The sequence below is a fragment of the Aeromicrobium sp. genome (assembly GCF_036675695.1).
In the GTDB taxonomy this organism is placed as follows: Bacteria; Actinomycetota; Actinomycetes; order Propionibacteriales; family Nocardioidaceae; genus Aeromicrobium.
Window position 1 is genome coordinate 1 of record NZ_JAKFEL010000110.1, and the last position, 57,671, is coordinate 57,671.

Annotated in this window: 49 protein-coding genes (1 of these 49 running past the window's edge); 24 read left to right on the forward strand and 25 right to left on the reverse strand. The window is 63.4% G+C overall.

Going from position 1 to position 57,671, the window contains the following annotated elements:
- Window positions 1–146 precede the first annotated feature (146 nt).
- The 7 genes from V6M39_RS06855 (at window position 147) to V6M39_RS06885 (ending at window position 5,590) form a co-directional block, all read left to right on the forward strand.
- Complete coding sequence (locus V6M39_RS06855; RefSeq protein WP_332643024.1) at window positions 147–1,394, forward strand: geranylgeranyl reductase family protein; 1,248 nt, start codon at window positions 147–149, stop codon at window positions 1,392–1,394.
- Window positions 1,391–1,966 (forward strand): TetR/AcrR family transcriptional regulator, encoded by a 576-nt coding sequence (locus V6M39_RS06860; RefSeq protein ID WP_332643025.1) that lies wholly within the window; start codon window positions 1,391–1,393, stop codon window positions 1,964–1,966. Before V6M39_RS06855 ends, V6M39_RS06860 begins: the two co-directional genes overlap by 4 nt.
- A 253-nt stretch (window positions 1,967–2,219) precedes the next feature.
- Window positions 2,220–3,161, forward strand: coding sequence for a 1,2-phenylacetyl-CoA epoxidase subunit PaaA (paaA, locus tag V6M39_RS06865; RefSeq protein ID WP_332643026.1), 942 nt, complete (start codon window positions 2,220–2,222; stop codon window positions 3,159–3,161).
- The gene (gene paaB / locus V6M39_RS06870; RefSeq protein ID WP_332643027.1) at window positions 3,158–3,439 is read left to right on the forward strand and encodes a 1,2-phenylacetyl-CoA epoxidase subunit PaaB; all 282 of its coding nucleotides are present in this window, start codon (window positions 3,158–3,160) and stop codon (window positions 3,437–3,439) included. The genes paaA and paaB overlap by 4 nt, the downstream gene beginning before the upstream one ends.
- Entirely contained in the window at window positions 3,436–4,092 is a 657-nt protein-coding gene (gene paaC / locus V6M39_RS06875; RefSeq protein ID WP_332643028.1) for a 1,2-phenylacetyl-CoA epoxidase subunit PaaC, read from the forward strand. The genes paaB and paaC overlap by 4 nt, the downstream gene beginning before the upstream one ends.
- The gene (paaD, locus tag V6M39_RS06880) at window positions 4,086–4,550 is read left to right on the forward strand and encodes a 1,2-phenylacetyl-CoA epoxidase subunit PaaD (protein ID WP_332643029.1); all 465 of its coding nucleotides are present in this window, start codon (window positions 4,086–4,088) and stop codon (window positions 4,548–4,550) included. Before paaC ends, paaD begins: the two co-directional genes overlap by 7 nt.
- Window positions 4,550–5,590, forward strand: coding sequence for a 2Fe-2S iron-sulfur cluster-binding protein (locus V6M39_RS06885; RefSeq protein ID WP_332643031.1), 1,041 nt, complete (start codon window positions 4,550–4,552; stop codon window positions 5,588–5,590). Before paaD ends, V6M39_RS06885 begins: the two co-directional genes overlap by 1 nt.
- 53 nt (window positions 5,591–5,643) lie before the next feature.
- Here the strand turns inward: V6M39_RS06885 and V6M39_RS06890 are convergent, their stop codons facing one another.
- Complete coding sequence (locus tag V6M39_RS06890) at window positions 5,644–6,117, reverse strand: hypothetical protein (RefSeq protein ID WP_332643032.1); 474 nt, start codon at window positions 6,115–6,117, stop codon at window positions 5,644–5,646.
- A gap of 147 nt (window positions 6,118–6,264) precedes the next feature.
- Here V6M39_RS06890 and V6M39_RS06895 point away from each other — a divergent pair, with 147 nt between their 5' ends.
- Complete coding sequence (locus V6M39_RS06895; RefSeq protein WP_332643033.1) at window positions 6,265–7,917, forward strand: FAD-binding dehydrogenase; 1,653 nt, start codon at window positions 6,265–6,267, stop codon at window positions 7,915–7,917.
- On the opposite strand, the gene V6M39_RS06900 is transcribed toward V6M39_RS06895, so the two are convergent.
- Window positions 7,914–10,343, reverse strand: coding sequence for a sensor domain-containing protein (locus tag V6M39_RS06900; RefSeq protein ID WP_332643034.1), 2,430 nt, complete (start codon window positions 10,341–10,343; stop codon window positions 7,914–7,916). The two genes, V6M39_RS06895 and V6M39_RS06900, sit on opposite strands and share 4 nt — an antisense overlap.
- A gap of 73 nt (window positions 10,344–10,416) precedes the next feature.
- Between V6M39_RS06900 and V6M39_RS06905 the strand changes: the two genes are divergently transcribed.
- From V6M39_RS06905 to V6M39_RS06915, 3 genes are read left to right on the forward strand one after another with little or no spacing between them, the layout of a single operon-like run.
- Window positions 10,417–10,809, forward strand: coding sequence for a DUF1304 domain-containing protein (locus tag V6M39_RS06905; protein WP_332643035.1), 393 nt, complete (start codon window positions 10,417–10,419; stop codon window positions 10,807–10,809).
- Window positions 10,810–10,850: 41 nt separating this feature from the next.
- The gene (locus V6M39_RS06910) at window positions 10,851–11,666 is read left to right on the forward strand and encodes an exodeoxyribonuclease III (RefSeq protein WP_332643036.1); all 816 of its coding nucleotides are present in this window, start codon (window positions 10,851–10,853) and stop codon (window positions 11,664–11,666) included.
- Window positions 11,667–11,668: 2 nt separating this feature from the next.
- Window positions 11,669–12,886 carry an APC family permease gene (locus V6M39_RS06915; RefSeq protein WP_332643037.1) on the forward strand — a complete coding sequence of 406 codons (1,218 nt, stop codon included), beginning with the start codon at window positions 11,669–11,671 and terminating at the stop codon, window positions 12,884–12,886.
- A gap of 83 nt (window positions 12,887–12,969) precedes the next feature.
- On the opposite strand, the gene V6M39_RS06920 is transcribed toward V6M39_RS06915, so the two are convergent.
- On the reverse strand, window positions 12,970–15,348 hold the full coding sequence (locus V6M39_RS06920) for an immune inhibitor A domain-containing protein (protein ID WP_332643038.1): 2,379 nt from the start codon (window positions 15,346–15,348) through the stop codon (window positions 12,970–12,972).
- A 265-nt stretch (window positions 15,349–15,613) separates the two neighbouring features.
- On the opposite strand from V6M39_RS06920, the gene V6M39_RS06925 reads away from it, so the two are divergent.
- Together V6M39_RS06925 and cspE are read left to right on the forward strand one after the other, a co-directional pair.
- A complete protein-coding gene (locus V6M39_RS06925) occupies window positions 15,614–16,066 on the forward strand; it encodes a CAP domain-containing protein (RefSeq protein ID WP_332643039.1) in 453 nt (150 codons plus the stop codon).
- Window positions 16,067–16,276: 210 nt separating this feature from the next.
- Window positions 16,277–16,480 (forward strand): transcription antiterminator/RNA stability regulator CspE, encoded by a 204-nt coding sequence (cspE, locus tag V6M39_RS06930; RefSeq protein ID WP_056214575.1) that lies wholly within the window; start codon window positions 16,277–16,279, stop codon window positions 16,478–16,480.
- Between the two features lie 116 nt (window positions 16,481–16,596).
- Here cspE and V6M39_RS06935 read toward each other — a convergent pair whose 3' ends face one another.
- Both V6M39_RS06935 and V6M39_RS06940 read right to left on the reverse strand, forming a co-directional pair.
- Window positions 16,597–16,767: a hypothetical protein gene (locus V6M39_RS06935; protein ID WP_332643045.1), complete on the reverse strand. Its 171-nt coding sequence runs from the start codon at window positions 16,765–16,767 to the stop codon at window positions 16,597–16,599.
- A 208-nt stretch (window positions 16,768–16,975) separates the two neighbouring features.
- On the reverse strand, window positions 16,976–18,073 hold the full coding sequence (locus V6M39_RS06940; protein WP_332643048.1) for a PQQ-dependent sugar dehydrogenase: 1,098 nt from the start codon (window positions 18,071–18,073) through the stop codon (window positions 16,976–16,978).
- Window positions 18,074–18,127: 54 nt separating this feature from the next.
- On the opposite strand from V6M39_RS06940, the gene V6M39_RS06945 reads away from it, so the two are divergent.
- Entirely contained in the window at window positions 18,128–19,615 is a 1,488-nt protein-coding gene (locus V6M39_RS06945; RefSeq protein WP_332643050.1) for a protein kinase domain-containing protein, read from the forward strand.
- Window positions 19,616–19,700: 85 nt separating this feature from the next.
- Complete coding sequence (locus V6M39_RS06950) at window positions 19,701–20,087, forward strand: thioredoxin family protein (protein ID WP_332643053.1); 387 nt, start codon at window positions 19,701–19,703, stop codon at window positions 20,085–20,087.
- On the opposite strand, the gene V6M39_RS06955 is transcribed toward V6M39_RS06950, so the two are convergent.
- The gene (locus V6M39_RS06955; RefSeq protein WP_332643054.1) at window positions 20,088–21,209 is read right to left on the reverse strand and encodes a serine hydrolase domain-containing protein; all 1,122 of its coding nucleotides are present in this window, start codon (window positions 21,207–21,209) and stop codon (window positions 20,088–20,090) included. It lies immediately after the preceding gene.
- Between the two features lie 78 nt (window positions 21,210–21,287).
- On the opposite strand from V6M39_RS06955, the gene V6M39_RS06960 reads away from it, so the two are divergent.
- Entirely contained in the window at window positions 21,288–22,913 is a 1,626-nt protein-coding gene (locus V6M39_RS06960; protein WP_332643055.1) for a protein kinase domain-containing protein, read from the forward strand.
- A gap of 1 nt (window position 22,914) precedes the next feature.
- Here V6M39_RS06960 and V6M39_RS06965 read toward each other — a convergent pair whose 3' ends face one another.
- The 3 genes from V6M39_RS06965 to V6M39_RS06975 all read right to left on the reverse strand — a co-directional run bounded on the left by V6M39_RS06965 (window position 22,915) and on the right by V6M39_RS06975 (window position 25,884).
- Window positions 22,915–23,697 carry an MBL fold metallo-hydrolase gene (locus V6M39_RS06965; protein ID WP_332643057.1) on the reverse strand — a complete coding sequence of 261 codons (783 nt, stop codon included), beginning with the start codon at window positions 23,695–23,697 and terminating at the stop codon, window positions 22,915–22,917.
- 21 nt (window positions 23,698–23,718) lie between these two features.
- A complete protein-coding gene (locus V6M39_RS06970; RefSeq protein WP_332643059.1) occupies window positions 23,719–24,675 on the reverse strand; it encodes an EamA family transporter in 957 nt (318 codons plus the stop codon).
- Between the two features lie 102 nt (window positions 24,676–24,777).
- Window positions 24,778–25,884 (reverse strand): serine hydrolase domain-containing protein, encoded by a 1,107-nt coding sequence (locus V6M39_RS06975; protein ID WP_332643060.1) that lies wholly within the window; start codon window positions 25,882–25,884, stop codon window positions 24,778–24,780.
- 371 nt (window positions 25,885–26,255) lie between these two features.
- Between V6M39_RS06975 and V6M39_RS06980 the strand changes: the two genes are divergently transcribed.
- From V6M39_RS06980 to V6M39_RS06990, 3 genes are all read left to right on the forward strand, one after another.
- A complete protein-coding gene (locus tag V6M39_RS06980) occupies window positions 26,256–27,650 on the forward strand; it encodes a GntP family permease (protein WP_332643061.1) in 1,395 nt (464 codons plus the stop codon).
- Between the two features lie 2 nt (window positions 27,651–27,652).
- The gene (locus V6M39_RS06985; protein ID WP_332643062.1) at window positions 27,653–28,186 is read left to right on the forward strand and encodes a gluconokinase; all 534 of its coding nucleotides are present in this window, start codon (window positions 27,653–27,655) and stop codon (window positions 28,184–28,186) included.
- Between the two features lie 126 nt (window positions 28,187–28,312).
- Entirely contained in the window at window positions 28,313–30,889 is a 2,577-nt protein-coding gene (locus tag V6M39_RS06990) for a DEAD/DEAH box helicase (protein ID WP_332643063.1), read from the forward strand.
- Here the strand turns inward: V6M39_RS06990 and V6M39_RS06995 are convergent.
- From V6M39_RS06995 to V6M39_RS07015, 5 genes are all read right to left on the reverse strand, one after another.
- Entirely contained in the window at window positions 30,886–32,148 is a 1,263-nt protein-coding gene (locus tag V6M39_RS06995; RefSeq protein ID WP_332643064.1) for a histidine-type phosphatase, read from the reverse strand. The genes V6M39_RS06990 and V6M39_RS06995 overlap by 4 nt on opposite strands.
- A 50-nt stretch (window positions 32,149–32,198) precedes the next feature.
- On the reverse strand, window positions 32,199–32,762 hold the full coding sequence (locus V6M39_RS07000) for a nuclease-related domain-containing protein (protein WP_332643065.1): 564 nt from the start codon (window positions 32,760–32,762) through the stop codon (window positions 32,199–32,201).
- Between the two features lie 97 nt (window positions 32,763–32,859).
- Window positions 32,860–33,531 (reverse strand): nuclease-related domain-containing protein, encoded by a 672-nt coding sequence (locus V6M39_RS07005; RefSeq protein ID WP_332643066.1) that lies wholly within the window; start codon window positions 33,529–33,531, stop codon window positions 32,860–32,862.
- A gap of 72 nt (window positions 33,532–33,603) precedes the next feature.
- Window positions 33,604–34,848, reverse strand: coding sequence for a hypothetical protein (locus tag V6M39_RS07010; RefSeq protein ID WP_332643067.1), 1,245 nt, complete (start codon window positions 34,846–34,848; stop codon window positions 33,604–33,606).
- A gap of 93 nt (window positions 34,849–34,941) precedes the next feature.
- A complete protein-coding gene (locus V6M39_RS07015) occupies window positions 34,942–35,520 on the reverse strand; it encodes a DUF6642 family protein (RefSeq protein WP_332643069.1) in 579 nt (192 codons plus the stop codon).
- Window positions 35,521–35,618: 98 nt separating this feature from the next.
- On the opposite strand from V6M39_RS07015, the gene V6M39_RS07020 reads away from it, so the two are divergent.
- The gene (locus tag V6M39_RS07020) at window positions 35,619–36,197 is read left to right on the forward strand and encodes a hypothetical protein (protein ID WP_332643070.1); all 579 of its coding nucleotides are present in this window, start codon (window positions 35,619–35,621) and stop codon (window positions 36,195–36,197) included.
- On the opposite strand, the gene ppdK is transcribed toward V6M39_RS07020, so the two are convergent.
- From ppdK to V6M39_RS07035, 3 genes are all read right to left on the reverse strand, one after another.
- Window positions 36,194–38,878 carry a pyruvate, phosphate dikinase gene (gene ppdK / locus V6M39_RS07025; protein ID WP_332643071.1) on the reverse strand — a complete coding sequence of 895 codons (2,685 nt, stop codon included), beginning with the start codon at window positions 38,876–38,878 and terminating at the stop codon, window positions 36,194–36,196. The two genes, V6M39_RS07020 and ppdK, sit on opposite strands and share 4 nt — an antisense overlap.
- Before the next feature lie 73 nt (window positions 38,879–38,951).
- Complete coding sequence (locus tag V6M39_RS07030; protein WP_332643072.1) at window positions 38,952–40,325, reverse strand: FAD/NAD(P)-binding protein; 1,374 nt, start codon at window positions 40,323–40,325, stop codon at window positions 38,952–38,954.
- Between the two features lie 94 nt (window positions 40,326–40,419).
- On the reverse strand, window positions 40,420–41,121 hold the full coding sequence (locus V6M39_RS07035) for a calcium-binding protein (protein WP_332643074.1): 702 nt from the start codon (window positions 41,119–41,121) through the stop codon (window positions 40,420–40,422).
- 177 nt (window positions 41,122–41,298) lie between these two features.
- Between V6M39_RS07035 and V6M39_RS07040 the strand changes: the two genes are divergently transcribed.
- The 3 genes from V6M39_RS07040 (at window position 41,299) to V6M39_RS07050 (ending at window position 47,253) form a co-directional block, all read left to right on the forward strand.
- On the forward strand, window positions 41,299–43,329 hold the full coding sequence (locus V6M39_RS07040; RefSeq protein WP_332643075.1) for a DUF262 domain-containing protein: 2,031 nt from the start codon (window positions 41,299–41,301) through the stop codon (window positions 43,327–43,329).
- A 268-nt stretch (window positions 43,330–43,597) separates the two neighbouring features.
- On the forward strand, window positions 43,598–46,159 hold the full coding sequence (locus V6M39_RS07045) for a Z1 domain-containing protein (RefSeq protein ID WP_332643076.1): 2,562 nt from the start codon (window positions 43,598–43,600) through the stop codon (window positions 46,157–46,159).
- Window positions 46,160–46,314: 155 nt separating this feature from the next.
- Entirely contained in the window at window positions 46,315–47,253 is a 939-nt protein-coding gene (locus tag V6M39_RS07050; RefSeq protein ID WP_332643077.1) for a PD-(D/E)XK motif protein, read from the forward strand.
- A gap of 74 nt (window positions 47,254–47,327) precedes the next feature.
- Here the strand turns inward: V6M39_RS07050 and dcm are convergent, their stop codons facing one another.
- The 4 genes from dcm to nrdR all read right to left on the reverse strand — a co-directional run bounded on the left by dcm (window position 47,328) and on the right by nrdR (window position 53,505).
- Window positions 47,328–48,635 (reverse strand): DNA (cytosine-5-)-methyltransferase, encoded by a 1,308-nt coding sequence (gene dcm / locus V6M39_RS07055; RefSeq protein ID WP_332643078.1) that lies wholly within the window; start codon window positions 48,633–48,635, stop codon window positions 47,328–47,330.
- A gap of 81 nt (window positions 48,636–48,716) precedes the next feature.
- Window positions 48,717–49,802, reverse strand: coding sequence for a DNA sulfur modification protein DndB (locus V6M39_RS07060; protein ID WP_332643079.1), 1,086 nt, complete (start codon window positions 49,800–49,802; stop codon window positions 48,717–48,719).
- A 175-nt stretch (window positions 49,803–49,977) separates the two neighbouring features.
- Window positions 49,978–52,932: a vitamin B12-dependent ribonucleotide reductase gene (locus V6M39_RS07065; protein WP_332643080.1), complete on the reverse strand. Its 2,955-nt coding sequence runs from the start codon at window positions 52,930–52,932 to the stop codon at window positions 49,978–49,980.
- Between the two features lie 81 nt (window positions 52,933–53,013).
- Window positions 53,014–53,505, reverse strand: coding sequence for a transcriptional regulator NrdR (nrdR, locus tag V6M39_RS07070; RefSeq protein WP_332643081.1), 492 nt, complete (start codon window positions 53,503–53,505; stop codon window positions 53,014–53,016).
- Window positions 53,506–54,030: 525 nt separating this feature from the next.
- On the opposite strand from nrdR, the gene V6M39_RS07075 reads away from it, so the two are divergent.
- Entirely contained in the window at window positions 54,031–54,381 is a 351-nt protein-coding gene (locus V6M39_RS07075; RefSeq protein WP_332643082.1) for a GIY-YIG nuclease family protein, read from the forward strand.
- Between the two features lie 108 nt (window positions 54,382–54,489).
- Here V6M39_RS07075 and V6M39_RS07080 read toward each other — a convergent pair whose 3' ends face one another.
- The 4 genes from V6M39_RS07080 to V6M39_RS07095 all read right to left on the reverse strand — a co-directional run.
- Window positions 54,490–55,041 (reverse strand): hypothetical protein, encoded by a 552-nt coding sequence (locus V6M39_RS07080; protein ID WP_332643084.1) that lies wholly within the window; start codon window positions 55,039–55,041, stop codon window positions 54,490–54,492.
- Between the two features lie 2 nt (window positions 55,042–55,043).
- On the reverse strand, window positions 55,044–56,888 hold the full coding sequence (locus tag V6M39_RS07085) for a right-handed parallel beta-helix repeat-containing protein (RefSeq protein WP_332643085.1): 1,845 nt from the start codon (window positions 56,886–56,888) through the stop codon (window positions 55,044–55,046).
- Between the two features lie 70 nt (window positions 56,889–56,958).
- Window positions 56,959–57,165, reverse strand: coding sequence for a hypothetical protein (locus V6M39_RS07090; RefSeq protein ID WP_332643086.1), 207 nt, complete (start codon window positions 57,163–57,165; stop codon window positions 56,959–56,961).
- Window positions 57,162–57,671 carry the 3' portion of a type 1 glutamine amidotransferase gene (locus V6M39_RS07095; protein ID WP_332643087.1) on the reverse strand. It continues 171 nt past the right edge of the window, so only the last 510 of its 681 coding nucleotides appear in the window; its start codon lies beyond the right edge, outside the window; the stop codon is at window positions 57,162–57,164. Before V6M39_RS07095 ends, V6M39_RS07090 begins: the two co-directional genes overlap by 4 nt.

Consider the following 57,671-nt stretch of genomic DNA (forward strand, 5'->3'; position numbering starts at 1 on the left):
GCACGACGCAGAAGACCGCGAGCAGGACGTCGAAGTACGACGATCCGCGCGACGCATAGTGGATCTCGGTCTCAGGTTTTGGTGAGGTTGCCTGTGAACTCATGGGCACATCCTGCCAGTCACCCCCGTTCTGGGAGAATCAAGATATGAGCCTGCCCACGCGCACTGACGTACTCGTCGTCGGTGCCGGACCTGCAGGCGCGGCGGCTGCAGCGTGGACCGCGCGGCTCGGCATGGAGACGGTGCTGGCTGACGCGGCGACCTTCCCGCGCGACAAGACTTGCGGCGATGGACTCACGCCTCGCGCGATCGCCGAGATGGAGCGGCTCGGTCTCGGCGAGTGGGTACGCAGCCACGGCACCAACCGCGGACTGCGTGCTGCTGGCTTCGGCCAAGAGCTGCTGCTCCCCTGGCCAGGCGGCTCATTGCCTGACTACGGCTCGGCCGTTCCTCGTACTGAGCTCGACGACAAGATTTTCCGCGTCGCGATCGAGGCTGGCGCCAACCCGCTCGAAGGTGCTCGCGCGGTCGACGCCGAGCGCGACGCCAGCGGCAAGGTCGTGTCGGTGACCTTCCACCTCGGGAAGGCCAAGACTCCGCACACCATCGCGTGCGATCGACTGATCGTCGCCGACGGCGTACGTTCACCGCTCGGGCGTGTACTCGGCCGTGAGTGGCACCGGGAGACCGCGTACGGAGTCGCTGGCCGCTCGTACGTGAAGTCCGGTCGCAGTGACGACCCCTGGATCTCCTCGCACCTCGAGCTGCGCGGTGAGGACAACGAGCTGCTTCCCGGTTACGGCTGGATCTTCCCGTTGTCCGATGGCGAGGTCAACCTTGGCGTGGGCGCTCTTGCGACCTCGAAGAGGCCCGCTGACCTGCAGATACGTCCGTTGATGGAGTACTACGCGACCCTCCGTCGTGAGGAATGGGACCTCAGCGGTGAGCTTCGTATGCCGACCAGCGCGCTGCTGCCGATGGGCGGCGCTGTGTCAGGAGTGGCCGGACCCAACTGGATCCTGATCGGTGATGCCGCCGGGTGCGTCAACCCGCTCAACGGCGAGGGCATCGACTACGGCATGGAGACCGGACGTGTGGGCGCCGAGCTCATGGCCGCTCAGATCGATCTCCAGGACGCCTGGCCCGCGCTGCTCACGCACCATTACGGCGAGGCGTTCTCGATCGCCCGCCGTCTCGCCGGCCTGATCACCGTGCCGCGCCTCCTGCCGACCGCTGGCCCGCTCGGCATGCGTTCGCACACGCTGATGACGTTCGCCCTGCGGGTGATGGGCAACTTCGTCACCGACGAAGACCACGACTTCACCGCACGCTTGTGGCGCTGGGCCGGTCGCCAATCCGTACGCCTCGACGACCGACCACCTTTCACCTCATGACACGACCCCGGTATGACCTCGAGCTGCTGCTCGACGTCGCCATCGAGGAGTTCACCAAGCGCGGCTACGACGGCACCAGCATCGAGCACCTCTCGGCCGCCACGGGCCTGTCCAAGTCATCGCTCTATCACCACGTCGAAGGCAAGGAGCACATCCTGCGCCTCGGTCTCGAGCGTGCGGTCACTCCCCTGCTCAGCCTCCTCGACGAGCCGCAGGCACGCGAGGGCAAGGCGATCGACCGGCTGACGTACGTGCTGCGTCGCCAGATCGCGATCCTCGCCGAACAACTTGCCGCGGTGACCTTGCTGCTGCGCGTACGCGGCAACACCGAGACCGAGCGCTGGGCGCTCGAGCAACGACGTACGTTCGATGCCTTCGTGGCCGATCTCGTACGCGCTGGCGTGGCCGAAGGAGATCTCCGCGGAGATCTCGACCCCGCCGTTGTCGCCCGACTGCTCTCGGGCACGGTCAACTCGCTCACTGAGTGGTACCGCCCCGGTCACGGCTCCCTCAGCGCCGACGCTCTCGCCGACACGATGCTTTCGTCGAGCCTCGCCGGCCTCCGCGCGTAAGACACGCGAGTACTTCACCTCACGAGGTTTCGATACGTCGGCCGCGGGCGGCCTCCTACTCAACCACCGAAGTGGCGACGTTTCTCGGTGGTTGAGTAGCCTTGGGGGTCCCCCCAGCGAGCGCGGCGAGCGAGGGGGCGGGACGAGAGCGTATCGAAACCTGGTGAGCCGACGAGCTTGCTGTACTTGATCTGGCCCTCCATCGGGGCGATGATGGAAACCGAACGATCATTCGGTTTCTGGAGGCGGTTCCGTGCAGGACACAGCAGAGCTCGGCGATCCTGAGTTCCTCGCACTGCTCGACCACGAAGGCCGCATCGAGCCGCGTGACGCGATGCCCGACGCGTACCGCAAGACCCTGATCCGCCAGATCGCCCAGCACGCGCACTCGGAGATCATCGGCATGCAGCCGGAGGGCAACTGGATCACCCGCGCCCCGAGCCTGCACCGCAAGGCGATCCTGCTCGCCAAGGTGCAGGACGAAGCCGGTCACGGCCTCTACCTCTACGCCGCAGCCGAGACCCTCGGCATCGACCGTTCCGAGCTCCTCGATGCTCTGCACGAGGGCCGCCAGAAGTATTCCTCGATCTTCAACTACCCCACCAAGAGCTGGGCTGACATCGGAGCGATCGGTTGGCTGGTCGATGGTGCCGCGATCGTCAACCAGGTGCCGCTGTGCCGCTGCTCGTACGGGCCGTATGCGCGCGCGATGATCCGGATCTGCAAGGAGGAGTCGTTCCACCAGCGCCAGGGCTTCGATCTGCTCCTCACGCTCAGCAACGGCACTCCCGCACAGCACGCGATGGCGCAGGACGCCGTCGATCGCTGGTGGTGGCCGAGCCTGATGATGTTCGGCCCGCCCGACGCCGAGTCGCCCAACTCCGCGCGCTCCACTCGCTGGGGCATCAAGCGGTTCAGCAACGACGAGCTGCGTCAGCGGTTCGTCGACATCGCTGTGCCGCAGGCCGAGGCGCTCGGACTCACACTTCCCGACCCTGACCTGCGCTGGAACGCCGTGACCGAGCACTGGGGCTTCGGCGAGATCGACTTCTCCGAGCTGTACGACGTCATCGCCGGCAAGGGCTACTGCAACGACGAGCGCATGGAGCGCCGCACCACAGCGCACAACGACGGCGAATGGGTACGCGAGGCCGCCATGGCGTACGCCGCCAAGAAGGCCGAGGCAGCAGCATGACCGCCTTGCCCCTCTGGGAAGTCTTCGTACGCCCCAAGCGCGGCGTCTCGCACGTACACGCCGGCAGCCTGCACGCGTCTGACGCCGAGAGCGCTCTGCGCAATGCTCGCGACGTCTACACCCGCCGCGGCGAAGGCGTGTCGATCTGGGTCGTTCCTGCCTCCGAGGTCACCGCCAGCAGCCCGGACGAGAAGGAAGCTTGGTTCGACCCCGCTGCCGACAAGATCTATCGCCACCCCACGTTCTATGACGTGCCCGATGGGGTTGAGCACCTGTGAACCTCACCCTCGAGCTCGCCGATGATGCGTTGATCCTGTCGCACCGCTGCAGCGAGTGGCTGACTCGTTCGCCCGAGATCGAACTCGACATCGCCTTCGGCAACATCGGTCTGGACCTGCTTGGTCAGGCTCGCAGCCTGTACGCGCTGGTTGGCGACGAGGACCGGCTTGCCTATCACCGCGATGCTCCCGAGTGGCGCAACTGCACACTCGTCGAGCTCCCCAACGGCGACTTCGCGTTCTCGATGATGCGACTGCTGGCCTTCGCGTCGTACGAGTGCGCGTTGTTCCGTACCGATCCTGACACCGACGAGCTGCGGGCGATCTTCGCCAAGGCGGCCAAGGAGGCGGCCTACCACCTCGAGCACGCCGAGGCCTGGGTCCTTCGACTCGGCGATGGCACCGACGTCTCGCACGGTCGTATGCAGGATGCCGCAGACGCCGTGTGGCCGTTGCTGACCGAGCTCTGCTCGTCGGCGCCCGAGGTCGAAGCCGCCGTACGCACGCAGCTCGCTGCGATCCTGACCGCTGCAACACTCACCGTGCCAACCGCGGCTGCCCCCACGCAGCGTGGCGAACACACCCCGCACCTGGCGGAGCTGCTCGGCGAGATGCAGTCGCTGGCCCGCGAGCATGAGGGCGCCACATGGTGACCCTCGCCGACGCACGCACGCGGATCGAAGCCGTCGTCGATCCCGAGCTGCCGTTCGTGACCATCGCCGAGCTCGGAATCCTGCGCGACATCGCAGTCGACGGCGATCACGTCAACGTCACGATCACGCCGACCTACTCCGGCTGCCCGGCGATGTCGGCGATCGAAGAAGACATCCGCGCTGCGATGGACGGCATCGACGTCAGCGTCGAGACAGTCCTGTCCCCCGCCTGGACCACCGATTGGATGACAACGGCGGGCAAGACCAAGCTCCACGCCGCCGGCATCGCCCCGCCCACGCATCACGCTGGCGCGATCCCGCTGACCCTGTCCGTGCGTTGCCCGCAGTGCGGATCGACGCGTACGAGCGAGATCTCGCGCTTTGGGTCCACCAGCTGCAAGGCGCTGTGGCGCTGCGACGACTGCCTCGAACCGTTCGACTCGTTCAAGGTGCTCTGATGTTCCACGCCCTGCGCGTCGCCGCGATCGACGACCTCACCTCGGACTCTGTCGCCATCACCCTCGACGTTCCGGACGACCTCCAGGACGAGTTCGCCTTCGAGCCCGGGCAGCACGTGATCATCGGGCTCGATGCCAAAGAGAATGTGGCTAGCGAGCGACGTACGTACTCGCTCTGCACCGCTCCCGGCTCCGGCCGCTGGCAGATCGGCGTCAAACGCCTACCCGGCGGCGCCTTCTCCGAGACCCGCCTGGCCACCCTGCAACCGGGCGACACGATCGACGTCATGGCGCCGATCGGCTCGTTCGGCCCTCGCGCGCACGCCGAACATCTCGGACTCATCGCCGCCGGCAGCGGCGTCACCCCGATCCTGTCGATCGCGCGAGCGGCGCTTGCAGCCGACAGTGCTGTCACGCTTTTGTACGCGAGCCGCAACGAGCAGACGGTGATGTTCCTCGATGACCTCGCCGACCTCAAGGACAGCCACCCCGACCGCTTCCACCTGATCCACGTGTTCAGTCGTCAGCAGACCGAGTCGGAACTGCTCTCAGGCCGGCTCGATGGCGACCGCCTCAAACGGATCCTCGGCCCGCTGGTCGACCCGGAAACCATCGATGACTGGTACCTCTGCGGTCCGTTCGACATGGTCACCGAGCTCTCATCGACGCTCGAGGCTGCCGGAGCGAGCAGCGTGCACCGCGAGCTGTTTCACGTCGACGACGCTCCCCCACCTCCGCGCCCGGCGGAAGCGTTCGTCGATGGCGGGCCCGCCGTCACGGCAACACTCGATGGCCGCACCAGCACCTACACGCTGACGCCGGAGGACGACTCGGTCCTGGCCGGGCTGTTGCGCGTACGGCCTGAGGCGCCCTTTGCCTGCCGCGGCGGCGTCTGCGGCACCTGCCGGGCCAAGGTTCTGGACGGAGCCGTCGAGATGCGACACAACTACGCGCTGGAGCCCGACGAGCTCGAAGCTGGCTATGTGCTCACTTGCCAGAGCTGGCCAACTACGCCAGACGTGACACTGTCGTACGAATAGCCGCGCATGCGGAAGGCCCGGCCGAAGCCGGGCCTTCCGTCAATGCTGAGTGGTCACGCCGCAGGCGGAGTGTCCTTCTTGTTGAGGTCAGGCATCTTCTCGCCCGAAGCCTTGAACAGAGCGACGGATGCCACTGAAAGGACGACCGCCGAAATTACTGTGACAAATCCGGACCAACCGGGGTCAAGGTCGACACCAAACTTCGACGCCGTAAACAAACGAAGTACTAACAGCAGAGTTCCAAGGACGGCCGCCGCCGCTCCTACGAGGTTCCATGGCACCCCATCGGGCAGAGTCGCCGGCGCCAGCAACCTTACGACTACGACAGCGATGGCCACCACGATCAACAGCATTGCCAGAAAGCCGATCCCGCCCCACGCACTCTCGCCGTACACTGTGTCGCCCGAAAAACCAGGGACTCCTTCGACTGACAGAGATACAAACCGACTGATGAACGAGAAGACCAGTGTGACTCCACCAGAAATCAGCGCCGCCTGTTCAAATTTGCCCAAAGACTTGAAGTCCATGTGAATCCTTCTCCCAACGATGAAGTTCTGACACTTCGAATCTAGTCCTCCAAAGCGGCTGCGGACAGTCATTTCATGCGGTATTTACGTGGCGCGTCGCTGATACCGCATGTTGATACGTGCACGGAGTAGGACAGAATCTCGGGCATGGACGCAGATGTGATCGTTGTCGGGGCCGGCCTTGCCGGATTGGTTGCCACCGCGGAGCTCGTCGAAGCCGGTCGCAAGGTGATTCTGGTCGACCAGGAAGGCGAGCAGGGCATCGGCGGACAGGCATTTTGGTCGTTCGGTGGGCTGTTCTTCGTCGACTCCCCACAGCAGCGCCGTATGGGCATCAAGGACTCCGTCGAGCTCGCCATGCAGGACTGGATGGGCAGCGCCCAGTTCGACCGCGACGAGGACAAATGGCCCCGCCAGTGGGCCGAGGCGTACGTCAACTTCGCTGCCGGCGAAAAGCGTTCCTGGCTCAAGGAGCGCGGCCACAGCGTGTTTCCCGTTGTCGGCTGGGCCGAGCGCGGCGGCGGTCTCGCCGGTGGGCACGGCAACTCCGTCCCCCGCTTCCACATCACCTGGGGCACCGGCCCCGGCATCGTCGAGCCGTTCGAGAAGATCGTGCGTGAGGGCCACGCAAAGGGACTTGTCCAGTTCGCGTTCCGCCACCAGGTCGACGAGCTGATCGTCAGCGGCGGAGCCGTCACAGGAGTTCGGGGTCAGGTGCTCGAGCCGGACGATGCTGAGCGCGCAGCGCCGACATCCCGAACGTCAATCGGCGAGTTCACGATGACCGCCCAGGCCGTGATCGTCACGTCCGGCGGTATCGGCGGCAACCACGAGCTCGTACGCAAGAACTGGCCCGACCGACTCGGCACCCCGCCGATGCACATGATCTCCGGCGTACCCGCGCACGTCGACGGCCGCATGCTCGGCATCGCCGAGAAGGCCGGCGCGAGCCACATCAACCGCGACCGTATGTGGCACTACGTCGAAGGCATCAAGAACTGGGACCCGATCTGGCCCATGCACGGCATTCGCATCCTGCCCGGGCCGTCGTCCATCTGGCTCGACGGCGCTGGCCAGCGCCTACCGATCCCCGGTCTGCCCGGCTTCGACACCCTTGGCACCCTAAAGCTGCTGCGCCAGAGTGGTCACGACCACTCGTGGTTCGTGCTCAGCCAGGCGATCATCGAGAAGGAGTTCGCCCTGTCCGGTCAGGAGCAGAACCCCGACCTGACTGGCAAGAGCGTCAAGACGCTGCTCAAGGAGCGGCTCTCCAAGGGCGCGACGAGCCCCGTCGAGGCGTTCAAGGAGAAGGGCGAGGACTTCATCGTCGCCGACACGATCGAAGAGCTCGTCGCTGGCATGAACACGTTGACGCCCGACTCCCCCGTCGACGTCGACGACGTACGCCGCCAGGTCACCGAACGTGACCGCGAGCTCGACAACGACTTCACGAAGGACCTGCAGATCGCCGCAATGCGTCAGGCCCGGGCCTACCGCGGCGACAAGCTGATCCGGGTCGCGACCCCGCACAAGATCCTCGATCCCAAGAAGGGGCCGCTGATCGCCGTACGCCTGCACGTACTCACTCGCAAGTCGCTCGGCGGACTCGAGACCAACCTCGACTCTGCCGTGATCGGCACGGATGGCTCACCTGTCGACGGCCTGTACGCCGCAGGCGAAGTTGCCGGCTTCGGTGGGGGTGGTGTGCACGGCTACAACTCGCTGGAGGGCACGTTCCTCGGCGGTTGTATCTTCAGCGGCCGCGCAGCAGGTCGAGCCGCCGCCAAGCAAACCGCCTAGGAAATCGCGGCGGTGAACTGCTCGGCGGGCACGGCACGGCTGTAGCGGAAGCCCTGCGCCTGGTCGCACCCTTTGGCGCGCAGGTAGATCTCCTGCTCCGCGGTCTCGACACCCTCAGCCACCACGGTCATGCCGAGTGTGTGCGCCATGACGATGATCGTGTCGACAATCGCTGCGTCGGCCGAGTTGTCCACCAGATCAGCGATGAACGAGCGGTCGATCTTGATCTTGTCGATCGGAAATCGGGTCAGATAGGCGAGGCTCGAGAAGCCCGTACCGAAGTCATCGATGGCGATCGCGACCCCAAGCGCGCGGACAGTGTTCAACACTTCGACCACCGTGCGCGGATCCTCCATGAAGATGCCCTCGGTGATCTCCAGCTCAAGCTGGTTGCCCGACAGGCCCGACTCCCACAGTGCCCGTTCGAGCACCGCGAGCCATTCCTTGTCCCTGAGCTGACGCGGCGACACATTGACGGCCAGCCGCATCGGACGGCCGAGTGACTTGGAGATCCGCATGGTGTCTGCGCACGCCGTACGCAGGATGTGCTCGCCCAGGCGAATGATCAGTCCGTTGTCCTCGGCGACGGGAATGAAGCGATCCGGCGGGATGTCCATACCGTCGGCGTCCTCCCATCGGGCCAACGCCTCCAGTCCCACGACCTCACCGGTCGCGAGGTGTATTTCGGGCTGATATGCCACGGTGATCTCACCGCGATCCAGAGCGTGGCGAAGAGAGGCCGCGAGCACGAGCTTGTCATTGGTCTCGTCGAGCATGGAGTCGTGGAACCACTGGAATGAGTTACGGGCCGCCGTCTTCGCGTGATACATCGCGGTGTCCGCGTGCTTGAGCAACGTTGTGGAGTCCGCACCATTCTGAGGGAACAGCGAGCCACCCAGGCTCCCGGTGACGATGAGCTCATGGCCGTTGCAAATCAGCGGTTCGGGGATCAGCTCAAGCAAGGCTGTGATCCGTTCTGACAGCTCGTCTGCTGAATGCACATCGGTGAAGACGAGCACGAACTCATCGCCTCCGAATCGGGACACGAGGTCGCTTGCTCTGACCTCGCTGCGCAAGCGAGCCGCCATTTGCAACAGGAGCTCGTCGCCGATGTGGTGTCCCAGGGAATCGTTGACCCGCTTGAAGTGGTCCAAATCGAGCATGATGACGGCAAGGCCGGTGTTCAGGCGTGCCGCACGTTCGAGCTCGGCGTCGAGCCGAGTGAACAGCATCGTGCGGTTGGGCAGATCGGTCAGGAAGTCGTAGTGCGCCATGTGCCGAATGAACGCCTCGGCTTCCCTGCGCTGCGTGATGTCATACGCGACTGCGAGGTATCCCGTGACTTGCTCGACTTCGTCGACAATCAGCGAGATCGCCTCATTGACGGGTACGTCGACCCCGTCCTTGCGGTGGTACTCGACCTCGCGCTCGTCAACTCCGTCGGTATGAGCTGCACGCGAGAGCATCTGATCCAGCCGGCCATCGCGAATGTTGTCGATGCGCGAGCCAACAAGCTCGTTGCGTTCTGCGCGAAGCAGGCGTTCGGCTGCCGGGTTGGCCGTGACGATGACGCCGTCAGGGTCGGTCGCAATGATGCTGAACGGCAGGCTGTCGAGAATCGACCGCCGCAGGCGATCAGCACGTTCGGCACTCTCGGTGGCTTGTACGACGAGCCGCTCGGTGATGTCGATGACCGAGGCCAGGACGTGTTGTTCATCCAGCACCTGGATGGGGTTGAGGCCGATCTCGACAGGGATCTCGCTGCCGTCCTTGCGTCGGCCGAACAACTCACGACCGGCACCCATCTCTCGCCGGTCCGGTTGCCGGAAGTAACCCATGCGATAGCCATCGTGCTTGGCCTTGAAGCGAGTGGGGATGAGGTCTTCGATGTTCATGCTGAGCAACTCGTCGCGTGAGTAGCCGAACGATCTCTCGGTCTGCGTGTTGACCAGCACGATGTGTCCGAGAGAGTTGACCATGATCATGGCGTTGGGGGCTGCCTCGACGACGTGCAACAGGCGCTCTTCTGCGCGCTTGCGCTCGGTGATGTCGATGATCGACGCCAGCACCTGCGGCCGGCCGTCAATGATCACCGGATTGAGCCCGATCTCGATCGGGAACTCTCGCCCATGCCTGTGCAGGCCGAAGAGGTCACGCCCCGCGCCCATCGCGCGCGTGTCGGGGTGCTCAAAGAACCCTTCACGAAATCCCTTGTGCCGCGGACGGAACCGCTCAGGGATCAGCCGATCGACGGTCATGGAGAGCAGTTCTTCGCGGCTGTAGCCAAACTGTTGCTCGGTCTGCGTGTTGACGAGCGTGATCCGGCCCAACTCGTTGACCATGACCATCGCATTGGGCGTTGCCTCAATGATCTGTCGCAGCACACGACTTTCGTCGTCGCCGCCCGGCAAATGCGTTTCTCCCATGCAAACCCTCCCTCGGGCCGAACATAACGTCTTGCAGGGCCATTCGCGGCCGATCAGCCGCTAGATTCAGGCCATGACCGCTCTAGCATTAGTCGCCGCCAGCATCGCTGCTCTGCTGCATCTCCTGTTCTTCAAGCTGGAGTCGATCGACTGGAAGAAACCAAAGACGTGGAAGACATTCGGCCTCGAGTCTCAGGCTGACGCCGACACCACGGCTTCGCTCGCGTACAACCAGGGCTTTTACAACCTGTTCCTGGCAATCGGTGCGGCGACGGGCGTCAAGCTCATCGCGTTCTCCGACAGCTATGACACCGTCGCCTGGACGCTCATCGTGTTCGCGTGCGGCAGCATGTTCGCCGCCTCCCTGGTGCTGCTGTCGACCGGCAAGTCGTATGCCCGCGCCGCCGCAATCCAGGGCGTACCAGCACTCGTTGCGGTCGTCGCAGCCCTCGTTGCTGCGAACTAGGCGCTGCTACGGCTGTCAGAGACCCTGCATAGGGTTGACCCGTGCTCCGAATCGCCACCGTCAACGTCAACGGCATCCGTGCCGCCTACAACAAGAACCGCGGACAGACGAGCGGGATGGCCGAATGGTTGGTCGAACGCGACGCCGACATCGTGACGTTGCAGGAAGTACGCGCACCGGACGAGATCGTTCGCGAGCTCACTGCTGGGGCCGGCTACCACGTGGTGCACACCGAAGCGGCTGCCAAGGGGCGTGCCGGTGTCGCGGTGCTGAGCCGCGCCGAGCCGACCGCCGTGCGCACCGGCAACGGTGATGACTTCTTCGACGACTCGGGCCGCTGGATCGAGTCCGACATCCCACTTTCGGACGGATCCACGCTCACCGCGATCTCGGCCTACGCGCACTCGGGCGAGGCCGGAACCCCCCGCCAGCTGGAGAAATACCGCTTCTTCGACCAGATGCACACCCGTCTGGAAGCCATCAATGACTCCGGCAACCACGGTCTGCTGACGGGTGATCTCAACGTGGCCCACACCGAACGCGACATCCGCAACTGGAAGGGCAACCTCAAGAAGGCTGGCTTCCTGCCCGAAGAGCGCGCCTACTTCGACCGGTTCGCAGACGAGCTCGGCTGGGTCGATGTGCACCGCCACCTCGCCGGCGACGTTGACGGGCCCTACACCTGGTGGTCCATGCGAGGCCAAGCATTCGACACTGACACCGGTTGGCGCATCGACTACCAAATCGCGACGCCCAAGCTCGCCGCCACCGCGCGTACGGCGACTGTCGACCGGGCTGTCAGCTGGGCCGAGCGCTGGTCTGACCACGCTCCCCTCGTCATCGACTACGACATCTAGGCATGTCCGACTCCCTCGATCGTCGCCTCGGCCTGGTTGGTTCGGTCGCGATCGGTATGAGCGCCATGATCGGCGCTGGGTTGTTCGTCGTATTCCCTCCCGCAGTCGACGCAGCTGGAGACGGTCTCCTTCTCGCGCTCGGCCTCGCCGCGATCATCGCCGTCTGCAACGCCTTCTCTTCCGCGCAGCTCGCAAGCCTCTACCCCGTCGCCGGCGGCACGTATGTCTACGGGCGGGAACGGCTGGGCCCGTTCTGGGGCTACCTAGCCGGCTGGGCGTTTGTCGCGGGCAAGCTCGCGTCCTGCGCTGCGATGGCCTTCGCCGTCGGCACCTACGTCTGGCCCGAGCATGCCCGCACGCTCGCAGTCGCCACGGTCGTCACCGTCATCGCGATCAATCTTCTCGGCGTCGAGAAGTCAGCGTCCGCGGCGGTGGTGATCGTGAGCGTTGTGGTCGCTGTCGTGACACTGGCAGTCGTGCTGCTGTTTGCCGGACCACGCGCGCCGGACACATCGGCTGGCCAAGCCAGCGCCAGCGGAGTGCTGCACGCGGCTGCGCTCCTGTTCTTCGCGTTCGCGGGCTATGCCCGTCTCGCGACACTCGGCGAGGAGGTACGCGACCCCGCTCGTACGATCCCTCGCGCAATCGCCACGTCGCTCGTCCTGGTCGTGTCGCTCTACGCAGTTGTCGCGCTCGCTCTCAACCACGCGCTGGGTGCCAAGGATCTCGCTGACTCTGCGCGGCCATTCGTTGACGCCCTCGATGCCGTCGGGCGAAGCAACGTCGCACCCGTCATCCAGGTAGTGGCTGCTGTGGCAGCCGGCGGTGCACTGTTGTCTCTCGCGCTGGGGGTCTCCCGGACGATGTTCGCGATGGCTCGAGACGGTCACCTGCCACGGGCAGTGACGCTGCTCAGCGGCTCCTCGCGCGTACCCCGCGCCGCAGAGCTCTGCGCCGGCGCCTTGATCATCGCTCTGGTGTTGCTCGGCGATCTCGGTATGAGCATCGCGTTCTCGTCGTTCTGTGTGCTGCTCTACTACGCCATTGCCAACGCCGCGGCCTGGACATTGCCCACCGCCTGGCCGCAACGCGCCATCGCCGCGATCGGCTTCGTCGGATGCATCGTTCTGGCGTTCAGCCTCACAATGCCGACCATCGGTGCGGGCTGCACCGTGGTCGGCATCGGAGCGGTCATCTACTTCGCGCGTGTCGCCCGCTGAGGAACCCCCCGATCCCCTCAACGGGCCACCCACCCAAGGGAGCCGCGCACCCCCTGATGCGCGGCCCCCGACCGTGGTGAAGGTCAGTTGAACCTGACCTTCATGCTGGTGCCATCCTCCGAGAGGACCCGAACCTTGACGCCAGCTGCGGGCAGCTTGACGCCGTGGTTGGGGAGCTGCGCAAACCAGTACTTCTTGGTGTCGTCGAACAGCGGCTTGGCAGCCTGACCCCGGATGTAGCTCGGAACGCCGTTGGTGTGCAGCGTCATCGAGTCAGCCTTGTGCAGCGAGAACGGCGCGTCGTACATCTGGATTCGCGCCCGCCACGGTGCGCCCGTTGCCTTGTTGATGATTGGCGTCGGGTTGGCATCGATGGGCAGGTTGCGGCCCGTTCCTGCGTGCTGGTTGGTGTTGTTGTCGCCGACTGAGGTGTCCCAGTAGGAGATCAACAGACCGTGACCGTACTTGTAGTGCTCGACCCAGTCCGGCTTCGTGTTGTTGAAGCCGAAGTTGTAGGGACCAGTCTTCAAGTAGCGGTCATATGAGACGTACGAACGGTGACCCATGACGTAGTAGTTGTCGAACAGCGACGTCGTTGTGGCTCCAACGATCGAGAACCCATCGAGCTCCCACGCCGTTCCGCCGTCCTCAGCACCGTCCTCCAACAGGGTTTCGGCACCAGCCGACACTTTGATGTCATCGGCATACAGGCCGGGAAGCGCCAGACCACCGTCGGTCTTGTAGTAGAGGCGTAGCTTGATGGCCTGGCCGTCATACGCGCCAAGCGGCACGTTGAGGTCAGCCCACGTCTCCTGCTCACCGTCGATCGCCGGACGCCCTGAGGTGTCGACACCAATGGGCGCGCCGTTGATCGTGCCGTCCAGCGAGGTCCAGTTGTCTCCGCCATCGGTGGAGGCCTGAACGTACGCGTAGTCATAGTCTTCTTCGATCGAGTAGCGGACCTTGGCGGTCAGCAATCCACCGGTCTTGCCGGTGAGGTCGACGTCAGTCGTCTGCGAGTTGGCGAGATCGTCGCCGCTGCCGGAGAAGAACTGCTTCGTTCCGGAGGCCGGCGCACCGTTGTCGGTGGTGACCTCCTTCTTGGGCAGTACGACGACCGCACCCTGAGCCTTGGCAGTGTTGTACTCCTGCGGGCCCATCACGATCGTCTTCTCCTGGTGCGTGCTCAGCGTCTCGTAGTCGAGCCAGCCGAGCTGCAGCTTCTCCCACGCGCCGAGGTCGCCGGCTCGCGTACCGAGAGGTTCACCCGCCGCATTGAGTCGACTCTGCGCCATCAACGTCCAATACTCATTGGAGTTGTCGCCGCCACCTGATGTGTCGTACGCGTCCGGGAGGCCGAGGTCGTGTCCGTACTCGTGGACGAAGACCGACAGGCCGCCGTTTTCGGGCTGGACCGTGTAGTCGCCGACCCAGAGGCCGGTTTCGCCAACCTCGGTGCCGCCGAGCGGGTTCTGAGCCGGGCCGGTGAATCCGGCGTCGGTCAGGAATGCGTACCAGCGGTGCGACCAGATGGCGTCCTCGCCCTGCTGCGGGTCACCATCAGCCTCGTCGCCACCTGCGTGGACGATCTGGAAGTGGTCGAGGTAGCCGTCCGGCTCGTTGAAGTCGCCGTCACCGTCGAAGTCGTAGCGGTCGTACTTGTCGTACTCCGCCATCGCCGTCTTGATCTCGGCGTCGGTCTTTCCGGCAGCGTGCTGCTGCTCGACCCATGAAGCGAGCGCATCTCGGATGAGGTCCCAGGTCGTGGCGTCCTCGCGGCCGTAGCGGGCCTCGTTGTAGGGCACCTTGACCCAGTCAGAGACCTGGCCGTCGACGGAGTAGCGACCCGACGACTGCGTCTTGTAGTAGGTCGAGAGCGACTCGGCGCCAGCGGACTTCTTGAAGTAGAGGTCCTGGAAGTGCTGCTGGTTGAAGTCGGACTGCCAGACCGTCGTGTTGTCCTTGCTGCGGTCAGGCTCGGGGATCTTGTTGTGAAGCGGACCTTCGAAGGTCGTCGGACCGGGGGTGTCGGGGTCTGTGTCGACATCCGGGAAGTCAGGATGACGTTCGTTGCCGAACTCGACGAGGATCACGAAGACCTTGTCGGCGCGTTCCTGCGACAGCTCGACGTACTGATCGCGCGTCTTGCCCGCCTTCCGGCTCTCGTAGGTCGAAGCCTTCTGGTTGGCCCGGCGAGCGGCTTCGGCGGGACTGACACCCTTGCCGACCTTGACGACGGTGCTTCCGTCCTTCTCGACGGCCTTCAGGTCGCCATTGAGAACACCTGTGAGAGCGGTCTCTCGCAGCGCTCGGCGCTTGTCCTCCAGAGGGTTGGGCAACTCGTCTTTCTTGTCAGCGCGATCGCTGCCGGAGACGGGTGGTGAGGACTGGGCTGTACTCGGAGCCGCATAAGCGAGACCAAGCGAGGCCGCGAGTCCTAGGCCGACAAGGCCTGAGGTCACACGCTTCACTATTTTCCCCCTACTTACTGATAAAGGTCGGACGGTCGTCCGGCCGGTTAGTGAGCACACCCTTGTGGGGAGTGCGTCGGCACAACGTGCTCAACTTAGGCAACTTTCAGGAAGATCGGCAGTCTTGACTTAGGTATGAACTAGTTATAAAGAACTAGTTCGACACCCCTCCCCTTCCCTCAAATGACTAGTTCTTACGAGTCAGGAATTCCCGACCACTGCGTGCGTATTTTGGCCCGCAAGGGAGGGAGACCCTATGAAGATTCGCAATGTTTTGTCCTGCTTGGCCTTGTCTGTTGGCCTCCTCGTAGCGCTGCCGGGAACTGCAAATGCAGCTGCCTCGGACGACTACGAGGCGCAGGTGATCACCTCAACCAACAATTACCGGGTCAAGTACGACCGGGTGCCGCTCAAGACCGCATCATGTGTCGACTATTACGCCGAGCGCCATGCAAAGTGGATGGCGGTCAACCAGACCATGAAGCACCAGAGCATGAGCAGGATCCTGTCTGCCTGCAAGCTCAGCCGCGTGGGCGAGAACATCGCCTACGGCTATTCGAGCGGTCAGAGTGTGGTGTACGCCTGGATGAGGTCAACGGGTCACCGAGCCAACATCCTCAAGTCCAGCTATCGACAGATAGGTGTGGGTGCGTACCAGGACTCCAGGGGTCGTTGGTGGGTCTCACAGGTATTCGGTAGGCGGGCCTAGCACTGTTACGGGCTCATGAAACCTTGGCTCAGATAACGGAAAACACTTGCTTTTGGCCCGGGGCGGTGCCCTAGGGTTGATCGCAGTTGCACGACGTTGGCCGTACGAGATGAGTTCCTTTCGGGGTGTTTGTTCTTCTCAAGGTTGGATGTACGTCGCGACAGCCACTCGCGAAAGTCGGGGGTGGCAACTCGCCAAGAGGAGTACGACATGGCAACAGGAACCGTCAAGTGGTTCAACGCTGACAAGGGCTTCGGATTCATTGCGCCCGACGACGGCAGCGAAGACGTATTCGCGCACTTCAGCGCGATTCAGTCGAGTGGCTACCGCTCGCTGAACGAGAACCAGAAGGTCGAATTCGACGTCGAGCAGGGCCAGAAGGGTCTGCAGGCAGCGAACATCCGGCCCCTCTAAGCAAGCCGACAGGCTCGCGTGAGGTCGGGGCCGGCTTGCCGTCCCCTCTGAATCTCAGAGAACGTAGAAAACCCCCGGAGCGTGCTCCGGGGGTTTTCGCATTCGGGGAAGCCGGTTCAGATGTGCCCGCCCTCGTCCCAGGCGTGCCGACCAAACTCCGCTGCCGTGGCGATGTAGCTCACGTCGCTGTCGGGGTGACCGCCAAGCGTCGTCAAGCGGTGCGCGGGGAATCGCTTTGCTGCCTCGCGGACCTGTGCGGGGTCGATGTCGAACGAAGAGTCATCCATAAAGCCGAGGTTATCCTCATGTTCGAGACGGCAAAACCCTTACTGATCGGTAGTTTTGGTTGATTTGCCGGTAATGACCGTCAGTCGCCCGAGCCGTTCGACTTACCGGGTTTCGATACGCTCGTTCCTCGCTACTCAACCACCTGGTGGTTGAGTAGCGAGGCCGCCCGCGGCCGACGTATCGAAACCTCGTGAGCCGAAAGGCTTGCTAGAGCGTCACACGGAGGATGCGGTCATCATCTGAGGCAGGCCGACCTCGGCTGTCGGTGTTGCTGGTCGTGACCCACAGCGACTTGTCGGGCGCGACGACGACATCGCGGATGCGTCCGTACTTCCCCGTGAACAGCGCCTTGGGCTTGCCGGCCGACTCGCCGTCGAGCGGGATCATCCAGAGGCGTTCACCCCTCAGCGCTGCCATGAATGCAGTGGAGCGGGTGATCGCGAGTCCGGCGGGAGATGCCTCATCAGTGCTCCAGGTGACCTTGGGAGACACAAAGCCCGGGTCGTCTGACTCCCCCTCGAACCGCGGCCACCCGTAGTTCTTGCCCTTCTCGATCAGGTTGAGCTCGTCTCGCGAGTCCTGGCCGAACTCCGACGCCCACAGGCGTCCGTCGGCGTCGAATGCCAGACCTTCGATGTTGCGGTGCCCGTACGACCACACCTCGTTGTCGAACGGGTTGCCGTTTGCCGCACGTCCATCCTTGTCGAGCCGGAGGATCGAACCGTTCGGGCCGTTGCGGTCCTGTGCGTCCTCGGGAACTGCGCCGTCGCCGATGGCCAGGAAGAGGTGCCCACTGCCGTCGAACACCAGTCGCCCGCCGTGGTGATTGGCCGCCGAGCGCACGCCGGTGAGGAGCGGCTCGGGGCGGCTGATCCGGTTGCCGTTCACGCTGAGCCGCACGAGGCGGTCGTCAGAGCTGGTGCTCATGTACGCGTACAGCACCGACTCGTCGTCTGGATCGAGCGCGATGCCCATCAGGCCGCCCTCGCTGGTGGCGGAATCGGCGCCTTGGACGGGTCCGAGGTCGGTGACCTCGCCGTCAGGATCGATGCGCACAATGGATCCAGCGTCGCGCTGCGACACGTACGCCGCACCACTGGCGAGGAACGCAATGCCCCACGGAACGTTGAGCCCGGTCGCGATCGTGGACGCCACCTTGGGGTTCACCGCTCCGTCCGGGGTGGTCGCTGATGGCGTTGGTGTGGTCTGTGTTGGCGTCGTTGGCTTGTCGTCGCTGCTGCAGCCGATCAGGGACGCGGCGCCAACCGCTGCAATGCCGGTGAGGAACGTGCGCCGTTCGATCATGGGCTCGATCATGCCCGGTCGGGACAACTAGTCACAACGAACTAGAATGAGTCAATGCCTGCAACACTCTCGGATCGCTATCGCCTGGACGCTCTCATCGGCGACGGCGGCATGGGCGAAGTGTGGAAGGCACACGATCCGGTGCTCGATCGCGTCGTCGCCGTGAAGGTCATCCGGCCGCATCTTGCCGGCGACACCAGGATCCGCGAGCGACTCCGTACGGAAGCGCAGCTTGCTGGGTCTCTGCGCCATCCCGGCATCGTGGATGTCTTCGACTACGGCGAGCACATCGACGGCGACGGCCGTACGACGCCGTACCTCGTGATGCCGCTCGTTGATGGCGTCACGCTGTCGGAAGTCCTCGCGTCACGGGGTTCCTTGCCGCTCGGCGAGACCATGTCGATCGTCGCTGAGATGGCGAGCGCACTCCAGACCGCCCACGGGGCTGGCATCGTGCACCGTGACCTCAAGCCCGCCAACGTGATGCTCACCGCGTCCGGCCGGGTGATGATCCTCGACTTCGGCATCGCCCGATCGACGGGTGGCGAGTCGCTGACCCAGACCGGCGCCATGGTCGGCACCGCCGACTACCTCAGCCCGGAGCAGGCTGCGGGCCACCCGGCGACGTACGCCTCCGACCTGTACGCGCTCGGCATCGTCGCGTACACCTGCCTCACCGGCGCTCCCCCGTTCCGTCGTGAGACTGATGTCGGTACGGCGCTCGCGCACCTGCATGAGCCAGTTCCGCCCCTGCCTTCCGAACTGGCGATGGCTGATCCGCTGATCCGGTCGCTGCTGTCGAAGGAGCCGACGCATCGACCCTCCGCCGGTGACGTGGCCGCGATTGCGGCGACGATGGCGACACGTCTGCCCACCACCAGCAAGAACAGCACCGAGCACACTCGTACCGACCTGACCCCGCTGCCTCGAGACGACCGTGACACGACGGCGACCATTGACATCGTTGATGCCAAGCGCCGTCGCCCGCGCAGGGCGCTGTGGATCGCTGCAGCCATGCTCGCGCTGGTCGGCGTGCTCGCTGGCGGATTCGCGTATGCAAACCGCCCCGTCAAGATCGCGGTGCCGAATGTCGTCGGCATGTCCAGTGTCGAGGCCGCTTCCACCCTCGGCCGTGCCGACCTCACGCTCGAGACCCGCGAGGCCAACGTCGCAGGTCACAAGGCAGGCGAGGTCATCAAGCAGTCGGTCAAACCCGGCACCGAAGTTGGCGAGGACGCTCTCGTCGAGCTCACGGTTGCCACCGGCCTGTTTGCCCTGCCCAAGGATCTCGTCGGCAAGCCGTACGACGAGGCCGCAGCTGCTCTGGAGGATCTCGGACTCAAGGTCAACAAGGCGCAGAAGCTCTCGCAAGAAGAGTCCGACACCGTCCTGTCGGTCGACCCCTCGGCTCTGGCGAAGGCTGGCGACACGATCACGCTGACGGTGTCCTACTCGTTCTTCGACTTCGACTTCAACGGCGATGACGACGACCGAGACCGCGACCGCGACCGGGACAAGAAGAACGACGACGACGACGACTAGTCACCCAGGTTGGTGGTTGAGTGACATGCGGGAATGTTCGTTTGGCCGGGTTTGTTGAATTGGTTGTAGTCAACGAAAGGCAGTCATGAGCACCATCAACCTGACCAAGGACAGCATCGACGAGGCCGTCTCCGCCGACGGGATCACGTTGGTCGACTGGTGGGCTTCCTGGTGTGGCCCGTGCATGAAGTTCGGCCCCGTCTACGAAGCCGCGAGCGAGCAGCACCCCGATGTCGTGTTCGCCAAGATCGACACCGAGGCCGAAGGTGAGCTCTCAGGCGCAGCTGGCATCTCCTCGATCCCGACGCTGATGGCATTCCGCGACGGCATTCTGGTGTTCTCACAGCCCGGCGCACTCCCGGCTGCGGGCCTCGAGCAGGTCATTCAGGCGGTCAAGGGGCTCGACATGGACGACGTACGTCGCCAGGTCGCCGAAGCCGAAGCGGCTGAGGCAGCCCAGGCGGAGGTCTGACTACTTCAGGGCGTCGAGCACTGCGCCGGTGAAGCTGTTGGGTGAGATCACGGTCTGATCCGTCGGCATGGTTCCCATGCGTACGGCCACGACGCCCTTGGACGGCACGACCGAGATGATCTGCTTGCCGAAGCCGAGCGCCCAATAGGCGTCATCGGGCGCCCGCGGGGCAAGCTGGCCGACGTACGCGTTCTCATCGTTGGTCGAGCCCGTCGCGGTCAACGCGCCGAGTACCGTCCCGGACCGGTTGACCCACCACAGCAACCCATACGCGGCGTTGAGCTCGGTGGACGACTTGCCGGTCGCCTCGCCGAGGTAGGTCTCAGAGACGATCCGCTTGCCGTTCCACTCGCCCCCGCGCATCGTCATGAGGCCGAATCGCGCAAGGTCGAGGCAGGTCGACGAGATGCCCGCGTACGTCGACGTGTGCAGCGATCGATCAGGGATCCACGTGGTGTTGGACATGCCGAGCGGACCGAACAGGTGTGTTGCCGCATACGCAGCCGGCTCCTGCCCGGTCGCCGCCCTCAGCACCGCAGCGAGGGTTTGGATCGCTGAGTTGTTGTAGTGCCAGACGTTGCCGGGTTCGGCGTCTTGCTTGAGCCCGACGGCGAAGGCAGTCTTGTCGACGGCGCGGGCTGCCATACCGATGTAGTCGGTCTCGAAGTCCCAGTGACGACCTGAGTCGTTGGACAGCAGGTTGCGGATCGTGACGTCTTCGGACGGCGTGCCGATCCATTCGGGGATGTACTTCGATGCCTTGTCGTCGAGCGACAACTTGCCCTGGTCTTGGGCGATGCCGACGAGAACTGACGTGAACGACTTGGTCACCGAGAACACCGGCTTCTTGGTGTCGGCCTTGGATCCGCGCCAGTACTTCTCATGCACGAGCTTGCCGTCGCGGGTCACGACCTCACAGTTCGAGCGGTTGCCGGCGAGCAGCCGGTCGAGCTTCCTCAGCCCCGAGCGCTCGAATCCAGCCCCATCAGGATCGATGGTGTCCCACTGCTCTCCCGGATCCACGGTCGCCGTCGGAACCGGCTTGGGTGCCGGCGCGTCACCCGAGCAGCCACTGAACAGTGCCATCGCGGCGATGACCGCCACAGCGGCGCGGAACGTCATAGTTCATTGTCGCTTGAGGGGCGGTCACGGCGGCCCGCTCAACAGGAGAAGTCTGCCAATCCGGCATACCGTTGGTCGGTGCCCACTATCCTCAGCGATCGCTACCGCCTTGACGCCGTCATCGGCACCGGCGGCATGGGCGCGGTGTGGCGAGCTCACGACCAGCTGCTCAATCGCGAGGTCGCCGTCAAGGTCATTCGAGACCATCTCGCCGACGATGAGTCGATCCGCGAACGCCTCCGCACCGAGGCTCACCTGGCTGGCTCGTTGCACCACCAGAACATCGTCGACGTCTACGACTATGGCGAGCATCCCGACGGGCACGGCCGAACGACGCCCTACCTGGTGATGCCGCTGGTCGACGGCGTCTCGCTGTCCGCGATGCTCAAGTCACGGGTGGCACTGCCGGTCGGCGAGACAATGTCGATCATCGGCGAGATGGCGAGTGCGCTTGCCGCGGCCCACGAGGCCGGCATCGTCCACCGCGACCTCAAGCCAGGCAACGTCCTGCTCACGCCGTCGGGCCGGGTGATGATCCTCGACTTCGGCATCGCCCGATCGACGGGTGGCGAGTCGCTGACCGCAACGGGCGCGCTCATCGGAACTGCCGACTACCTCAGCCCAGAACAGGCGTCCGGACGTCAGGCCACATACGAATCGGACCTGTACGCGCTCGGGGTCGTTGCCTACACCTGTCTCACCGGCGCTCCCCCGTTCCATCGCGAGACCGACGTCGCCACGGCCCTCGCGCACATCCAGGCTCCGATTCCCGAGCTGCCGCAGGAGATCTTGGCCTCGGGCATCGGTCCGCTCATCGAGAGCTTGCTCGCCAAAGAACCCGGTCATCGACCGTCCGCGAGCGAGGTTGCGGCGATTGCAGGCGAAATGGCGACCACGGTGCCGACCGAAGTGGACAGGGCCACTGATCCCGATGCGACACAACCGGACGGGGTCGCAGCGACTGCAGGCATGGCCGCGGCCGTTGCCTCGACCCAGACGGACCCGATACCGGTGGCCGCGGCGGGAGGGGCGGGAGTGGCCGCCGCGACCGTTGCAACCGAAGAGGTGCTCCCAGAGCGCCATCGCTCGAGGCGCACCGTCCTGATCAGCTCCGCCTTGCTCGCGATCGCCGCAGTCGTGTTCGCACTGATGAATCCGTTTGGAGCGAACACGGTCGAGGTACCGGACGTACGCAAGATGACGAGCGTTGAAGCGGCGTCAACACTGGCGGGCAAGGGACTGAAGGTGACGACGCATGACGTTGACGCTGCGGGCTACAAGACCGGCGTGGTCGTGACTCAGTCACCCGATCCTGGGTCTGACGTGGACGAGAACAGCGTGGTGGACCTCGGCATCGCCACCGGACTCGTCAAGATCCCCAAGAACCTGGTCGGCAAGTCATATGAGGATGCCGCGAAGATCTTGGACAAGCTCGGACTCGAGCCGCAGCGCAACGACCAGCCATCCGGTGAACCCGTGGGCACGGTCACCGCTGTGGATCCCTCCACGCGTGCGGAGCCGGGCACCAATGTCGTTCTCACCGTCTCAACTGGGTCTGGCAGCACAGGTTCGGGCAAGGACGAGGACAAGGACAAGAAGAAGGACGACGACAACAACAACGACCCAGCCCCTGAACCGACGGCACCAGCAACCACCGAACCGACCGAGCCGCCCGTCGAGGAAGAACCGGTGTCGGAGGGGTGACCTACGCGTTCACTGTGGTGGTCTCGCCGGGATCAAGCCAGGTGATCGCGGTCTCCGCGGTGGCGAGCACGTCTTCGGCGTCGCCTCGGCCCTGCTGGAAATGTGACCATCCCTCGTAGTGCACGGGGATAACCGTGGCTGGCTTGATGAGGTCGATCAGTTCGACGCCTTCCGTGGCGTCCATCGTGTAGCGGAACCAGCCAGACAGATAGCGGAACCGCACCGAGCCCAGATGCAACAGCATCGTGCCGACCTTGAGGCGCTTCGCGACGTCGCGAAGCCCGCCGTACAGCACTGTGTCGCCAGTGACCCAGAGCTCGCCATGCTCCTGGCCTTCCCACCTGAGTGAGAAGCCGACGACCGGGCCGGTGATCGGGTCGCTGCCAACCGGGCCGTGACGGCATGGGGTCGCGGTGATCGTGATGCTCAGCTTGCCGGGCGCCTCAAGGGTTGTCGTCTCCCACGCGGCGAGTCCCACGGTGTTGCCGCCGAGCTTCTTGGCGCCCTTCTTGGTCGTGTAGGTCGTGCCCCACGTCGGCAGCAGCGCCTCGGCGCTCGGGTCGAGGTTGTCGCCGTGATGGTGGTGGCTGACGAGGACGGCGTCGATCGGGCCAAGATCCTTGGCCAGGACCGACGGTCCGACCAGCTTGCGCGACATCGTGCCCCAACCGAAGAAGTAGCGCTTGCCGGGCGGGTCGAAGGTCGGGTCGGTCAGGATGCGCCATCCGCCGACCTCGATGAGCGCAGTCGGGCCGCCGATGTGCGTGATCGTGACGTCAGTCATTCCGGAGAACCTACGCGAGAATCATGGCGTTTGCAGTGATTTCGCGACCTGTTCAACCACCGGTGGTTCGGCCGGAGCAGCCGGCGCCGGATTCCTGCGTTCGGACGATATGACGAGGGCGACAGCCGCGACGACGATCGCACCACCGGCCACGATCGGCCAGGTGATCTTCTCGTCGAGGATCAGCCAACCGAGGAACACCGCGATGACCGGATTGACGTATGCGTAGGTCGCGACAAGCGAGATCGGTGCGTTGGCGACGAGCCACACGTATGCGGTGAAGGCGACGACCGAGCCGAAGATGACCAGGTAGGACAAGGCCCACCACGTCTTGGCCGGGTAGTCGAAGGTCATCGTCTCCCCCACCGACAGACCGAGCGCGACCATCATCGCGCCGCCGAAGATCATCTCCCAGACTGCGACAACGAAGGGGTTGGCCGGCAGCCAGAGCCGTGGCTGGACGTACGAGCCGAGCGCCCAGCAGGACGCGGCGAACAGCACGATCAGGGCTGGGCCCAGAGCGAAGTCGCCCGCTCCGCGTCCGAACAACACGAGCAGAGCAAGTCCGGCGAAACCGAGCAGCACGCCCGCGATGGTCTGGGTGTTGGGCAGATCGCGTTCGATCGCACGGAAGATCACGATGATCAGGGGCGCCACGGCGATTAGTAGTGCCGTGAATCCGGAGGTTGCACCCTTGTCCTCGGCGACCGACACGAGTCCGTTGCCGAGCAACGGTAGGCACAATCCAAGGAAGGCCGTACCGGCGATCTGCCGCCGGGTCAGCGCGAGAAACTTGAATCCTCGGCGTATGGCGAAGAAGGCACCGAGCAGTAGGCCGGCCGTCGCGAACCGCAGGCCCATCGAGGTCATCGGTGGTGCGTCTTCGACGACAACGCGAATGCCGAGGTAGGTCGAGCCCCATACGACGTAGACGATTGCGAGAGCGACAGCGACCAACCCGGTACGTGGAGCGGCCACGGCGTCACAGTCCTCTCGTTGACTGACGCAAGCCTAGGGTCCGGGTCGGACAGGTGTCGTGCGGGATTTCGGCCACCTCAGCACGAGATTCGGCCACGTGCGTCAGGAGATGCGCAAGGCCTTCAGGACCAGGTCGGCGAACGCCGAGAACGACAGCTGTTCCGGGGTGTTGGGGCGCGATCCCATACGTACGGCGACGAGACCCTCGGACGGGATCACCATGACGTACTCGCTGCCGTATCCGAGCGCCCAGAACGTGTCCTCCGGTGCCTTGGGTGCGAGCTGCCCCTTGTAGGGCGGCTTGTCGCTCGGGAACCCGGCGGCGCGGTCGATCGTGACGATGCGGCCGGGCTTGTTGACCCACCAGAGCAGTCCGTATGCGGCGTTGAGCTGCGACGATGACTCGTTGGTGGCTTCGGCGACGAACGAGTCTGAGACGAGCTGCTCGCCCTTCCAGGCACCGCTTCGCATCATCAGGTAGCCGATGCGGGCGAGATCGCGACAGGACGAGTCGATGCCTGAGTACGTCGTGGTGTTGCCGGCGTTGTCGTGCGCCCAGGTGGTGTCGCGCATGCCGATCGGATCGAGAAGCCGCTTCTTGGCGTACGCGGCGACATCCTGTCCGGTGGCCTTCTCCAGCACTGCCTCTAGGGTCTGCACGGCCGAGTTGTTGTAGTCCCACTTGGTGCCGGGTCGGCTGTCCTGGCCGAGTCCGATCGAGAAGGCCGTCTTGTCCGGTGCTCGGCGGATCATCTGGCTGTAGTCGGTGTTGTAGTCCCAGTGCCGGCCCGAGGTGTTGGAGAGCAGGTCTCGGATCGTGACGTTCCGCGCGGCGGTGCGTCGCCATTCGGGAATGTACTTCGATGCCTTGTCATCGAGCGCCAGCTTGCCCTCGTCGGCGGCGATGCCCACAAGGATCGCAGTGACGGACTTGGTGATCGAGTACGCAGGCCGCGTCGAGCCTTCGCCCGTGCTGTGCAAAAGACGCCCGTCCTTGACGACCGCAAAGCATGTGGTGCGAGCAGCGGCGAGCTCACGATCGACCCTCGCGAAGTCACCCTGTTCGGCAACAGCCCAGTCCTTGCCCGGGTAGATGAACGTCGGCGTGGGAGTCTGCGTCTGCGTAGTCGGCTCAGCAACCGGCTTCTCAGGCTCACTCGAGCAAGCCGCCAGCAAGACAAGAGCAACCACAGCAGCGACAGCACGCATGGGCCGACCGTATCTCGCTGGTTGAGTAGGAGGCCGCCCGCGGCCGACGTATCGAAACCACGCAACACAACAGGCTCGCTCAAGCATCTCGACTCACCAGGTTTCGATACGCCCTCGTCCCCAGGGCTACTCAACCACCGAGATGCCACCGTCTCGCTGGTTGAGTAGGAGGCCGCCCGCGGCCGACGTATCGAAACCAAGCAACACAACCGGCTCGCTCAAGCATCTCGACTCACCAGGTTTCGATACGCCCTCGTCCCCCAGGGCTACTCAACCTCCGAGATGTCCGCCGCCTGCCCAGCGGTTGCGGGCCTCTGACCTTCGGGCAACACTGGCGACAACCCAGTGCCCCCCACATACAGGAGTCGACCGTGGATCCCATCGATCCGGCATACGGAACATCGACGTTGATGATCATCGCGGCACTTGCGGTGGCTCTCTTGCTGTTCCTCATCATCAAGGTCCGCCTGCACGCATTCATCTCGCTCGTCCTCGTCAGTGTCGTGACGGCCGTCGCCGCGGGAATCCCACTCGTAGACGTCCCGGCCGCATTGACATCCGGGTTCGGCAGCACGCTCGCGTCTGTGGCTCTGTTGGTTGGTTTCGGAGTCATGATCGGACGCTTGTTGGAGGTGACCGGCGGCGCCCAAGTCCTCGCCGACACCCTGGTCGGACGGTTCGGAGAGAAACGTGCACCGTTCGCGCTCGGCGTGGCCGCACTGATCTTCGGTTTCCCGATCTTCTTCGACGCCGGACTGGTGGTGTTCCTGCCGATCATCCTGACGGTGGCTCGGCGATTCGGCGGCTCGGTGCTCTATTACGCACTCCCTGCGGCCGGCGCGTTTGCTGCCATGCACGCCCTCGTCCCGCCCCATCCCGGACCGGTCGCAGCCGGCACGGTCCTCGGTGGTGACATCGGCATCATTCTGCTTGTCAACCTGCCCATTGCACTTCTGGCCTGGTACGTCGGTGTCTTCCTTGTGTCGCGTTTTCTCGGCTCGAAGTTCGATGTCCCCGTGCCCGACATGCTGTTCGGCGAGGTCAACGGAGGCTCGAACGGTTCGGACACCGCGACCAAGACGATTGCCCCCAGCTTTGCCACCGTGATCAGCCTGTTGGCGATTCCGCTCGTTCTGATCTCGTTCAACACGGTCCTCACCACGCTGATCGCGGGCGGATCGATCGACGAGGGCAACTCAGTCGTCGATTTCCTCATCCTGCTCGGCAACACACCGATCGCGCTGCTCATCACGCTGCTGGCGGCAATCGCGGTGCTTGGCACGCGCGACCGTACTCTCAACGAGACGACGGAACTGCTCGACAAGTCGCTCGGACCGATCTGCTCGATCATCCTCATCACTGGTGCAGGCGGCATGTTCGGCGGTGTCCTGCGCGCCAGCGGCATCGGCGAGGCGCTGACCTCATCGCTGTCCGATCTGGGCATACCGCTGCTGCTCCAGGCGTTCCTGATCGCCACCGCGCTACGCGTCGCACAGGGCTCGGCCACGGTGGCGCTGACCACGGCGGCCGGTCTGATCGCATCTCAGGCTGACGGACTCGGCGACCTGCGTATCGCCCTGCTGGTCACCGCGATCGCTGCCGGCGCGACGGCGCTCTCCCATGTCAACGACTCGGGTTTTTGGCTCGTCAGCCGTTTCTTCGGCATGGATGAGAAGACGACGCTGAAGACGTGGACCGTGATGGAGACGACCCTCGGGCTCTCGGCATTCGCAATCGCCGCGGTGCTCTGGCCGATCGCCGGTTGACGGTGGGCTCTACAGCGAATGAGTCTGGCGCAGCGGCCGCCCGACAGATCGTCGTGATGGGTGTCTCGGGCACCGGCAAGAGCGTGATCGGCACGGCACTCGCCGAACGACTTGGCTTCGTGTTCATTGAGGGAGACTCCTTCCACCCGGAGTCGAACATCCAGAAGATGTCGGCGGGTACGCCGCTGAACGACGAGGATCGGCAACCGTGGCTCGAGCTGTTGGCAGCCAAGCTCGCCGCCAACCGCTCCGCAGGAAACGGGTCCGTACTTGCGTGCTCGGCCCTCAAGCGCGCCTACCGCGACACCCTGCGTCGAGGTGCGAGCGATGCGTACTTCCTGCACCTCGACCTGCCGTTCGACGTCCTGCGCGAACGGATGGAGAAGCGAGAGCACTTCATGCCGTCCTCGTTGCTTCAGTCGCAGTTCGACACCCTCGAACCGCTCGAGAGCGATGAGCGTGGGCACGTCCTCGACTTTGACGCTCCGATCCCCGAGGTCATCGAAGCGGCAGCCACCGCAGTGCTCGAAAGCTGATCTGGCCAGCTCGCCACCATCTCCGCTGGTTGAGTAGGAGGCCGCCCGCGGCCGACGTATCGAAACCCCGTGAGATGAAGACCTGCCCGTTTTGGATGGTTTGGGCGCGTGTTGGACAATGGAGGGATGCCCACATCGACTGATCTGCGCCTAATGCTGCGCTATCCGGTCGATTTCGAGGTCGCCGAAGATCCGGCAGAGTCGCGCTTCGTCTTTCATGGTCCAGACGGCGAACATCGCGCCACTGCGAGCGAGTCGATCGGACCGCTGAGCCAGGGCATTCGTGCCATGTCGGCGCACGCTTCGGTACGCGCGTGGGCGACGCCCGCGATCCTCGCGCTACGCATCATGGCCAAGGGCAATCTCGGCTCCCCCGAGGCCTCCGAGCTCACCCAGCTCCAGCAAGCCGCCACCGCGATCCCGAGCGGCGGCGCGAAGGTCAAGGCATTCCTCCAGGCTCTCGCCGTCGATGCTCCAGCGGCTGCGTCGACCCCGCAGCGGCAGGCGTACGTCTCCCCGCGCGCAGCGCAGCCTCGAGAGCGCGAGCGCCTGTTCTCGTACATCTTCGAAGTCACGTTCTTGTACGAGCCCGAAGAGCAGCTGATCGCCGAGATCGAGCTTCGCATCAAGCCTCGGGACAGCTCATTCGGCGCTGCGCGTGCCAGGGACGTATGGGCACAGGACAACCACCACCTCGGCCCCGGCGTACGCCAGTCGACCCGCACGATGCTCACCCGCACCGGCGACACCTGGCCGCCCGCGGCACGTCTGCTCGCGGACATCTCGAAGGGCACGGTCCGCGTCACCGCCGACGAGCTCGCGCTGCTCGGCGACGGTCGTACGGTTTCGCATCTGATGGCGGCGCACATCGACGTACGGTGGCCGCCCGATCTCGTACGCACCTTTGAGACCAAGGCTGTCGTCGGACGCCAGGAGGCTCCCGGTTCGGAGCGAGCCAAGGCGTTCGCCGCCGATCAGCTGTTCGACTTCAAGTGGCAGGTCGCGCTCGGCGACAAGACGCTGACCCAGACCGAGCTCGACCAGCTCGCGACGTCGCAGACCGGACTGCTCAAGCTGCGCGATCAGTGGGTGTTCGTCGACCCACGCCGCCTGCAGCGCGTCCTCGAGCGCGGCACCCGCACCATCACCCCCGGCGAAGCACTGCGCGCTGCCGTCTCGGGCACACTCGTGGTCGACGGGCTCAGCACCGAGGTCGACACGGTCGGGTGGCTCGAAGACCTGCGTCGCAAGCTCGCCACTCAGGACCGCGACATCATGCCCGCCGTGCAGCCGCACGAACTGGACGGCACGCTGCGCGAGTACCAGCTCCAAGGCCTGCAGTGGATGACGCAGCTGGTCGACCTCGGACTCGGCGGGATCCTCGCCGACGACATGGGTCTCGGCAAGACCGTCATGCTGATCGCCCTGCATCTGCAGCGCGCGCGTACGACGACAGCTCCGACGCTGGTCGTCGCCCCCGCCTCCGTGCTCGGCAACTGGGAACGCGAGATCAAGCGCTTCGCACCAGGCGTCAACGTACGGCGCTATCACGGTGCCAGCCGCCGCCTCGACGGCGTGAAGGACGGCTTCGTGGTGACGACGTACGCGACGATGCGTGCGGACGCCGACTTCCTGCGCTTCCATCAGCCCGGCTGGGGTCTGGTCGTCGCCGATGAGGCGCAGAACGTCAAGAATCCGCGCGCCCGTACGGCACAGGCGCTGCGTACGATCCCCGCCGAGGCGCGGCTCGCGCTGACCGGTACGCCGGTCGAGAACAATCTCTCCGAGCTCTGGGCGATCCTCGACTGGACTACGCCGGGACTGCTGGGCACATACGAGCAGTTCCGCGTGCAGTGGTCGCGGCCGATCGAGGCTCGACGCGACAAAGCCAAGGCCGCGGGTCTGTCGCAGCTGATCCGCCCGTTCGTGCTGCGTCGCCGCAAGTCAGACCCCGGCATCGCGCCCGAGCTGCCGCCCAAGATCGAGACGGATCACACGGTCAACCTCACGCGTGAGCAGGTCGGCCTGTACGAAGCGGTCGTCCGCAACACACTCGCCGAGATCGAGGCGGCGGTCGGCATTCAGCGCCGTGGTCTCGTGGTCAAGCTGCTCACCCAGCTCAAGCAGATCTGCAACCACCCGGCGCACTTCCTTCGCCAGTCGGACGGTCGCCTGCCCGCTCGTTCAGGCAAGCTCACCGTCTTCGATGAGCTGGTCGAGGAGATCGTCGCCGAGGATGGCGCGGTGCTGGTGTTCACCCAGTACGCCCAGATGGGCCGGCTCCTGTCGCGGCACCTGGACGAGAAGAAGATCAAGAGCCAGTTCCTGCACGGCGGCACCACGATCAAGGCGCGCGAGAAGATGGTGCACAAGTTCCAGGGTGGCGAGGTGCCGGTCTTCGTGCTGTCGCTCAAGGCCGCCGGTGTCGGTCTCAACCTCACGAAGGCCGATCACGTGATCCACTTCGACCGCTGGTGGAACCCGGCCGTCGAGGACCAGGCCACGGATCGCGCTCACCGCATCGGCCAGACCAAGAACGTGCAGGTCCACCGCCTGATCAGCGAAGGCACGATCGAGGAGTCGATCGACGAGCTCATCCGGTCCAAGCGGTCGCTGGCTGACGCCGTGGTCAACGGCGGCGAGGGCGCGTTGACGGAGCTGTCAGATGCCGAGCTCGCCAAGCTCGTGAAGCTGCGCCACTAGAGCAGGCAGCTCTTGAGCTGCGTGACCGTGTAGAAGTAGCCGTTGGGTTCGGACGGCGTGCACGATGCGCGGAACTTCACCGGCACCTCGTTGTGGCGAATCGTCACCAGCGTGGGGCTGCCCGACTTCTTGTAGGCCACCCACTCGATGCTTCCGGCCGGCAGGCCAGCGATGCGGCCACGCCACGGATTGTTGGCCCGGGTGTAGTAGCTGCTCGCTGACGCGTGAAGGTCGCTGCCGGGAATCCTGATCAGCGCCGCGAACGGGACGGTCGTCTCGCCATGTCCGAGTCTGAACACGGCAGCCGTCGATCCGCCCTTGATCCGCGCATCCAGGCGCGAGAAGAAGTTGCTCAGCAGCGGCTTGGCCGCTCTGTACGAGTTGGTCTGCCCGGCGACGCCGGGACCATACTCATAGAACTTCTCAGCGTCCTTCACGTATCCGAGAATCCGCGCGTCCTCCACCGGTACGTAGTCCTCGAAGTTCACGGAGGTGTGACCGGCCATGGCAGGGCCTGTGGAGTAGAGCACGTAGATGTCGAGTGCCGCGGACACCGGCGCAGAGAGGCTGTCGACGTACGACTGGGTGTACAACGTGCGGAGCACGTTCCTGGCCCCCACGCCCACGCCTGCGGACTTCTTGATCTTGGAGATGGCTGTGCGTCCGGCGGAGGTTGAGCCATTGGGGAGCTCAAGGAGTGACTCGCTGGTGGTCGTCGTCGCGTAGGTCAGACCGTCGACCACCGAGTCGATGCCGTACCGCATCGATGTGGCGCTCTGCTTGGTACGTGTGTACGTAGACGTCACCCGCGCAATCCGGTCACTCGGCGCAAGGGTCGTGAAGAAGTCCTCGTAGTTTTCGGCGGTGCGCTTGCCAATGCCCTGCCATTCGGCTTTGCCGAGATCGGTGAGCCTGCCGTAGCCGACACTGCGTTCGGCCGCTTGGAACGCTGCAAGGTCGTTGTCGAATGATTCGCCGACAGCTGTGACCTTGCCCTTCGACTTGGCGGCCTTCCAGATGTTCAGTGCGCGAGTCTCGGCGGAGGTGCTGGTCATGGAGCGGGAACCGTGACGGGCAACCGTTTCGATGAAGAGCATCTTGTATCCGGCTGGCGGGGTCAGCACCGGTGGCGTGGCGGCGGGATCGACGTACGGCGTCTGGTTGGCGTACGGCGACTCAAGCTCGACGGCTTGCGCGGGACCGACCAGGGCAGCAGCCAGCACGGCAAATGCTGCGCCGAGCTTGACGGCCTTCGACATGTGTCTCCCAGACGGTAGGTGCGCTCTGGGCAGTCTACGGCGGGGGCGGATCAGGCTGGCTGGAATTGCTCGCTCAGGTAGGCGTGGAGCTCCGTGCGTTGCTGAGCAGTCAGCGGTCCACGCCGTTTGAGCAGCTTGGCCGCACCGCGAAGAGTCGTCGCGGGCACACCACCGACGACCAGCGGCCCCACCGGGAGGTCTGCGCCGATGAAGCAGAACGCACCCGACACAGGCACGGTTGGCATCGGCCCGACAGCCATCGCCACGCGTACGGCGTCGATGTGCCGGCGCATCGAGTCGGCGAGCGCCGGGCGTACACGGCCATTGACGACGAACGCGTCGCGTCCGCGATTGGCGCGCACCTTGCGACCCCAATAGTCCTTGGGATCGAGCACGAACACGCCCGAAGGGGCAACCACGATGATGTCGACCTGTCCGTGAACCTTGCCAGAGCCAACGCGGCGGTTGAACAGGAACTGCACGGAGTCGCCCAGCGTGCTGGTGAGCACCTTCGTGGCTTCACGTTCGCCGGTGTCGCTGTACACAAACGGTGCCGTCGACACGAACTCGTGTTCCAACGAAATTTCGGGCGTGCGTGAGTCGCTCGCGTCCATTCGGGGCTCCCTCCCGGCGTGCTCTGTCGAGAATTCTCGGGGAGGTTGAGCCCTGTGTCCAATCGAAACGTCGGCGCAGGCAGCGCTTGAGCTCAGCTCAGGCCGGTGGGAACTCCGCACCCAGGTACTGATGGAGCGTCGAACGATCCTCTGCGGTGAGCGGACCAGCACGTTTGAGCATCTTCACCACGCCACGTGGTGTCGTTGCCAGCACGTTGTCGACGAGCATTCGCCCCCACGGCAGATCGGCCTCGATGAAGCAATAGGCCGCTGAAACCTCAGCTGCAGGGATCGGACCCTCCGACACCGCTATGGCCACGGCGTCGATGTGACGTCTCATTCCGAGTGAGAGAGCGGGCCGCAACCGGCCGTCCACGACGAATTCATCCCCGGCACGGTTCGCTCGAATCTGTTTTCCTGCGTACGCCTTGGGATCGATGACGAAAACGCCGCCGGGCGCGATCGCGATGATGTCGATGCCCCTACGCTCAGGACCGATGCCGAGGCGCCGGTTGTAGAGGAACCGCACAGAGTCTCCGAGATCCCGATCGAATCTCTCGGCCACGGCTCGCTCCGCTGCGGCACGCTTCGCGAACGCCGTCGTCGTGTGCGGGACCTCGGTTCGTCCGATCAGCCATCGCCCGATCCACGGGTGTGCCGCGGTGATCCGTGCCCGGCGCTCGACAACACGCTGCTCGTGCGCAGCCAAACGCCGTTCGTACTCACGCTGGAACGATCCTCCAGGCGTGCCTGAATCCAAGGCATCCATTCGGGTCTCCCTCCCGCAAAGCCTGATCCGAGTCTGCGGGAGATTGGTCGTCAGCGTCGCGGAATGAGAAAATCAGCGCAGGCAGCGCTTGAGTTCGGCGACTTCGTAGAAGTAGGGCTCAGTCGACTTGCAGCCTTTGCGGAACTTCACCGGCTGCTCGTTGTAGCGCATCGTCACGAGTACGTCTTTGGCCCTGTTGCGGTAGGCGACCCATTCGATGTTGCTGCCGAGCCCGCCAGTGACGCGGCCGCGCCAGGGGTTGTTGTTGTACGTATAGACGTCACGCTTCGTGGCTTGCTTCTCGCTGCCGGGCAGTCCGATCAGAGCAGCGAACGGCATCGTCGTCTCACCGTGCGCAGGCCTGAAAACGGCGGCCGTGGATCCGCCCGCGACGCGCTTGTCGAGCTCGGCGAAGAAGTCATCGAGCACCGGCGCGGACGCGCGGTAGGAGTTGTCCTCTCCCACGACGCCTGGCCCAAACGAGTAGAAGTTCTGCGCGTCTGTCGCATACGCGAGCACCTTGGCAAGTCTCAGCGGCACGTACTTCTCGAACGTCACGCTGGTGTCGCCTTGCATGCCCGGCGCGGTCGAATACAGCTTGTAGATGTCGAGCGCCTTGCGGGTGGGGTCGTCGAGGGAGTCGACGAATGCCGGGGTGTAGAGCTCGCGGAGCAGCGCCTTCGAGGCGTCGACGACGGTCTTGCCGGTGATGATCTCATTGATCGCGCTGTAGCCGGCGGGCGTTGCGCCGCGGGTGATCAGCAGACTCTTGTCGTCGATGCGCTCAGCGAGCTTGAGGTCCGGAACGACCCGCTTGAGGCTGACGATCATTGCGTCGGCACTCTGACTGGTGCGCTGGAATGCGGTGACCTTGTATGCGATCTGGTCGCCCGCGGCAGCGGCCTGCTTGAGGTAGTCGCCGTAGTTGTCTGCCGTACGCCGCCCGATGCCGGCCCATTCGAGCTTGCCGATCGCGCCCATCCGCCCGTAGCCGATTGCGCGCTCGGCCTCCTGAAACGTCTCGAGGTCCTTGGCGAATGTCTCCCCGGTCGGTGTCAGCGCGTTCTGCTTTTCGGCGTCATCCCAGACCTTTCGGGCTCGCTGCTCCGCCAGCGAGCTGGTCAGGGAGCGGGAGCCGTGCCGTGCCACGTTCTGGATGAAGATCGGCTCGTAGCCCTTCGGCGGCGCCTTGATCGGCGACGCAGCCGCGTTGCCGTACGGCGTCTCCTTGTTGTAGCGCTCATCGACCGGCCCCGCGGCTTGCGACGAGAGGAAGGTGCTCAGAATCGCCGTGAGCGCCGCAATGAAGTTCATCATGTCGACCTTCACTGTATGTATGCCCGCCGACTCCAAGCGGTACGCCCGCGCCTCCACACGGTGAACGGCGCGCAAACACTCAGGTCTGCGGCACTAGCCCTCGCGGTAGACCTTGGCCTTCGTCGCCACGACGAGTCCGACGGCGTCCGACATCGAGGAGTTGTGCTCCAGCAGGCCCCGGAAGATCGTGTCGACTCGCTTGGCTGCCGCCAGACGAGGCAGCAGGAGCAAGTCGAACGCGGCGCTCTCGAGCCAGCTGACCTCGGCCGTGTAGCCGACCACAGCTCTGGCGCCTGTCGCGTCGGCCAGCTGCATGAGCGTGTGGTCCCTGGCCGTACCAACCATGCGCCCGAGATAGAGGATGCGGCCCGCGAGCTTGCCGTCCAGCAGCGGAGCCAGCTCATTGAGCGAAAGAGCAGATCCGCCGAGGTCGATCTTGAGCTCGCCGTCCGTCTCGGAGCCGTGACACGCGAGATAGACGACCGGGAACCTGGCTCGCGAAAAGCGACGCAGCTTCGCCAGATGGTGCTCGAGCTCGTATTGCGTCGTCACATCGCGGTGATAGAACTGCGCCTCATTCAGTCGCTCCAGCAGCTCGAGCACCGGCAGCACCGATTCTCTGCTGCGAACGGAGTCGTCCCAATCACCCTCGAGACAGAAGATCGATGTCATCCGGTCGTCCCCTCGCGCCTGGGTCGCGGACTGCGACACCGCTGAGCCTATCGAGATATCGCGTTCTAGCTCGCGCTCGTCGTGGGAGGGTGTCTGCCATGCAGACTCCCAAGGGTGCCGGATTCATCGCCGCTGTCGCGATCCTCACGCTCACAGTCATCCAGCTCGCGGTCGGAGCATTCGCCGGCCTGGACCAGTTCGAGGGCAAAGGTTTCGGCTACCGGCTCATCGCCTACCCGTTCCTGATGCTGATAGTGCCGTTCATCTGGTGGCGCGTGAGTCGTCGCAAAGATCCGGACGCCGAGCTGCCGTGGGGCGCGTTCGCGCTGATCATGTCGCCGTTCCTGGTCGACGTCAGCGGCAACACCGTCAATCTGTACGACTCGGTCGATTGGTGGGACAACGCCAACCACTTCTTCAACTGGATGTTGCTCCTGTGGGGCTGCGGGCTCCTCCTGCGCCTCCTCTGGACTGGGCCGGCGTGGAGCCTCGTCCTCACCATCACCGGACTCGGCGCGATCTTGGCTGTCGGTTGGGAGCTCGGCGAGTGGTACACCTTCATCCGCCGCGGCACCGAGCTCGACGGAGCATACGAGGACACCCTCAGCGACGAGCTGCTCGGCACGCTGGGCGCGCTGTTGGCAGGCCTGATCGTAGGTCGGAAGGCCAGGACCTAGCGAGAGTCCGAACCCGTACCCGCCGACCGGCCAGCCTCAAGGCGAGCAACCGGCACCCGGTAGGGCGAGCACGACACGTAGTCGAGCCCGACCGAGTCGAAGAAGTGGATCGAGTCCGGGTCTCCCCCGTGCTCACCGCACACGCCGAGGTGCAGGTCAGGGCGCACTTTACGTCCCTTGCTGACCGCCATCGCCACCAATGCGCCGACGCCGTCGACGTCCAGCGACTCGAACGGCGACACCGGGAAGATGCCCTTGTCGAGGTAGGTCGAGAAGAACGAAGCCTCCACGTCATCGCGCGAAAAGCCCCACGTCATCTGCGTCAGGTCATTAGTGCCGAAGGAGAAGAACTCCGCCGACTCGGCGATCTTGTCGGCGACCATCACCGCGCGTGGCAGCTCGATCATGGTGCCGATCTTGAACGCCAGCTTGGCATTGGTCTCCTTCTGGACCTCACCCGCAACGGAGATGACCTCGGCCTTCATCAGCTCGAACTCCTGTGAGGCGGCGACCAGCGGGATCATGATCTCCGGTTGTGGGTCGCCCCCTTCGTGAATGCGCGCTGCGGTGGCTTCGAGGATCGCCCGCGCCTGCATCTTGAACAGACCGGGGATGACGATGCCGAGCCGTACGCCGCGCAGCCCGAGCATCGGGTTCTCCTCGTGGAGGCGCTTCACGGCGTCGAGCAGCTTGTGAGTGCGCGGCTCATCCGTGCCGTGCTCCTCCTCGTGCGCGACTCGTACGGCCAGCTCGGTGTAGTCGGGGAGGAACTCGTGCAGCGGCGGGTCGATCAGCCGGATCGTGACTGGCAACCCGTCCATCGCCTCGAGAATGCCGACGAAGTCTTCGCGCTGCAGCGGCAACAGCGCGTCGAGCGCCTCGTGCTGCTGCTCGGGCGTCTCGGCCAAGATCAGGTGCTCGACGAGCTCGCGACGGTCGCCGAGGAACATGTGCTCGGTGCGGCACAGCCCGATGCCCTGGGCGCCGAACCTGCGGGCCCGCGCAGCGTCCTCGGGAGTGTCGGCGTTGGCTCGTACGGCCAGCCGGCGCTCGCCGTCGGCGTGCTCCATGAGCGCGGTCACGGCTCGTACGAGCTCGTCACCTGCCGCTGTCTCGTCGCCCTCGAAGTAGCGCACCACGACTGAGTCCATCACCTCGACGGCACCTTCGAAGATCTCGCCGGTCGTGCCGTCGATCGAGATCAGGTCGCCCTCACCGATGACGGTGCCGTCGGCGGCGGTGAACTTGCGGGCCTCGAAGTCGATCTCGAGCTCGTCGGCGCCGCACACGCACGTACGTCCCATGCCGCGTGCGACCACCGCAGCGTGCGAGGTCTTGCCGCCTCGGCTCGTCAGGATGCCGGTGGCGGCGACCATGCCAGAGAGATCGTCAGGGGTCGTCGTGCGGCGTACGAGGATGACGTCTTCACCCTTGGCCGCCCACTCGACAGCGGTCGGTGAGTCGAATACGGCCTTGCCGACGGCTGCGCCCGGCGAGGCGTTCATACCCTCGCCGATGAGGTGCCGCTCGGCCTTGTCGTCGAAGCGCGGGAACATCAGCTGAGCCAGCTGCGCTCCTGTGACCCGGTTGACGGCTTCGTCGAGGTCGATCAGGCCCTCCTCGGCAAACGAGTGGGCGATGCGGAACGCGGCCTCGGCCGTACGCTTGCCGACGCGGGTCTGCAGCATCCAGAGCTTGCCGTGCTCGACGGTGAACTCGATGTCACACAGGTCCTTGTAGTGCTTCTCGAGGCGATCCATGATGTCGATGAGCTCGTCGTACGCGGCCTTGTCGATCTGCTCGAGGTCGGCGAGCGGGACGGTGTTGCGGATGCCGGCGACGACGTCCTCACCCTGGGCGTTGACGAGGTAGTCGCCATAGACGCCCTGCGCGCCGGTCGCCGGGTCGCGGGTGAACGCGACGCCTGTACCGGAGTCGTCTCCCCCGTTGCCGTAGACCATGGTGCAGATGTTGACGGCGGTACCGAGGTCGTCGGGGATCTGCTCCTGGCGGCGATAGAGCCTGGCGCGGTCGGTGTTCCACGAGTCGAAGACCGCCAGCACTGCCATGTCCAGCTGTTCGCGGGGGTCCTGCGGGAAGTCGCCGCCGGCGTGCTCACGGATCACGTCCTTGTAGGACTCGACGAGCCCCCGCAGGTCGTCAGCGGTCAGGTCAAGGTCGGCCTTGGTGCCGCGCTGGGTCTTGAGCGCGTCGAGAACCTCGGCGAACTCGCTCGACTCGATGCCGAGCACGGTACTTCCGAACATCTGCAGCAGCCGCCTGTAGGAGTCGTACGCAAACCGCTCGTCGCCGCCGGCCACCTTGGCCAAGCCCTTGACCGACTCGTCGTTGAGGCCGACGTTGAGGACGGTCTCCATCATCCCGGGCATGGAGAACTTCGCGCCAGACCGTACCGACACCAGCAGCGGGTCGTCTGGATCGCCGAGAGTCTTGCCTCTTTCCTTCTCCAGCCTGGCGAGGTGTTCGCCGACCTCGTCGGCCAGACCAGCGGGCTCCTTGCCCTCGGCGAGGAACGCTCGGCACGCGTCGGTGCTGATGATGAACCCGGGCGGCACCGGCATACCCAGCCCGGTCATCTCCGCAAGGTTCGCTCCCTTGCCGCCCAAGAGATCCTTCTGGTCCATCCCGCCTTCGCTGAAGTCATACACATACTTGGCCATGCCGCGAGCATGACTCAATGACGGGCTATCGCAACAGGGGCGAAGGGCCCGCAGTCTTGCTGCTCAACCGCTGTCAGAGTGACCACGCGGCGAGCTTTGCCATGCCGGCGTCCACATGCGTCTGCAGTCGGCCGACCGCATCGTCCAGGTCAGCCGAACCCGGGTGGTCCGGCGCTATACGTGCAGGGTTGAGCGGCACACCATCCGCCCAAGCCTTGATGTCCGGCTCAGAACCGAACGACTTCGCGGCTCGGGCCCCAAGGACAGTCATCCTCGCCCAACTCTCCATGGTGTCGGGCAGCGGCGTCGGTGGGCACAGCCTGTTCTTCTCCACGTCGTCGTCGCGGGTTGCCTCGACATATCCGGCTAGCGCTGCGCCGAAGCACGGGAACCCGGCGCGGATCGGCTGAACTGTGATCGCAGATGGCCCCCAGATCGGAACGTTCGGCGGGTACTTGAGGCCTGCCGCCGCACAATGCACGACGACGGCATCCTTCGCGATCGGTACTGATCCGTGTTCGAGGGTGATCTGCCCGGGCTCAACCCCGCGTATGTGCCCCAACCGGACAACCTGCTCGACCGTGCGCAGATGGTCGAGCTCCCACGCGGCGAGTGTGGGTGCCTTGGCCATCGTTGGCATGACCGAACGGTCGATGCGGAGCATGATCCCGGCATCCTCGAGACGCACGAAGAGGTCCTCCAACGATGCCGATCCCTCTGCCGCCTGCACGGTGTCGGCAACCATGCCGAGGAACACCGCGGGATTGGGCTGCACGACGGCGCGATTGAGCATCCACGGGTCGCGCGGTCTGACCCAGCAGATCTTGTCGGGCGGCTCGCCGTTGGTGATGAGCCACACGATGGCGTCGGTCGCCGACTTGCCGGAGCCCACCACGACGTACTGACTCGGGGTGTCGGTCATCGCAGCCAGATCGTTGATCGGAATCACCTGGACACCGTCGGCGACTTCGAACGGTGGCGGCGTGTTCGCCGGTATGTCGGGGGCCAGGTAGCGCGCGTCGACGATGCGGCAGCGCTGTGGGACCTCGAACCGCTCCCCCGAGCTCTGCGAGACGAATGTGCGGTCCCCGACGTAGTCGCACCCGGCGAAGAACTCGACCTTGCCCGAGCCGATCATCCGATCCGCCAGGACGTGGTCGTAGTAGGCGCAGATCTCCGACACAGACGCCCGCTCGTGCAGGCCCGCCTCAGGACCGCTCTCCTGCAGCCGTCCACCGCCCAGCAAGGTCGACGCAACACCGTAGAACGCGGAGGCCTGGTGCAGCCGGACGAACGGATAGGCGTCGCGCCAGTGCCCACCGACGGCCTCCCGGCGGTCGACCATGGCCACGCGTACGTCGGCGTGATCGATCAGCGCATCGGTGAATGCCATGCCGGCGGCCCCGGCTCCCACGACCAAGTAGTCGGCTTCCACAGTCCGCGCCATGTCTCACCAAAGCACGGTGTCCCGCGGACGTCCATGGAAACGCAATCCGGCCGCACACCGTGATGGTGTGCGGCCGGAGATGCGTACTGGTGGATCAGTGGAACGTGTCGTTCGCGTTCTTGTTGGTGACCGCGAAGTCAAAGTTGTCCTTGTCCACGTCGTCACGGTTCGCCTGGCTGTGCTCGATGACGTCCTTCACGGCGAACTTGTCCTTGCCCTGACCGCCGGTCAGGTGGTCGTAGACCGGGTTGGTCTCGTGCGACTCGAGGGTGTCATCGCCGGCCTCGCCGTTGAGGTTGTCCTTGCCCTCACCTCCGTTGAGGTAGTCGTTGCCGTCGCCGCCGCGCAGCTCGTCGGAGCCGTCGTTCGCTCCGCCGAAGCTGACGAGAGTGTCGTTGCCCTCTTCGCCGCGGATGGTGTCGCCGCCGGAGCCACCGTCGATGTAGTCGTTCTCGGTGCCGCCCATGATGAAGTCGTCGCCGGCTTCGCCATAGACAACGTCCTTGCCGCTGCCGGAGTAGATGTCGTCGTTGCCGTTGCCGCCGAAGACGGTGTCCGCGCCTTCACCGGGGTAGACCACGTCGTCGCCGCTGGAGGCGAAGATCGTGTCGTTGCCGGAGGTGCCGTAAATCTTGTCGTCACAGGCAGTGCCGTACGTGGTCTTGCCGGCCTTGGCGATGATGATGTTGCCGTCGGTGCAGGCAGCCTGGGCTGCGGTGCCAGTGACGGTCACGCCGACAACGGAGATGGCGCCGGCGAGAGCCAGTTTGGCGATGATGCGAGTGGTGTTCTTCATGATGATGTCCTTAGCTGAGTTGGTAGCTCCGGACATTTGCCGGGCTCACGTGTAAGAGCACCGGCCAACCAAAACCTTTCAACAATTTCCACGTTAGTTTCGAATCAGTGGCACCAGGGGTACGGCGAGCGGTCCGGCTACACCACGGTCGCACTCTATGACTCGGTCAATTCGGGCGTGGTCGAGAGCCAATCAATGCCGGCGACGCTGCGTGATCGCGACAAGTCCACATCTTCGGCAACCATGAGCAGTAGCATCAGTGACTGCCACCCAATCGAGAGCCTGTCTATGACTGACGTTCAAGCCGACACTGACGCAGCAGCCGAAGAACGAGCCGAACTCGAGTGGTCGATTGCCGAGTTACTCTCGACGCTTTCCGAGGCAGCCGAGGTCCCGTCAGAGTTCGAAGCGCCGCCGAGCGCGTTCGGACCTGACGAGGTCGACTTCCAATCCAATGCATGGATGGCAATGGTCGAATCGGTTCAGGGTTGGCTTCGACTACCCGAAACCCTATCGATGTCGTCGCCTCAAGAATTTGCTGAACTGCTAGTCGGCGGACTTGGGATGGGCAACGTCGATGACGGACTTGATGTAGTCGACGGCAACGTCCGCCTTAGCGACGACGGACTGGACAAGCTTCGCGAACGAGCCGAACGAGCTCGACAACTTCAGCAATCATTCTTGGAAGACCTCGAAACTGACGGCAGCAGCGTGGCCGCCGCCACGACGCAATGGGCCGAGTCCTGGGAAGAGACTCCGGAAGAAGAGGAGGAGGGAAGCGGGTCAGTCACGGCGAAGGCACACATTTGGGCAATTCAAGAGTTCAGTGGACGCGCCGAGCGCGGACGACTGGATCTCAGCCCGTCCTACCAGCGCGATGACGTATGGCCGACAAGCGATTCACAAATCTTGATCGAATCGATACTTCGCGGAATCCCGCTCCCGTCAGTCATCATCCTCAAGCCGAAAGACCAGTTCACTGCCCCGTTTGAGGTCGTCGACGGCAAACAGCGGCTGACAGCGATCTTGCGATTTATCGGGCGGCACCCACGCGCCCTCGAAGTTGTAAAGGATGCCGATGCCTTGCACCCAGACCATTCGCTATTGCAGACATTCCACGCCGACTACCCAGCGTTCAAGCGGCTGTGGAAGAACCTGGTCGGCGAACCCCTGAACGCATCCAAGGAGAAAGAGTACTACTTTCCCTTCCGGCTCCGCAGTCACTCAAAGCCGCTTCAAGGCGCACTCGCCGGACTGCAGGGGAAGTACTACACGCAGATTCGGCTGATCCCGATCGAGATCGCTGAGGATCGAATTGAAGTGCAAGAGATCTTTGAATCTGGAGCAGCTGAGTACAAGATCCCGGTGCTCGAGTACTCGAGAGCGACGCGGCGACAAATTCATGAGGTCTTCAACCTCTACAACCGACAGGGTAAGCACCTCAACGCGGAGGAGATCCGCAACGCCCTATTCCACAACGTGGATCTAATGCGCGGTCTCATGGTTACCGGAGGGGATAGCGGCCCGGTAGAAGTAGTCGCTCCATTCCTACTTCCAAAATGGGACGAACTAAGCAGCGTCCAATCGATGCTTGACTACTACTCCTTCGGTCGCAGCCGCTACCGACGCACCAAGGTCCTCTCCTGGATCGCATCGATTCTCTTTGTGGATTCAACCGGGCGGTTGCTCTCGACCGCGAAGCAGATCGACTCACTGCTTGAACGAATCGAGACCGCAGGCAAGTCACCTGCCGACCCTCTCGCGGATCCGAACACTCTTCTAGATGCACTTTGTTTGATGCAGCGAGGCATGACCGCGCACTCCGCGATAGACGAAGCATGGGCACCTGTTTTCAAGGACACCAAGCAAGGAGCCAAATGGCAGGAACTGCAGTTGGTCGCGAGCCTAATTGGAGTAACAATCGCTGCGTCGATTCTTGGCGACAAGACGATAGACGCCCTCGAGGATGCCGCCCCCGAACTGCGCATGAAGACGGCACTCAAGAACGGTCGGGACGATGTTGGTTGGAGACGTCCAAAGAAGACACAGACAGCAACGCAATGGGAGTACATCGCGACCGTCGCTATGCGAATTGTCGAAGAACTCGGCGTCGACCCCCTTGAGGCCGATACTGCGATGAAGTCACGGTTCGGCTTCTCCGGAGTCGCGTCTCTGAGGGCGGTGTATGACAGTGTCTCAAGCGAGTGAGACTCCTCCGGCAATCACGGAGGAAGTCTCACTGCGTCCAATCACCCAGCCGGCCGCTCCATCGCATTCATGGTGGGCGGACTATGAGGACAAACTCGCCGATTCCTTGATATCAGAGACGTCACAGAGGATTCTCCGCGCCGATTGCGGCTACATCGTGGAGCACGGGGTCTTTGGTTCTGGGGATCCCGGCTCGGAAACTTGGCCAGCTGACGGGCTACGCCGGGGTCTTGTGATGGGTTCCGTCCAATCGGGAAAAACTGCATCAATGCTCGGAGTCGCGGCTCTCGGCCTCGATGCTGGCGTGGATGCAATAGTTCTGCTCGCTGGCACCCAGACAGCACTCTGGGATCAAACGTACGACCGATTTCGCGCCCAGTTGGACTACCAAGGCTCGGAGTTCGAGCGAGAACGACGCCGCGTACTCCTCCCTAACCCTCAACACCGGACGAACGGCGAATACACCGACACACCGCTGTCGCGGATGTACGCATTCAGTGAGCAGAAGGCTCGAAGGTCGATAAGTCGCCGGGTTCCGATCGTCGCAATCGTGATGAAGAACGTCCATCACCTACGAGCCTTCTCTGAGACAGTGCAGGCACAGCTCATGCCGGCCATCGTCGATCTAGATCGCCCCTATCATCTGTTGGTTCTGGACGATGAGGCCGATGACGGTTCGATACTTGATGCAAGGGTCGAAAGTGGGCTCGACCCAAGAACGTCAGACCTTAAACAGATCCCCCGGGCAATAGTCGATATGTGGGAGCGCCGACCACACAAGGGGGCCACCGCCGCCCCCAACCTCGCCGTGACATACATCGGCTACACGGCCACGCCCCAAGCAAACTTTCTTCAGTCAGATCACAATCCGCTTGCACCGAGAGAGTTCGTCGTTTCACTTCGAACTCCCTACGACAGCGGCAACGAAGCCCCACGAACAACAACGTTCCACGAACCGACGGGAATCAAGGCCTACTACACCGGAGGCGAAATCTACTATCGCCGCTTGGCCGCCCCTTCGCTTTGCGTCAGCACTTCTGGCGCAATTGAAGAAGATATCGCCTCGGCGGTAAGGGCGTTCTTGATGGCGGGCGCGATTCGCCTCTGGCGCGAGGGGACCCGACTACTCCCGTCACAGGCGCGGGCCACAAGTTTCGATTCGCCCAACGCGGCTCGCTCTCACTCCCCTCGGCCACATTCGATGCTCTTCCACCCATCTGCTTCGGTCCAGGATCATTTCGAAGCAGCCGCCGCAATTCTCATGTGGGCCGCTGACCTGGATTTGGCATCCGCGACCTCGCGACTGGCTGCCGGCCAGCGTGACCTGCCGGTCCAAGAACTCACAGAAATGATCGAGTCGGATGAGGCACCGTGGCGGGCATGGATTCTCAACTACCAAGAGTCCGCAGAAGCCGTTCAGTTCTCGTTTGATCTGTCCTCCAGTCCAGTCGTGCCGACTGATGCAGATTGGGCGGAGATCAAACAACTCCTGCTCGCTGAGGTCCTTCCTGCCACGAGGATCGCAATTGTCAACAGTGACCCCGCCGCTGACGATCGTCCGGAGTTCGACCCATACGAAGACCGGGACGGATGGCAGGCACCGACGGACCTCTCAACAATATTCGTGTCCGGAAACGTAATGTCACGAGGATTAACGCTAGAAGGTCTCACCACCACCCTGTTTCTTCGGCACTCGCATACGCCCTTCGCCGACACCCAGGCGCAAATGCAACGCTGGTTCGGCTACCGCGGCGAACACCTCGAACTCAATCGTGTATTCCTTCCGGCTGAGCAACTGAATCTCTTCCGTGCCTATCACGAGAATGATGAAGCACTACGTCGCCAAGTGATCGCAGCCATGAACACAACGCCCGGATCGGCACCGAACTCAACAGTTCTTTCAGGACTGAGTTTCCATTCAACGGGCAAGCTAGCGGATGTTCAGAACATTCCTCTTTGCCCCTCTGCAGCTCCATTCATTCGAATTCTGAATGACGGAGCGGACGAGGACCCAAACACACAACTCGTCTCGGAAACACTTCGGCAGTTCGGCTCCGACGCAGTTACAGTCAACGGGCGGACTCGGGGCCGGATTCTGAAGGAACCCTTCACATTGCTCGAGGCGGCTTCTCTACTCGATCAGTTGCGGTACGACCGGTACCACCCGGGACCTGACACCTGGCAGGCAGATCGTTGGCGCGCACTGGAGAGCCATCTTGGTCTTGATGAGTCGTCAGACACTGAGCATCTTCTCCCCCTCTATCGACCACCCCACATCGACGATCGTGGTTCGACCGAAGCGCGTACTGACTGTCCATATGCAATCAGCGCCTACCTGAGGGTGTGGCACGCCTGTCTCACGCGAAGAGCACGAGGCCTATTTGGTACTGACGACGCGGATATCCCATGGTCGATGGTCGATCTGGCCGAGAAGAGTCGTACCCAGCCTGCGTTCTACATCGGCGTCCGGTACGGGTCAGGTCCGACCATCTCTCGAGGTGCCCTCGCGAAACTTCCCTTTGAGATGCAGTCAATGAGGCGTGATATTCAAGGCGGAGAACTAACGGGAGCCTGGGGTTCTCGAAACCCGGGGCAAGGGGACGGGGGCTACTTTGGCGACCAGTTCTTCGACTATCACGCACGCGGCGCTCAACCACCGCCATCGGCAGCTGGCGACAACGAGTGGCGTCCTGCAGGAGCGCCAGGTCTAATTCTCTTCCACTTGATCGACCGTGGAACCGATCATGCGCCTGCAACTGCCGTTGGCGTGGTTTTGCCGATCGGCGGGCCAGATCAGTTTGCTGCCTGGTCGCGAAAGGCTCGCTCGTGACATCTACCTACGAGCACCAACTGAGGTTGATTGGCGACCTCGTCTGGCCAGAATCCCCAGACGGTCGAGTAGTGACATGGTGCGACGGTAGCGGGCCCGTTGGTGTTGCCCGGAGCCCAGCGGGGCGCATTGAGATATTCCTCCAGGGTCCTCCGTTGGAGGCCAAGTCCAGGTCGCTACGAGGCAAACTCGAATACCAGACCTGGTACCGCGGCGACGGCGACGAAGGGTTCCCCGCAACAAGAATCCTCCTGCCCCCCGCAGGGCATTTTGACCAGGTCGCGGCATTCATTTGCATTGAGCTGATTCGAAACGGTGCCTCAAACGATCTGAAGAAAGCGTTCGCTCGAACTGAAGCGCTCATCGACCTAGCGATCGAAAGACTTCGAATGGCGGACGAGGCCATAGTTGGCCTGTGCGGCGAGATGTTGTTGTTGCGCGCTTTGGTGACGGCCGCTGACCCAGCCCAGACCACGAATGTCGTCGAATCATGGAAGGGGTTTCGAGAGACCGCGCGTGACTTCCAGCTTGGACAAGTCGGGCTAGAGGTCAAAACAACGACTGGTCTCGCGTCATCACATCCGATCCAGGGCGTGCACCAGGTCGAAGTCGGACATGGCGTTGACGGCGTCGCCGAATCTGACTTCTTCTTAGTTAGTATCGGCATTCACAGGCTGAACCCTCATGAGGATGGCGACTCGACGTCTCTTGCCGCCCTGGTCGATGACATCCTGAATTCTCTGCGCACGTCGACGGCCCCGAATTCACGAGCCGTTGAAGACAGTTTCTTGCGAGCGCTAACTCAGTATGGTTCGCCGGTTGATCTCGGATACGACCACGCGGTGACAGCAGGCGACAGTGTTCTTGCGCGTCCATTCCGGCAAACCTTTGTACGCTGCTATGACATGAGCGATGTAAACATTCAGGTTATCGATAGCGACCAGGTTCGCTCGAAGCCTAATGTCGAACTCCCCTCGCTGAGTTACCGAATCAACCTTCCCGAACAGGTGAGCGGAGATGTCAATCCCGTGGCAGGACTGAACGTCGCCGCCGATCACGTGCTGCGACGCGCCAACTGGAGCCACACGCACTGAGTCATGCAGTTTGGCCAGTACCCGAGCTCTCCCAACTCAACGCAGCAAGCGCGGACAATTCCCGTGGTTGAACATCAATCTGGTTGTGGGATCCGAGGACAGGGCGGCGATGCTTCTACGGCACGCACGAGCTCCGCTCCACCAGTCGCTTCGCGGATCTCGTCAGCATCGCGAAGTACGTGTTTGCGGAATGCGTAGTACGCGGCTCCCACGTTGATGGCATTGCCGAGCTGTCGGTACGAACGTGTGTCCGATTGATGATCGAATGTGAACCAGTCAGGAAACCCCTGTAGTTGTGCCGTCTCTTTGGGGGTCATTCGGCGACCTAGAGGGCCTAGTAGAGGGGTCTGCGCCATCGCGACAAGGGCAGGCGTGTACGTCATACGCTTGACACGGATGCCCGACGGGCGAAGATGCAGCAGGCACTTAGTCAGATCCCTAGGCGAATCCTGAGCTTGCCATTCAAACTTCTGCCTGCTCTTGGGAAAAGTTCGAAGACGCGGGTTTGCTTCAATCCAGCCTCGAATAGACGCACGATTGCTCGCGTAGAAGTCAATGTTCTTTTGCTCATAGGCCTGCTTCCAAGCCGGGGACTGAGCAGTAACTGTGGCATCGTCTTCCCAGTAACTAGACCACATCGGAAAACTCGGTAGTTTTACATTTCCGATCCGGCGCAGGAAGTCATTCCACACCTCAATCCACTCAATTTCCTCTGCGGTGAATGCATATTGCGTAGAAGTTCCACTCGGTTCGGTTCCGACCAGATCCTCGAGGTTCCACCGATCGGGAGACCAATCCTGCTCTGGGATTCGCTCGACGACAGGGTCAACGTCGGTTTCATGCAAAGCGCGTTCCCTACCGACGTAGGTCCCAAGGATGTAGACGCGCTCCCGCGACTGCGGTGCTCCTCCAAGATGCGGCGGAAGCCTGTGGGGACTAACTATGCATGGCTCCGACGGGACTCTGTAGCCCGCTTCGCGGAGCCCTTCGACGATCGCTTGCCACGTCGCCTTCTGCCGAGGTCCAGTTATGTTTCGGACATTCTCCAAGGCAACCACCGCCGGGCGATATTCAGCCAGGATCTTGACAATTTCGTGGAACAACTGTCCGCGCTCTTCGCCCATCCCCCTCTGACGACCTGACTTACTAAACGGCTGACAAGGAAATCCACCAGCCAAGACCGTGTGATCACCAATCTCCGCAAGCCGTTCGCTGGCCATCGTCACGACATCGTGCTCGGGATCCGAACCCCAGTTTCGCTTATAGGTCTCACGAGCATGGGGATCGATCTCGACCGCCATGCGCAACTCACCACCGAGTGCTGACATGGTCGCGTGAAATCCACCAATACCCGCGAATAGATCGACGAATGCAAAGCTCACTTTGCGAGCTTACTGGTCGGAAGCGACAAAATCTCGCTTATCCCGTTGGACTGGACGGACCGTTGGTCAACGGCTGCCGCATTAGTCGCCGAGAACGAGCGCCGCATCTTCAAATCTCTGCGGGTCAATCCTGTGAAGCAAACGCCGAGTAAGGGCGTCACGGGTCTGGCGTCGTGTCACGATCGACGAACCCAACATGACGATCCCCTGCCATTCGGGGTTGGTCTTCGCCCAGTCTACTGATTTCAGCGAATCCAGTAGCGACAGGTCGTGCCGCTTTGACCACTCCGCACTCGAAGATATGCCGAACAGTTGGCGACCAACCGCTCCGAGTGCATAGAACGCAACCGAGTGAGTCGCTACGTATTCAACGCGCGCTTCCGAAGGTTTGATCATCTCGTCACGGACGAGCCGCCAGGGCTCAACCACGTCAGTAACCTTTGACCAGTACGCCGTCGAGAATTCTTCCGCGGCCTCTAACTCGTCACTATCTGTCGTCAATCGCGACACGACGGGTTTCCCACCAAGGAGTTGCCCACAAGCATCGTAGAGAGATGAAAGCGTCACGAACTTTGCAGATCGCAACGCGAGCGAGGTCGAACTCTTTTCGACACGACTCTTGAAGACTGGAACGCGGTTACCCACGGTCAGCACCACAGAGTTCAGTGGGTCTGTGTGATCGTAAAGAATATCCAGCGAACGACTCGTCTTTTGCACCGTCCGGTTGAGATCGCTGAAGACTTGCTGATTGCGCTCGAGGTCTTCGAATGGAATCAGCATCACGCCAATGCTCTGATCTCTCAAAGTTGGGTTACTGACAATCGCTCGGCGGATAGCGGCCAGACGGTGTTGCCCGTCGACGATTACGAATTGAGCGTCTTCGTCGAGTAGAAGCTTCCCCGAAGCGCCATTCTGCGGAACAAACTCGTACTCGCTATCGAACGAAGCAGTCAGACTCCCGAAGACCCAGTCGCTGTCCCGGTCCAGCACGTAGTCGGCGATCTCCGGAACGCGCTTCTCGTTCAAAATCCGCTGGGAGCGCAACTCAGGCGGTAGGTCCGGGGGGGTTGCATCAAAGTAGCGAACGACCCGCTTCAACGGCAGAACTGTCATGAAGAAGTCGCGGTCACCCATTCGACCAGCAACAGCTGAAAAGCTCAGACTCATCTCTAACCCTGTCTGCTACGAATTGCGTCCGTATGCGCGAGGACCCCTCCCCCGGCGCCGCGACTTACGAATGCCTCGGCTCTCCGGGGGGAGAGGTTAAACCTCGTGCACAACTGAATACTATCCAGACGAAGCGTACAAGCGCAAGCCCCGAGACGTACACAAAACGTACATCTCAGCTGCAGCCGCTGGTGCTGCCGCAGCCTTCGCAGACGTGGCAGGACCCGGCGGGGCGCATCTTGGTTCCGCAGGTCATGCACAGCGGCGAGTCGACTGCGGAGCCGGTGATGGCTTCGAACAGCTCAGCGCTCGTGTGAGCTGCCGACGGAGCGGGCTTGGCCGTGATCTGGATGTGCTCCACCGGATCAGTGTCGGCCATGTCCTCGGCTTCGAGGTGACCCTTGGGCCCTTCGCTCGCAGAGCTCGCTCCCGCGGCTCCGCCGCTAGGGGACGAGGTGCTCGCTCCCTTGGCTTCGTCGCTAGGCGGGGTGTCGATTAGTTCGGCGGCTGTGGTGCCCGCTGAGATGGGCTGGTGGGAGCCCGTGTCGAGGTAGCGCTGGCGCTCGTCGGCCGAGTGGATGCCGAGAGCCGAACGGGTGTCGAAGTCCAGGTAGTCCAAGGCCAGACGGCGGAACGTGTAGTCCATGATCGACTGGCTCATACGGACATCCGGGTCGTCGGTCAGACCGGCCGGCTCGAACTTCATGTTGGTGAACTTCTGAACGAAGGTCTCCAGCGGCACACCGTACTGCAGCGAGATGCTGATCGCGATCGAGAAGGCGTCCATCATTCCGGCGAGGGTCGAGCCCTGCTTGCCGAGCTTCATGAAGATCTCGCCCAGCTGACCGTCCTCGTGAGCACCCGAGGTCATGTAGCCCTCGGCGCCACCGACGGAGAACGACGTCGTGATCGACTTGCGCGACTTCGGCATCTTGCGACGGATCGGCTTCTCGACGATGACCGTCTTGACCTCAGCCTCAGTGCCACCGGACGACTTCGCTTCCTTGCCGTCGCTGAGCGGCTGACCGACCTTGCAGTTGTCGCGGTAGACCGCGAGCGCCTTGAGGCCGAGCTTCCAACCCTGGAAGTAGACATCCTTGATCTCTTCGACCGTGGCGTTCTCCGGCAGGTTGACCGTCTTGGAGATGGCACCCGACAGGAACGGCTGGCACGCAGCCATCATGTGCACGTGGCCCATCGGAGCGATGGAGCGCTGGCCCATGGCGGTGTCGAAGATCGAGTAGTGCTCGGTCTTGAGACCCGGTGCGTCGACGACGTGACCGTTCTCGCCGATGAACTCGACGATCGCCTCGATCGTCTCGCCGGCGTAGCCGAGCTTCTTGAGCGCGGCCGGGATGGTCTGGTTGACGATCTGCATCGAACCGCCACCGACGAGCTTCTTGAACTTGACCAGCGAGAAGTCCGGCTCGATGCCGGTCGTGTCGCAGTCCATCATGAAGCCGATCGTGCCGGTCGGTGCGAGCACCGACGCCTGGCTGTTGCGCCAGCCGTTCTTCTGACCGATCTCGAGGTTGAGCTTCCACTGCTTGGCAGCCTCACGGTGCACCGCGATGTCCATCGCGTGCAGCGTGCGGATCTCGTCGTTGGCGGCCTGGTGCTTGCGCATGACCCGCTCGTGCGCCGAAGCGTTGAGCTGGAAGCCGTCGTACGGGCCGACGACACCGGCAACCTCAGCGGAGCGACGGTAGGAGGTGCCGGTCATCAGCGAGGTGATCGATGCGGCGAGCGCGCGGCCACCGTCGGAGTCGTATGCGAGACCGGACGCCATGAGCAGCGCGCCGAGGTTGGCGAAGCCGATGCCGAGCTGGCGGTAGGCACGCGTGGTGTCACCGATCGCCTCGGTCGGGAAGTCCGCGAAGCAGATCGAGATGTCCATCGCGGTGATGATGAACTCGGTCGCCTTGACGAACGTCTCGGTGTCGAACGAGCCGTCGTCCTTGAGGAACTTCAGCAGGTTGAGCGAGGCAAGGTTGCAGCTCGAGTTGTCGAGGTGCATGTATTCGGAGCACGGGTTGGACGCCGTGATGCGGCCAGCCTCGGGCGAGGTGTGCCAGTCGTTGATCACACCGTCGTACTGGATGCCGGGATCGGCACACGCCCAGGCGGCCTTGGCGATGTCGTCCCACAGCGTGCGAGCGTCAACGGTCTCGATGATCGAGCCATCCGTACGGGCGCGGAGACCGAACTCGGTGCCCTTCTCGACAGCCTGCATGAACTCGTCGTTGACGCGGATCGAGTTGTTGGCGTTCTGGTACTGGACCGACGTGATGTCGGCGCCACCGAGGTCCATGTCGTAGCCGGCATCGCGGAGGACGCGGATCTTGTCTTCTTCGCGCTCCTTGGTGTGGATGAACTCCTCAATGTCCGGGTGATCGACGTCGAGGACGACCATCTTGGCCGCGCGACGCGTGGCGCCACCGGACTTGATGGTGCCTGCCGACGCGTCAGCACCACGCATGAAGGAGACGGGACCGGAAGCAGTGCCGCCCGAGGAGCGGAGCAGCTCCTTGGAGGAACGGATGCGCGACAGGTTGAGGCCGGCGCCTGAGCCGCCCTTGAAGATCATTCCCTCTTCGCGGTACCAGTTGAGGATCGAGTCCATCGAGTCATCCACCGCAAGGATGAAGCAGGCGGAGACCTGCTGGGGGCTCGACGTACCGACGTTGAACCACACCGGGCTGTTGAAGCTGAAGACCTGGTGCAGGAGCATGTGCGTCAGCTCGTGCTCGAAGATCGTGGCCTGCTCCTCGTCGGCGAAGTAGCCGTTGTCGCGGCCAGCCTGCGTGTACGTCAGTACGACGCGGTCGAGCAGCTGGCGGAGGCTCTGCTCACGCTCGGGCGTACCGACCGCACCGCGGAAGTATTTAGTCGTGACGATCGTGGAGGCGTTGACGCTCCAGAAGTCGGGGAACTCGACGCCGCGCTGCTCGAAGACGTTCTCGCCGGTCTTCCAGTTTGTCTGGACGACGTCGCGACGCTCCCAGGTGACGGCGTCGTACGGGTGCGTGCCGGGGGTCGTGTAGACGCGCTCGATCGACAGCTGCTTGCCCTTGTTGCGGCCTGCTGTCTTGCGCGAGGACCCGGTGGGCCCGTTGACCGTCTCCGTCATGGGGATGCTCCTAAATGTCTGTGTTGCGGTGGGGGGGGAGGTTGTCTTGCTGGTCTTGCGTGCCGGCTTAAGGGGTCCGGCTCAAGTCTTGTGTTGCTGTGCTGTCTCTTCGGCAAGCTCACCGTCGGCCGTGGCCGACATGATGCTGGCGATCTCGGCGGCAAAGTCATCTGCTGACTCGAACGCCTTGTAGACGCTCGCGAATCGCAGGTAGGCGACCTCGTCGAGGCTCTTGAGCGGTTCGAGGATGGCGAGGCCGACTTCGTGGGCCGGCACCTCAGCACATCCCGAATCGCGGAGGGTGTCCTCGACCTGCTGGCCGAGTCGTGCCAAGTCGTCATCGGAAACCGGTCGGCCCTTGCAGGCCTTGCGGACACCGGCGATCGCCTTGTCGCGGAGGAAGGGCTCAGTCGCACCTGAACGCTTGACCACGGTGAGCTGCATTTGCTCGATCGTGGTGAAGCGCTTGTTGCAGTCGGAGCACATACGACGGCGGCGGATGGCTCCACCTTCGTCGGCGACACGGCTGTCCAGGACTTTGGTGTCGGTGTTCTTGCAGAACGGACAATGCATCGCGTGCTCCTTCCCTCATACCAAAGGGCTGTCAATGGACTTCTGAGTCTTGAAGTGCTCCCGATGTGGGGAGAACCTGTGGAAACCGTGTGGATTCCGAGCTGTTTCGGTGTGTAACCCGTCCGAACCTGTGGAACTAGATGTGGACGAACAACAACGGTGTAACTACTAGATGTAGTGCCACTGTACGCCGCAGGTGTGGCCCACGCAACACAATTGCAGTAGGCGCCCACAGTTTTTCTGGGGTTCCCTGAAACCGCAGGTCAAAGCCAATTTGAGCGGCGAAATTGCGGCGTGTCGGATGCTCAATCGAGCCCTCCGACTCACGGGGTTTCGATACGTCAGCCGCGGGCGGCCTCCTACTCAACCACCGGTGGTTGAGTAGCGAGGAACCAGCCCGTATCGAAACCTCATGAGGTCACTCCGCGACGCGCTTTCGAGATGGTGGCATGGACTCGGTGGTTGAGTAGCCGCGAGGAACGAGTGGCGTATCGAAACCTCGTGAGGTCGAAGGCTCGCTCGACTGTGGATGGCCGAGTCGCTTCGATCACCGAGCTCATCCATGCTCGCCCGATGATGGGCGGGTACATGTACATCCTGAGGTGCTCTGACGACAGTTACTACGTCGGCAGCACCATCAACATCCTCTTTCGCATGCAACAGCACCAAGACGGCGAGGGCGCTGCGTACACGAAACGACGCTTGCCCGTTGAACTCGTCTACTGCCTGCCTTGTGAGTGGATCGTCCAGGCGTTCTGGTTCGAGAAGCGCGTCCAAGGATGGTCCAGGGCAAAGCGCAAAGCGCTCATCAGCGGCGACCTGCATCTTCTGCCCGAGCTGGCGAAGAAGAAGTTCCCCAAGCGAGTTGCAGAGTGACCTCACGAGGTTTCGATACGTCGGCCGCGGGCGGCCTCCTACTCAACCACCGGTGGTTGAGTAGCCGCGAGGAACGAGCGGCGTATCGAAACCTCGCGGTGCGGATGGTTAGCCGGGTGGGCGGGAGTCGGCTGTGGCGTTGGGGCAGAGCACCTCGCGCGGAGATCCTGAGTGGATCTGCTCAGGCAGGGCGATGACGACCGTGCGCTTCACGAAGGCGCTGCTGGTGCGCAGGTGCACATCCTTGACGAAGCTGCCTGCGCGAGACGACAGTCGCTCGCACGCCGTCATGAACAGCGACAGCGTGACCAGCCGGCGGTCCCCCGCACCGACCGTGAACTCTGACTTGTCGCCGGACTTGAGCGACTTGTAGTCGAACAGCGTCGGCTTCACCTTGGGCTGCGCAATGCCCTCGACCTTGATCGGCAGCAAACCGTCGTTGACCAGCTCGAACGTGTAGGTGAGCGTCTTGCGGTCGGCATACCGGATCTGGCGGATCGTGTCCTCGCCGATGTCGAACACCGCCGAGGCTTCAGTCCCCTTGACGCTTGTCGGACCGGCAGCAGTGAGCGAGGGAGAGAACCCCGCGTACGCCGGGGCAGCTCCCAGAACCAGCGCCCCGGCGACGAGACCCCCTGCGATGACCTTGCGAGAAGGCAACGTCAGCTCCGCGCACGACGACGCTGAGCGATGCGCTGCATGCCTACTGCCGCAAGGCCAAGACCGACCAGGATCGCGGCTCCCGGAGACGAGCCACCGGTCGACGACAGGACACCGACGAGCGGGCCTTCCGTACGAGCGTCAGTCGGCTGCGCGGGATCCTTGAACCAGCTGCACAGCGGCGGGTTCCGCCACTGCGGGTCAGCACGGTTGTACTGGCTGCAGGTCAGGAATCCAGCGTCCTTGACGATCAGACCGGGCAGCAGCTTGGAGCCGCCTCCAGCACAGGATCCGGGATTGATCACGAAGTTGTGGGTCGCCTTGCCGCGGGAAGACTTGTTGTTCTCCCAGCAGTTGCCGGTGCCCTGGTCATCCCACCAGTGATCCATGCCGTTGTGGGCGATCGTGCCGTCAGCCTTGATGCCCATGGTGTTGTTCTTGACCTGGTTGCCGTGGGACGTGTCGAACAGCTTGCTCGGGTCGAACTCGTCACGCAGCGGAGCCGGGACCCAGAACTGCATGGTGCCGTAGCGCCAGTTGTTGTAGATCCGGTTGTTGTCGGTGAGGTTGAAGTTGCCGCCAGCGATCAGTACGCCGGTGCCAACGGGTGTCGGGATGACCGGGCAGACGGTGCCGTTGATGTAGCCGCGTTCCTTCATCGGCTTGGCGCAGATACCCGTATGGACGTACTTCTTGAAGTAGTTCTGGTTGTTGCTGAAGATGTCGTTGTATGCCCACCGTGCGTGGTCCTGCGGGAGGCCGGGGTGGCCCGGGAACAACGAGTCCGTCGCGATACCAGTGGCGTTCTCGTAGAACTTGTTGTGGTGTGCGTAGACCGAGTTGCCGGCGGTGCCGGAGTAGCCCAGCGCGTTGTGGTGGCTCTTGTTGTTGCGGATCTCGATCGCGTAGCGCTTGACCGCGATCGTCTTGCTGTCAGCGTTGAGGTCGGACGCCGAGCCGGGGTAGATGCCCGAGTCGCCGTTGTAATAGGCGTCGACGTTCTGGATCAGTCCGTGATCGCTGGCGAACGCGAGGATGCCGTACTCGTCATTGCCTCGAGCGACGACCTTGTCGACCAGGAAGCCATCGGTCTCCAGGACGTAGACGGCGTTGAACTCAGCCTGCTGCACCGTGAAGTTGCGGAACACGATGCCGTTGACACGGTCGGTGCGGATCGCGTTGAGCTTGCTGAACTTGTTGTCGATCACGACGTCCTTCATGCTGCGACCGGTTCCGACGAGCTGCGTGCCGCAGAACTGGTTGTTGCACTTGATCGACGTGTCGTCGGGGGTCTTGTCGCCCATGATCGCGATGAGGTTCAGGTTGTGCGGGCACTTGACCTGGTCGGCGTATGAGAGAGCAATCGGGCCGTCGCCGTATTCTGCGGCGGGCTGCTCACCGACGAGGCTGCCGATGTATTGGGTGAGCTGGTCACCGAGCGGGTTGGTGCTGATCTTCTTGATCGACGCGCAGTAGCCCTCGGGCTTGCTGTTCGCGTACTTCGACTCAAGGTAGGTGCCGGGGAGGATGTAGATCGACGTCTTGGGCACCTTGATGCTGTTGATCGCGTCCTGGATCGAGCTGTAGTTGCACTTGTTGAGCAGCTGCTTGTTGCGGGTCTTGAGAGCACCGCTCGGCATGTTGGCGATGAGGGCACTGCTCTTGCTCGTACAGACGACTCGATAGTGGTCGTTGTACAGCCCCTTGTACGTAGGCACCGTGCCGGTGCCGTCAGGGAACGATGCCGCCCGCTCCTCGTGTGCGCTCGCGGGAGCGGCGATGAGAAGACTGCCGAACATCGTGGTGACGATGAGAGCGAGCAGGGCAAAGTACGAGCGAGTGCGCATGAAGCCTCCGTGACGTTGCACCAACAACGACGGGGTGTGACTGAGAGTTACGAAGAACGGCCGCGGGAAGCTAGCGCTTGCGGGTGCGCTCGTCCGGCGACTTGTAGGTGCCCGTCGTATGACGCGCCATCAGCAGCTGCTCGTTGCCTTTGCCGGCTTCCTGGACGAACTTGATCGCCTGGGCGCCGCGCAGCACCGTCGCCTCGTGGCCGTGATGCGAGATCACGACCTCCTTGCCGCGGACCTCCCACGAGTAGCCGCTCGGCCGGCCCTTCATACGCTCACGCCCAGGTAGTGGAGCGCTGAGTCGGTGAGCTTGTGGGCAGCGATGCGACTGCGTGCCTCGTTCTCGTGTGCCTGGCGGATCAGGTCCTTCTCGTCGACACCGCCGTCACCGTAGTAGCCCTCGTTGACCCAGCGCTCGTACGTCGCGGCGGTCACCTCGGGATGGAACTGCCACGCAATCGCACGTGCGCCGAGCGAGTCGTCGATGAAGCACTGCGTGCCGCGCCAGGACGTACCGAGTACGCGCGCGTTGGGCGGCGGGGCGAAGACGTCGCTGTGCAGCTGGGCCCACGGTCCCTCGGGGCACAGCACATGATCGACGGTGTCGACCCGCTGCCAGCCGACCTCGGCCATGTCGGCGCGCCACGAGGTGCCGCCGAGTGCGCGAGCCATCAGCTGGGCGCCGTAGCAAATGCCCATGACCGGGGTGTCGTCGCGAAGCGCCGCGCGTACTAATGCCGACTCGGCTTCGACGACGTCTTTCCATTTGGGTTCATG

Bases quoted from the DNA above. Each gene is read 5' to 3' on its own strand.
- V6M39_RS06900 (WP_332643034.1), bottom strand. From the start codon at position 10,343: ATGGGAGAAACGCATTTGCCGGGCGGCGACGACGAAAGTCGTGTGCTG.
- ppdK (WP_332643071.1), bottom strand. From the start codon at position 38,878: ATGGCCAAGTATGTGTATGACTTCAGCGAAGGCGGGATGGACCAGAAG.
- V6M39_RS06975 (WP_332643060.1), bottom strand. From the start codon at position 25,884: ATGCGTGCTGTCGCTGCTGTGGTTGCTCTTGTCTTGCTGGCGGCTTGC.
- V6M39_RS06855 (WP_332643024.1), top strand. From the start codon at position 147: ATGAGCCTGCCCACGCGCACTGACGTACTCGTCGTCGGTGCCGGACCT.
- V6M39_RS06860 (WP_332643025.1), top strand. From the start codon at position 1,391: ATGACACGACCCCGGTATGACCTCGAGCTGCTGCTCGACGTCGCCATC.
- V6M39_RS07085 (WP_332643085.1), bottom strand. From the start codon at position 56,888: ATGCGCACTCGCTCGTACTTTGCCCTGCTCGCTCTCATCGTCACCACG.
- nrdR (WP_332643081.1), bottom strand. From the start codon at position 53,505: ATGCATTGTCCGTTCTGCAAGAACACCGACACCAAAGTCCTGGACAGC.
- cspE (WP_056214575.1), top strand. From the start codon at position 16,277: ATGGCAACAGGAACCGTCAAGTGGTTCAACGCTGACAAGGGCTTCGGA.
- V6M39_RS06935 (WP_332643045.1), bottom strand. From the start codon at position 16,767: ATGGATGACTCTTCGTTCGACATCGACCCCGCACAGGTCCGCGAGGCA.
- V6M39_RS06915 (WP_332643037.1), top strand. From the start codon at position 11,669: ATGTCCGACTCCCTCGATCGTCGCCTCGGCCTGGTTGGTTCGGTCGCG.
- V6M39_RS06950 (WP_332643053.1), top strand. From the start codon at position 19,701: ATGAGCACCATCAACCTGACCAAGGACAGCATCGACGAGGCCGTCTCC.
- V6M39_RS06965 (WP_332643057.1), bottom strand. From the start codon at position 23,697: ATGACTGACGTCACGATCACGCACATCGGCGGCCCGACTGCGCTCATC.
- V6M39_RS06885 (WP_332643031.1), top strand. From the start codon at position 4,550: ATGTTCCACGCCCTGCGCGTCGCCGCGATCGACGACCTCACCTCGGAC.
- paaD (WP_332643029.1), top strand. From the start codon at position 4,086: ATGGTGACCCTCGCCGACGCACGCACGCGGATCGAAGCCGTCGTCGAT.
- V6M39_RS07035 (WP_332643074.1), bottom strand. From the start codon at position 41,121: ATGAAGAACACCACTCGCATCATCGCCAAACTGGCTCTCGCCGGCGCC.
- V6M39_RS07005 (WP_332643066.1), bottom strand. From the start codon at position 33,531: ATGGATGCCTTGGATTCAGGCACGCCTGGAGGATCGTTCCAGCGTGAG.
- V6M39_RS06990 (WP_332643063.1), top strand. From the start codon at position 28,313: ATGCCCACATCGACTGATCTGCGCCTAATGCTGCGCTATCCGGTCGAT.
- V6M39_RS06940 (WP_332643048.1), bottom strand. From the start codon at position 18,073: ATGATCGAACGGCGCACGTTCCTCACCGGCATTGCAGCGGTTGGCGCC.
- V6M39_RS06995 (WP_332643064.1), bottom strand. From the start codon at position 32,148: ATGTCGAAGGCCGTCAAGCTCGGCGCAGCATTTGCCGTGCTGGCTGCT.
- V6M39_RS06890 (WP_332643032.1), bottom strand. From the start codon at position 6,117: ATGGACTTCAAGTCTTTGGGCAAATTTGAACAGGCGGCGCTGATTTCT.
- V6M39_RS06905 (WP_332643035.1), top strand. From the start codon at position 10,417: ATGACCGCTCTAGCATTAGTCGCCGCCAGCATCGCTGCTCTGCTGCAT.
- V6M39_RS07045 (WP_332643076.1), top strand. From the start codon at position 43,598: ATGCTCGGAGTCGCGGCTCTCGGCCTCGATGCTGGCGTGGATGCAATA.
- paaB (WP_332643027.1), top strand. From the start codon at position 3,158: ATGACCGCCTTGCCCCTCTGGGAAGTCTTCGTACGCCCCAAGCGCGGC.
- V6M39_RS07010 (WP_332643067.1), bottom strand. From the start codon at position 34,848: ATGATGAACTTCATTGCGGCGCTCACGGCGATTCTGAGCACCTTCCTC.
- V6M39_RS07020 (WP_332643070.1), top strand. From the start codon at position 35,619: ATGCAGACTCCCAAGGGTGCCGGATTCATCGCCGCTGTCGCGATCCTC.
- V6M39_RS07030 (WP_332643072.1), bottom strand. From the start codon at position 40,325: ATGGCGCGGACTGTGGAAGCCGACTACTTGGTCGTGGGAGCCGGGGCC.
- V6M39_RS06955 (WP_332643054.1), bottom strand. From the start codon at position 21,209: ATGACGTTCCGCGCCGCTGTGGCGGTCATCGCCGCGATGGCACTGTTC.
- V6M39_RS07015 (WP_332643069.1), bottom strand. From the start codon at position 35,520: ATGACATCGATCTTCTGTCTCGAGGGTGATTGGGACGACTCCGTTCGC.
- V6M39_RS06945 (WP_332643050.1), top strand. From the start codon at position 18,128: ATGCCTGCAACACTCTCGGATCGCTATCGCCTGGACGCTCTCATCGGC.
- V6M39_RS06925 (WP_332643039.1), top strand. From the start codon at position 15,614: ATGAAGATTCGCAATGTTTTGTCCTGCTTGGCCTTGTCTGTTGGCCTC.
- V6M39_RS07060 (WP_332643079.1), bottom strand. From the start codon at position 49,802: ATGAGTCTGAGCTTTTCAGCTGTTGCTGGTCGAATGGGTGACCGCGAC.
- V6M39_RS07065 (WP_332643080.1), bottom strand. From the start codon at position 52,932: ATGACGGAGACGGTCAACGGGCCCACCGGGTCCTCGCGCAAGACAGCA.
- V6M39_RS07090 (WP_332643086.1), bottom strand. From the start codon at position 57,165: ATGAAGGGCCGGCCGAGCGGCTACTCGTGGGAGGTCCGCGGCAAGGAG.
- V6M39_RS06895 (WP_332643033.1), top strand. From the start codon at position 6,265: ATGGACGCAGATGTGATCGTTGTCGGGGCCGGCCTTGCCGGATTGGTT.
- V6M39_RS07000 (WP_332643065.1), bottom strand. From the start codon at position 32,762: ATGGACGCGAGCGACTCACGCACGCCCGAAATTTCGTTGGAACACGAG.